This is a genomic window from Knoellia flava TL1 (genome assembly GCF_000768675.1).
GTDB classification, from domain to species: Bacteria; Actinomycetota; Actinomycetes; order Actinomycetales; family Dermatophilaceae; genus Knoellia; species Knoellia flava.
On sequence record NZ_AVPI01000002.1, the window covers coordinates 1 to 56200 of the forward strand.

Annotated in this window: 53 protein-coding genes, 2 tRNA genes and 1 other RNA gene (1 of these 56 cut by a window edge); 27 read left to right on the forward strand and 29 right to left on the reverse strand. The window is 71.4% G+C overall.

The features are described from left to right. Positions 1-1243 (reverse strand): DNA polymerase III subunit gamma and tau (locus N798_RS01890; RefSeq protein ID WP_156971573.1); only part of this gene is annotated, 1243 nt, incomplete at its 3' end. 184 nt (positions 1244-1427) lie between these two features. Here N798_RS01890 and N798_RS01895 point away from each other — a divergent pair. Together N798_RS01895 and N798_RS01900 are read left to right on the forward strand one after the other, a co-directional pair. Continuing rightward, on the forward strand, positions 1428-2063 hold the full coding sequence (locus N798_RS01895; RefSeq protein WP_035945840.1) for an ABC transporter ATP-binding protein: 636 nt from the start codon (positions 1428-1430) through the stop codon (positions 2061-2063). 5 nt (positions 2064-2068) lie between these two features. Then, on the forward strand, positions 2069-3532 hold the full coding sequence (locus tag N798_RS01900; RefSeq protein WP_035945841.1) for a hypothetical protein: 1464 nt from the start codon (positions 2069-2071) through the stop codon (positions 3530-3532). Here the strand turns inward: N798_RS01900 and N798_RS01905 are convergent. Continuing rightward, complete coding sequence (locus N798_RS01905; protein ID WP_035945842.1) at positions 3489-3947, reverse strand: DoxX family protein; 459 nt, start codon at positions 3945-3947, stop codon at positions 3489-3491. The two genes, N798_RS01900 and N798_RS01905, sit on opposite strands and share 44 nt — an antisense overlap. A 292-nt stretch (positions 3948-4239) precedes the next feature. Here N798_RS01905 and N798_RS01910 point away from each other — a divergent pair, with 292 nt between their 5' ends. Both N798_RS01910 and N798_RS01915 read left to right on the forward strand, forming a co-directional pair. Beyond that, the gene (locus N798_RS01910; RefSeq protein WP_084099999.1) at positions 4240-4746 is read left to right on the forward strand and encodes an Hsp20/alpha crystallin family protein; all 507 of its coding nucleotides are present in this window, start codon (positions 4240-4242) and stop codon (positions 4744-4746) included. Between the two features lie 89 nt (positions 4747-4835). Then, entirely contained in the window at positions 4836-5555 is a 720-nt protein-coding gene (locus N798_RS01915) for a DsbA family oxidoreductase (protein ID WP_035945956.1), read from the forward strand. 29 nt (positions 5556-5584) lie between these two features. Here N798_RS01915 and ffs read toward each other — a convergent pair. The 12 genes from ffs to N798_RS01970 form a co-directional block, all read right to left on the reverse strand. After that, an RNA gene (gene ffs, locus N798_RS17660) (signal recognition particle sRNA small type) lies at positions 5585-5681 on the reverse strand. Positions 5682-5744: 63 nt separating this feature from the next. Next, positions 5745-6698 carry a BadF/BadG/BcrA/BcrD ATPase family protein gene (locus N798_RS01920; RefSeq protein ID WP_035945843.1) on the reverse strand — a complete coding sequence of 318 codons (954 nt, stop codon included), beginning with the start codon at positions 6696-6698 and terminating at the stop codon, positions 5745-5747. 13 nt (positions 6699-6711) lie between these two features. Further along, entirely contained in the window at positions 6712-7632 is a 921-nt protein-coding gene (locus N798_RS01925) for a carbohydrate ABC transporter permease (RefSeq protein ID WP_035945844.1), read from the reverse strand. Then, entirely contained in the window at positions 7629-8528 is a 900-nt protein-coding gene (locus tag N798_RS01930) for a carbohydrate ABC transporter permease (RefSeq protein ID WP_035945846.1), read from the reverse strand. Before N798_RS01930 ends, N798_RS01925 begins: the two co-directional genes overlap by 4 nt. Positions 8529-8571: 43 nt before the next feature. Further along, the gene (locus N798_RS01935; RefSeq protein WP_052116823.1) at positions 8572-9873 is read right to left on the reverse strand and encodes an ABC transporter substrate-binding protein; all 1302 of its coding nucleotides are present in this window, start codon (positions 9871-9873) and stop codon (positions 8572-8574) included. Further along, positions 9870-10871: an N-acetylmuramic acid 6-phosphate etherase gene (locus N798_RS01940; RefSeq protein WP_084100001.1), complete on the reverse strand. Its 1002-nt coding sequence runs from the start codon at positions 10869-10871 to the stop codon at positions 9870-9872. Before N798_RS01940 ends, N798_RS01935 begins: the two co-directional genes overlap by 4 nt. A 214-nt stretch (positions 10872-11085) precedes the next feature. Then, on the reverse strand, positions 11086-11943 hold the full coding sequence (locus N798_RS01945) for a MurR/RpiR family transcriptional regulator (protein WP_232222665.1): 858 nt from the start codon (positions 11941-11943) through the stop codon (positions 11086-11088). A 36-nt stretch (positions 11944-11979) separates the two neighbouring features. Next, entirely contained in the window at positions 11980-13716 is a 1737-nt protein-coding gene (locus N798_RS01950; protein ID WP_035945849.1) for a serine hydrolase, read from the reverse strand. Further along, complete coding sequence (locus N798_RS01955; RefSeq protein ID WP_035945850.1) at positions 13713-15038, reverse strand: exo-beta-N-acetylmuramidase NamZ family protein; 1326 nt, start codon at positions 15036-15038, stop codon at positions 13713-13715. Before N798_RS01955 ends, N798_RS01950 begins: the two co-directional genes overlap by 4 nt. A gap of 88 nt (positions 15039-15126) precedes the next feature. Next, positions 15127-16932 (reverse strand): glycoside hydrolase family 3 protein, encoded by a 1806-nt coding sequence (locus N798_RS01960; RefSeq protein ID WP_035945851.1) that lies wholly within the window; start codon positions 16930-16932, stop codon positions 15127-15129. Positions 16933-17166: 234 nt separating this feature from the next. Further along, the gene (locus tag N798_RS01965) at positions 17167-17937 is read right to left on the reverse strand and encodes a hypothetical protein (protein WP_156971574.1); all 771 of its coding nucleotides are present in this window, start codon (positions 17935-17937) and stop codon (positions 17167-17169) included. Positions 17938-18088: 151 nt separating this feature from the next. Next, positions 18089-18176 (reverse strand) — tRNA-Ser (locus tag N798_RS01970). Positions 18177-18301: 125 nt separating this feature from the next. On the opposite strand from N798_RS01970, the gene N798_RS01975 reads away from it, so the two are divergent. Then, positions 18302-20212, forward strand: a complete 1911-nt coding sequence (locus N798_RS01975) for a propionyl-CoA synthetase (protein WP_035945856.1) — start codon at positions 18302-18304, stop codon at positions 20210-20212. Positions 20213-20309: 97 nt separating this feature from the next. On the opposite strand, the gene N798_RS01980 is transcribed toward N798_RS01975, so the two are convergent. After that, complete coding sequence (locus N798_RS01980; protein WP_156971575.1) at positions 20310-21074, reverse strand: hypothetical protein; 765 nt, start codon at positions 21072-21074, stop codon at positions 20310-20312. 327 nt (positions 21075-21401) lie between these two features. Here N798_RS01980 and N798_RS01985 point away from each other — a divergent pair, with 327 nt between their 5' ends. From N798_RS01985 to N798_RS02005, 5 genes are read left to right on the forward strand one after another with little or no spacing between them, the layout of a single operon-like run. Next, a complete protein-coding gene (locus N798_RS01985; protein WP_035945860.1) occupies positions 21402-22325 on the forward strand; it encodes an AEC family transporter in 924 nt (307 codons plus the stop codon). Positions 22326-22365: 40 nt separating this feature from the next. Then, positions 22366-22998, forward strand: coding sequence for a CDP-alcohol phosphatidyltransferase family protein (locus N798_RS01990; RefSeq protein ID WP_035945862.1), 633 nt, complete (start codon positions 22366-22368; stop codon positions 22996-22998). Continuing rightward, positions 22988-23452: a VTT domain-containing protein gene (locus N798_RS01995; RefSeq protein ID WP_035945864.1), complete on the forward strand. Its 465-nt coding sequence runs from the start codon at positions 22988-22990 to the stop codon at positions 23450-23452. The genes N798_RS01990 and N798_RS01995 overlap by 11 nt, the downstream gene beginning before the upstream one ends. Before the next feature lie 53 nt (positions 23453-23505). Beyond that, positions 23506-24306, forward strand: coding sequence for a M15 family metallopeptidase (locus N798_RS02000; RefSeq protein ID WP_035945868.1), 801 nt, complete (start codon positions 23506-23508; stop codon positions 24304-24306). A 33-nt stretch (positions 24307-24339) separates the two neighbouring features. Continuing rightward, a complete protein-coding gene (locus N798_RS02005) occupies positions 24340-24744 on the forward strand; it encodes a hypothetical protein (RefSeq protein WP_035945870.1) in 405 nt (134 codons plus the stop codon). On the opposite strand, the gene N798_RS02010 is transcribed toward N798_RS02005, so the two are convergent. From N798_RS02010 to N798_RS02050, 9 genes are all read right to left on the reverse strand, one after another. Further along, positions 24741-26588: a metallophosphoesterase family protein gene (locus N798_RS02010; protein ID WP_229708382.1), complete on the reverse strand. Its 1848-nt coding sequence runs from the start codon at positions 26586-26588 to the stop codon at positions 24741-24743. The genes N798_RS02005 and N798_RS02010 overlap by 4 nt on opposite strands. Before the next feature lie 246 nt (positions 26589-26834). Beyond that, positions 26835-28352 (reverse strand): helicase HerA-like domain-containing protein, encoded by a 1518-nt coding sequence (locus N798_RS02015; RefSeq protein ID WP_035945961.1) that lies wholly within the window; start codon positions 28350-28352, stop codon positions 26835-26837. Between the two features lie 210 nt (positions 28353-28562). Further along, entirely contained in the window at positions 28563-29750 is a 1188-nt protein-coding gene (gene xylA / locus N798_RS02020) for a xylose isomerase (RefSeq protein ID WP_229708384.1), read from the reverse strand. Then, entirely contained in the window at positions 29747-30763 is a 1017-nt protein-coding gene (locus N798_RS02025) for a sugar phosphate isomerase/epimerase family protein (protein ID WP_035945872.1), read from the reverse strand. Before N798_RS02025 ends, xylA begins: the two co-directional genes overlap by 4 nt. Before the next feature lie 166 nt (positions 30764-30929). Further along, entirely contained in the window at positions 30930-32054 is a 1125-nt protein-coding gene (locus N798_RS02030; RefSeq protein ID WP_035945873.1) for a sugar phosphate isomerase/epimerase family protein, read from the reverse strand. A gap of 113 nt (positions 32055-32167) precedes the next feature. Continuing rightward, on the reverse strand, positions 32168-33337 hold the full coding sequence (locus tag N798_RS02035; protein WP_052116835.1) for a Gfo/Idh/MocA family protein: 1170 nt from the start codon (positions 33335-33337) through the stop codon (positions 32168-32170). A gap of 221 nt (positions 33338-33558) precedes the next feature. Continuing rightward, complete coding sequence (locus N798_RS02040) at positions 33559-34608, reverse strand: substrate-binding domain-containing protein (RefSeq protein ID WP_035945964.1); 1050 nt, start codon at positions 34606-34608, stop codon at positions 33559-33561. Between the two features lie 114 nt (positions 34609-34722). Next, positions 34723-35781 (reverse strand): ABC transporter permease, encoded by a 1059-nt coding sequence (locus N798_RS02045; protein WP_035945875.1) that lies wholly within the window; start codon positions 35779-35781, stop codon positions 34723-34725. Then, positions 35778-37295 carry a sugar ABC transporter ATP-binding protein gene (locus N798_RS02050; RefSeq protein ID WP_035945879.1) on the reverse strand — a complete coding sequence of 506 codons (1518 nt, stop codon included), beginning with the start codon at positions 37293-37295 and terminating at the stop codon, positions 35778-35780. Before N798_RS02050 ends, N798_RS02045 begins: the two co-directional genes overlap by 4 nt. 177 nt (positions 37296-37472) lie before the next feature. Between N798_RS02050 and N798_RS02055 the strand changes: the two genes are divergently transcribed. From N798_RS02055 to N798_RS02095, 9 genes are all read left to right on the forward strand, one after another. Then, entirely contained in the window at positions 37473-38606 is a 1134-nt protein-coding gene (locus N798_RS02055) for an ROK family transcriptional regulator (protein ID WP_035945965.1), read from the forward strand. Between the two features lie 283 nt (positions 38607-38889). Further along, a complete protein-coding gene (locus tag N798_RS02060) occupies positions 38890-39867 on the forward strand; it encodes an acetylxylan esterase (protein WP_035945881.1) in 978 nt (325 codons plus the stop codon). A gap of 112 nt (positions 39868-39979) precedes the next feature. Then, entirely contained in the window at positions 39980-40273 is a 294-nt protein-coding gene (locus N798_RS02065) for a type II toxin-antitoxin system VapB family antitoxin (protein ID WP_009776380.1), read from the forward strand. 5 nt (positions 40274-40278) lie between these two features. Beyond that, positions 40279-40833 carry a LytR C-terminal domain-containing protein gene (locus N798_RS02070; protein ID WP_035945882.1) on the forward strand — a complete coding sequence of 185 codons (555 nt, stop codon included), beginning with the start codon at positions 40279-40281 and terminating at the stop codon, positions 40831-40833. Continuing rightward, positions 40830-41699, forward strand: coding sequence for a CHAD domain-containing protein (locus N798_RS02075; protein ID WP_156971576.1), 870 nt, complete (start codon positions 40830-40832; stop codon positions 41697-41699). The genes N798_RS02070 and N798_RS02075 overlap by 4 nt, the downstream gene beginning before the upstream one ends. Further along, positions 41696-42841: a mannosyltransferase family protein gene (locus tag N798_RS02080; RefSeq protein ID WP_052116825.1), complete on the forward strand. Its 1146-nt coding sequence runs from the start codon at positions 41696-41698 to the stop codon at positions 42839-42841. Before N798_RS02075 ends, N798_RS02080 begins: the two co-directional genes overlap by 4 nt. Positions 42842-42915: 74 nt before the next feature. Next, a complete protein-coding gene (locus N798_RS02085) occupies positions 42916-43665 on the forward strand; it encodes a DUF3105 domain-containing protein (protein WP_229708386.1) in 750 nt (249 codons plus the stop codon). Further along, the gene (locus tag N798_RS02090) at positions 43662-44315 is read left to right on the forward strand and encodes a DUF305 domain-containing protein (protein ID WP_229708387.1); all 654 of its coding nucleotides are present in this window, start codon (positions 43662-43664) and stop codon (positions 44313-44315) included. Before N798_RS02085 ends, N798_RS02090 begins: the two co-directional genes overlap by 4 nt. A 172-nt stretch (positions 44316-44487) precedes the next feature. Further along, a tRNA-Ser gene (locus N798_RS02095) sits at positions 44488-44577 on the forward strand. A 50-nt stretch (positions 44578-44627) separates the two neighbouring features. On the opposite strand, the gene N798_RS02100 is transcribed toward N798_RS02095, so the two are convergent. Next, entirely contained in the window at positions 44628-44927 is a 300-nt protein-coding gene (locus tag N798_RS02100) for a hypothetical protein (RefSeq protein ID WP_156971577.1), read from the reverse strand. Positions 44928-45138: 211 nt separating this feature from the next. Here N798_RS02100 and N798_RS17665 point away from each other — a divergent pair, with 211 nt between their 5' ends. Next, positions 45139-46107 (forward strand): nuclease-related domain-containing protein, encoded by a 969-nt coding sequence (locus N798_RS17665; RefSeq protein ID WP_084100005.1) that lies wholly within the window; start codon positions 45139-45141, stop codon positions 46105-46107. Positions 46108-46126: 19 nt separating this feature from the next. On the opposite strand, the gene N798_RS02110 is transcribed toward N798_RS17665, so the two are convergent. Then, positions 46127-46753 (reverse strand): CueP family metal-binding protein, encoded by a 627-nt coding sequence (locus tag N798_RS02110; RefSeq protein WP_188450377.1) that lies wholly within the window; start codon positions 46751-46753, stop codon positions 46127-46129. Positions 46754-47081: 328 nt separating this feature from the next. Next, positions 47082-47981 (reverse strand): cation diffusion facilitator family transporter, encoded by a 900-nt coding sequence (locus N798_RS02115; RefSeq protein ID WP_035945886.1) that lies wholly within the window; start codon positions 47979-47981, stop codon positions 47082-47084. Between the two features lie 77 nt (positions 47982-48058). Between N798_RS02115 and N798_RS02120 the strand changes: the two genes are divergently transcribed. Further along, positions 48059-49066, forward strand: coding sequence for a TIGR03885 family FMN-dependent LLM class oxidoreductase (locus tag N798_RS02120; protein ID WP_035945978.1), 1008 nt, complete (start codon positions 48059-48061; stop codon positions 49064-49066). 10 nt (positions 49067-49076) lie between these two features. Further along, positions 49077-50810 carry an alpha-amylase family protein gene (locus N798_RS02125; RefSeq protein ID WP_035945887.1) on the forward strand — a complete coding sequence of 578 codons (1734 nt, stop codon included), beginning with the start codon at positions 49077-49079 and terminating at the stop codon, positions 50808-50810. Positions 50811-50834: 24 nt separating this feature from the next. On the opposite strand, the gene N798_RS02130 is transcribed toward N798_RS02125, so the two are convergent. Beyond that, positions 50835-51443, reverse strand: a complete 609-nt coding sequence (locus tag N798_RS02130; RefSeq protein WP_035945888.1) for a DedA family protein — start codon at positions 51441-51443, stop codon at positions 50835-50837. Then, positions 51440-51871, reverse strand: a complete 432-nt coding sequence (locus N798_RS02135; protein ID WP_035945890.1) for a nucleoside deaminase — start codon at positions 51869-51871, stop codon at positions 51440-51442. Before N798_RS02135 ends, N798_RS02130 begins: the two co-directional genes overlap by 4 nt. Before the next feature lie 73 nt (positions 51872-51944). Between N798_RS02135 and upp the strand changes: the two genes are divergently transcribed. The 5 genes from upp to N798_RS02155 form a co-directional block, all read left to right on the forward strand. Next, a complete protein-coding gene (gene upp / locus N798_RS02140; protein WP_035945892.1) occupies positions 51945-52583 on the forward strand; it encodes a uracil phosphoribosyltransferase in 639 nt (212 codons plus the stop codon). Between the two features lie 151 nt (positions 52584-52734). Next, positions 52735-52905 carry a hypothetical protein gene (locus N798_RS18300; protein WP_188450378.1) on the forward strand — a complete coding sequence of 57 codons (171 nt, stop codon included), beginning with the start codon at positions 52735-52737 and terminating at the stop codon, positions 52903-52905. A gap of 2 nt (positions 52906-52907) precedes the next feature. Continuing rightward, positions 52908-53762 (forward strand): PH domain-containing protein, encoded by an 855-nt coding sequence (locus N798_RS02145; protein ID WP_052116826.1) that lies wholly within the window; start codon positions 52908-52910, stop codon positions 53760-53762. Then, positions 53759-55246: an APC family permease gene (locus tag N798_RS02150; protein WP_035945893.1), complete on the forward strand. Its 1488-nt coding sequence runs from the start codon at positions 53759-53761 to the stop codon at positions 55244-55246. Before N798_RS02145 ends, N798_RS02150 begins: the two co-directional genes overlap by 4 nt. 186 nt (positions 55247-55432) lie before the next feature. Beyond that, a protein-coding gene (locus N798_RS02155) for a type IV toxin-antitoxin system AbiEi family antitoxin domain-containing protein (RefSeq protein ID WP_188450379.1) crosses the window boundary here: on the forward strand, positions 55433-56200 show its 5' portion. Its footprint extends 153 nt past the window's final position; the window shows 768 of its 921 coding nt (coding positions 1-768); it begins with the start codon at positions 55433-55435; the stop codon falls past the right edge of the window.

Sequence of the window (56200 nt, forward strand, 5' to 3'; positions counted from 1 at the left end):
CCTGGGCCGCGGGCTGGGCGGCCGGGACCGGGCGCTGGACGGGCGCGGACGGCGCCGAGGCGGTGGCACCGCTCGGGACCCCGCCCACGTCGAGGCGACGTTCGAGGCGGTCGAGGCGTGCGGCATACCCCGTCTCCCCGGCAGCGGCCGGGAGGAGGATGCGGGCGGCGATGAGCTCGAGCTGGAGACGCGGCGCGGTCGCGCCGGTCATCTCCGTGAGGCCGGCGTTGACGATGTCGGCGGCACGCGAGAGGGCGCCGTTGCCGAAGGCCGCGGCCTGCTGGCGCATGCGCTCGAGCTGGTCGGGCGGGAGGGCGCGCAGCACGGCCGAGGCCCCGTCGGGCACGGCGGCGACGACGATGAGGTCGCGCAGCCGCTCGAGGAGGTCCTCGATGAAGCGCCGCGGGTCGAGGCCGGTCTCGATGACGCGCTCGATCGCCGAGAACGCCCCCGCCCCGTCACCGGCACCGAACGCGTCGATCGCCGCGTCGAGCAGCTCGCCGTCGGTGAAGCCGAGCAGCGAGGCGGCCGACTCGTAGGTGAGCCCGTCGGGCCCGGACCCCGCGATGAGCTGGTCGAGCACGGAGAGCGAGTCACGCACCGATCCGCCGCCGGCGCGCACGACGAACGACAGGACGCCGGGGGCGACGAACACCTCCTCGGCGACGCAGAGCCGCTCCATGTAGTCGGAGAGCTGGCCGGGCGGCACGAGGCGGAACGGGTAGTGGTGGGTGCGCGAGCGGATCGTCCCGATGACCTTCTCGGGCTCGGTCGTCGCGAAGATGAACTTCACGTGCTCGGGCGGCTCCTCGACGATCTTGAGCAGAGCGTTGAAGCCCTGCGGCGTCACCATGTGCGCCTCGTCGATGATGTAGATCTTGTAGCGGCTCTGGGCCGGGCCGTAGGACGCGCGTTCGCGCAGGTCACGGGCGTCGTCGACACCACCGTGGCTGGCCGCGTCGATCTCGATGACGTCGACGGTGCCGGCGCCCCCTCGGGCCAGGGCGACGCACGAGTCGCACTCGCCGCACGGGGTCGGCGTCGGGCCCTGCTCGCAGTTGAGGCAGCGGGCAAGGATGCGGGCACTCGTCGTCTTGCCGCAGCCGCGCGGGCCGCTGAAGAGGTAGGCGTGGTTGACCCGCCCGGTGCGCAGAGCCTGCATGAGCGGCTCGGTCACGTGCTCCTGCCCGATGACGTCGGCGAACGTCTCGGGGCGGTAGCGGCGGTAGAGGGCGGTGCTCACGGCGACCAACCTAGTCGGCGCGAGCGACAGCCGGTATGCCGCGTGGACGCCTCCGCCGACCCTTCACCCCAGCTTTTGCTCCCCATGAGGGAACGTGCCGCGTCCGGAGGGAGATGTTCCGTCCAGAGGCACAAGGTTCCCTCCGGTGGGCCACACGTCTGTGCGGCCAACTAGCGTGACCGCCATGGAGGTCAGGGCCGACGACGTGTCCAAGGTGATCGGCCCGGCGACCCTGCTCGCGCCCGTGTCGGTCGCCGCGCCGAGCGGGTCGTGCCTCGTCCTGCGCGGACCCAACGGGTCGGGCAAGACGACGCTGCTGCGCATCCTCATCGGCGCCCTGCCCCCGTCGACGGGCACCACGCACGTCGGCGAGCACGCCGCCGACGAGCGCGACCCCGCCGTGCGTGCCGCGGTCGCAGCGCTCGTGGGGGCGCCCGCGACCTACCGCGACCTCACCCTGCGCGACCACCTCGTCCTCCTCGACGCGACGTGGGGCGGCGACGCCGACACGTGCGACGACCGCGTCGCCGCGGCTCTCGCCGAGGTCGGTATCGGCGAGCTCGACGGACGGTTCCCGCACGAGCTGTCCTCGGGGCAGACGCAGCTGTTCCGGCTGGCGCTCACGCTCTTCAGGCCCGCGGACGTCCTCGTCCTCGACGAGCCCGAGCAGCGGCTCGACACCGCCAAGCGAGCCCTCGTCGCCGAGCTCGTCGCGGCCCGACGGGACGCCGGCACGACCGTCGTCCTCGCCTGCCACGACCCGGTGATCACCGAGCGGGTGGCCGACCAGGTCGTCGACCTCGTCGCCGCCGAGGGCTGAGGGCCGTGACCTCCGCCGCCTCCGCCGCCTCCGTGGAAAGCGACCGCGAGCGCCTCGCGGACACCGTCCACGTGCTCCACGGCCCGTCGGGCAGCCCCGCGCGCAAGGAGGTCGCGTATGCCGCCTACGTCGCCTTCATCCTCGTGGGCCTCTATGGCTTCCCCGTCCTGAGGGCGCTCGTCATCGCCGGCGACCGCGGGGGCATGGCGGATGCCCTGCGCTCGCCGTGGGCGGTGCTCGTCGCGCTGCTCGGGCTCGCGGCCGCCGCGCTGGTGGCGCGCGAGGCCGGACGAGTCCGCGGGCCGGTCGTCGCTCCAGTTCCGTGGGTGGACCTCGTCGTCGTCTCCTCCGTCGACCGCTGGGCCGCGTTGCGACCGTGGTTCGGCTACGCGCTCTTCGCCGTGCTCGCGGGCGGCGCCATGGCCGGGGTGCTCGTCGCCGCCTCGCTGTGGGGCGCGGGTGTCGCCCCGGTGTGGGTGGCCGCGCCGGGTGTCGTGCTCGGGCTGGTGGCTGGCCTCGTCGTCGGCGCCGCCTGGCTTGTCGGACAGTCCCGTCTCTCCCCTCCCCTGCCACCTTCTTGCGGAAAGGGGACGTCGGAGGGGGCCGGAGGGCGCCGAAAGCGTCCCCTTTCGGCAAGAAGTGCGTGGTGGAAGCGGGAGGTGCGGCGTCTCGGGATCGCCGAGCTCCGCATCCAGTCCGCGAGATCGGGCCGGATCGTGGGAGGCGTCCAGGCGGGTGACCTGAGGTCGGTGCGGCTCGAGGCCGCCCGACCCGTGACCCGGGGACGCTCGCACCGGCTCCGCCACCGCGGGCCCGTCCTCACCCTCGTCGCTCGCGACGTCCTCGGCCTGCGGCGCGCCCCGGCGTCCGCCATCGTCGGCCTCCTGGTCACGGCCGCGAGCGCGTGGGCGCTCGGTGCCACCCTCGCCAGCGACGCGGTTCCCCCGCTCGTGGCCTTCGTCGCGGCGCTGTGCAGCCACGTCGGGTTCAGCGCCCTGTCGGAGGGTCTGCGGCTCGAGGCCGACACCATGGGGACGCCCGCGCTGTTCGGGTCACCACCGGTGCGCGCGGCCGCAACCCACCTCCTCGTCCCCGGCGGTTTGCACCTCGTGGTGACGACCGTGGTCGGCTGCATCGCGGCGGCGCTGCTGGGTGGCACGGTGGGCGGCGCGCTGCCCGGGCTGGTCATGGCGACGCTCGTGCTCTCGGGTGGAATGCTGCTCGCCGCCTACCGCGGCCGCCCGCCGACGAGCCGGTTCAACGCCGTGCCGAGTGCGCAGGGCGTCCTGGTGTGGTTCGCCATGCCTCTCATCCTCGACACCCTCCTCGTCGGCGGGATGGTCTGGGGCATCACCCGTTGGCCCACGTCCGGGCTCATCGTCATCGGCTCGTGGGTCGCCGCCGCCGTCATGCTCTACGCGGGGCTCAACCGCGTGCAGTCGGAGTCCCTCGCCCACCGCGACGTGTGAGCCCGCCCTCGGGCAACCCCGCGGCATACACGGCGGCTGCGACGAGCACCGGCTGGAACGCGAGGCGCGCGAGCCGCTTGGTGTCGGTGTCGAGACCGAAGGCGTCGATCCCCTCGACGTACTGTCCGATGTTGCCCGGGAAGATCGCGACGTAGAACGCGGCGAGGGCGAGCCCGGCCATCCGACGCCGGCCCGGGAGGGCGAGCAGCGCGGCGCCCAGCCCGACCTCGGCGACACCCGACGCGAGGACGACGAGGTCCTCGTCGAGCGGCACCCAGTGCGGCACCTGGGCGCGGAACTCCTCGCGCGCCGTCGTGAGGTGCAGCACCCCGGCCCCGGTCATGAACGCGCCGAGCGCGATCCGGGTGAGGTTCTGCGGGAGCGTCGCCGGCACCTTGCGCGTGAGGAAGCCCATGCCCACACCGTATGCCGCACTCACGAGGACGCTTCGTCGAGAAGGTCCCGGAAGTGGTCGGCATGTCCCTCCAGCACCCTGAGGTCGCGCAGTGCGGGGCGGGGGGATGACGGCGAGGACCAGCCGGAGCGCCTCCTGACGTGCTGACGACGCCAGGGCGGGAGGTCACTTGACGAGAGTCCGGGGTCGGGGTTACAACAGGAAACGAGCACGAAGTTGAGCGGCTCTCACTCAAGAAAGGCCACTACCGGGGTCCGGCCAGGACCTCCCGTTCATCGAAGGAGCACGACCCATGAGCACCACCGCCCACGACCCGTTCCGGACCCTCGACCGCCTCTTCGGCGAGACCCTGCGCGGGAGCGCCGGCAGCGCCGGCGCCGTCATGCCGATGGACCTCTACCGGTCCGGCGAGACGTTCGTCGCGCACATCGACCTCCCCGGCGTCGACCCGGAGAGCATCGACATCGACGTCGAGGACCGCACCCTCACCGTGCGCGCGCAGCGCACCGCGCCCGAGGCGGACGACGCCCAGTGGCTCTCGCGCGAGCGCCCGAGCGGCACCTTCGCCCGCCAGCTCTCCCTCGGCCGAGGCCTGGCGCTCGACAAGATCGAGGCCGACTACCGCGACGGCGTCCTCAGCCTCACCATCCCCGTTGCCGAGGAGGCCAAGCCACGCCGTATCAGCGTCTCCCACGGCGGCTCGGGCGGCGGCTCGCAGCGCCGCATCGAGTCCGGCGACGGTGGGGGCGGCCAGTCACAGGAGAGCTCGGAGGAGTCGGCCCACGCTGCCTCGGCCTGAGTGTGCGGGCCGCCACGGCCCTCTGTCGCCCCGTCCCCGCGGAGGCCCGACGGCCGGAGCCGTCGGGCCTCCGACGTATCGTCGTGGGCATGCGCATCGATGTCTGGTTCGACCTCGTCTGCCCGTTCTGCCACGTGGGACGGCGCCGGCTCGAGCTCGCCGTGGAGCAGTTCCTCGCGGCCGCCGAGCCCGGTGAGCCCCGCGAGGTCGAGGTCGTCTGGCACAGCTACCAGCTCGACCGCAACGCCCCCGCAGTCGCCGAGGGGTCCAACGTCGACCGCATCGCCGCGAAGTACGGCCGCTCCCGCGAGGAGATGGTGGCCCAGCACGAGTCCATGGCCGCCGACGCCGCCGAGGTCGGCCTCGACTTCCAGTGGGACAAGGTCGTCGGCGGCAACTCCTTCGACGCCCACCGCGTGCTGCACCTCGCCCGGGCCCGTGGCCTCGAGACGCCGGTGACCGACCGGGTCATGCGCGGCTGGTACTCCGAGGGCGCCGCGCTCGGCGACACCGACACCCTCGTCCGGCTCGCCGTCGAGGGCGGGCTCGACGAGTTGGACGTCCGCGAGATGCTCGGCTCCGACGACTTCGGCTACGACGTCCGCGCCGACGAGGCGACCGCCAACCAGATCGGCATCACCGCCGTCCCGACCTACGTCCTCGACCAGAAGTTCGCCGTCACCGGCGCCCAGCCCGTGGACGGGCTGCTCCGCGCGCTCGAGCTCGTCTGGGAGGACCGGCACAACTCGCCCGAGGCGCGCGGCGGTGGCTGCGGCGGGTGCGAGGGCGGCTGCGCCTGCGGCGCCTGACCCGGACTGACTGCGGCCCGACGCGGGAACGCGAAGACACCCCGCGTACCTGGAAGAGCTCACCTGCCCTTGCTGCATTCCTGCCCTGGGGGAGTTCAGTGAGGTACCACCACGCGGGGTGCCGGGCTCGAGTCTAACCCGCCCCCCGCCGCGGACTCCAACTCGCCCGCGGCTGGACAGCGCGCGGGTTCAGCCGAGGTGTACGTATGCCGGGTGGCGCGGGACCGTGCCCGTCTCGCCGAGGACGGTAGCCAGGTGCAGGGCACCGTCGAGCGCACCACCCAGCGCGGGGGTGAGCGCGAACCCGGCAGCCTCCACCGCCGCCTCGAGGGCTTCCCGCACGGGCTCGGCCGCGAGCAGCCCACCGGTGGCGACGAGCACGGGTGACTCGATGCCGGCCGCCGCCGAGAGCAGCGACTCGGCCAGGGACTCCCCCGCCGTGCGGCAGATCGCCGCGGCGACCGGGTCGTCCGCCACCGCCGCCTCGGCGACATGGGGGGCGAACGACGCGAGCACCGCCGGGGCGTCGGTCCGGGTCATGAGCCTGCGGGGCCAGTGCGAGGTGGCCCCGAACGCCGACTCGCCCTCGACGAGCAGCCGCTCGGAGCCTCCGGGCAGCCCGTCGTGGAACCGCAGTCCGGCGCGCAGCCCTTCGAGCCCGACCCAGGCCGCCGACCCCCGGTCGCCGAGGACGTGGCCCCAGCCGTCGACGAGCCGCCACACCGACGTGTCGGCCGACCCGAAGTCCGAGCCGAAGGCCACAGCACCCGTCCCCGCAGCGACGACCGCGCCGGGACGCACCCCGCCGAGGGCGCCGACCAGTGAGGCGACAGCGTCGCTGACGACGGCCGTGCGCTGCGAGCGCAGCGTCGTCGAGACCACCCGCACGACCTCGCGCGGGTCCGAGAGGAAGAGCAGCCCGCGCTGCGACCAGCAGACCGCGGCCACCTCGTCGACACCGGAGTCACCCAGGAGGGAGGCGGCGTCGGCCGCCAGGGCCCCGACGTCCACGCCCTCGGACCCGATGCGCACCCCGGGTGCGGTGACGACGGGACCGGGCTGACCGGCATACGAGGTCTGCAGGCGAAGGCCCGACCCACCCACGTCCACGCCGACGACGGCGCCAGCCCGGTCTCCGCTCACGGGCGCGAGCCGATCACTTCGACATGCCGGCGGTCAACCCCGCGACGATCTGCTTGGTGGCGACGAGGAAGAGCAGGATGAGCGGGATCGTCGTGATGACGAGGCCCGCGAAGAGTGCGGAGTAGTTGGTCGCGTTCTCGCCGAAGAAGTTCGTGAGACCGACCGGGAGGGTGTAGTTCGACTCCGAGCGGAGCAGGACGAGCGGGTAGAGGAAGTCGTTCCAGATCGGGACGAACCGGAAGACCGCCACCGTCGCCAGCGCCGGCCGGACCATCGGCACCATGATCTTCGTGAACGTCTGCCACGCGCTGGCGCCGTCGAGCACCGCCGCCTCCTCGAGCTCCTCGGGCAGCTGCCGGAAGAACGTCGTGAGGACGAAGATCGAGAACGGCACGCCCGCGGCGGCATACATGAGAGCGAGGCCCAGACGGCTGTCGATGAGGCCGATGCCGTCGAAGAGGAAGAACACCGGCAGGATCGCGAGGTGGATCGGCAGCATGAGGCCCGAGAGAAAGAGCGACTCGAGCCAGCGGAAGATCCGCGCGCGGCTGCGCGCCAGCCCGTATGCCGCCATCGTCGAGACCGCGGTCGAGATCGCCACCGCGCCCGCCGTCACCGCGAGGGAGTTGGCGAAGTAGGTGCCGAAGCTGCCGACCGTCCACGCCTCCTCGTAGGCCGCGACGGTGGGTGACGTCGGCAGGCCGAGGGGGTTGGTGATGAAGTCGGCGTTGGTGCGGAAGCTGTTGAGCACCATGATGACGAGCGGTGCGAGCGCGAGGACGGCGTAGCCCCAGAGCAGGATGCTCGCCCCGACGCCACCGACCGGCGTGCCGGTGGTCGGGCCGCGGCGCCTGCGCTGCTTGGCCGTCGTCTCGCCGGCGGGCGTCGCAGGTGCCGCGTCGGCCGCGTCGGCCGCGGTGAGGGTCGTCGTCATGACGCCATCTGCCTCTCGTGACGGCGCAGCACCTTCGTCGCCGCCATGGCGCCGCCGAAGATGATGAGGAAGAGGACGGTCGCGAGCGCCGACGACGTGCCGATCGCGTCGACCGCGCCGGAGTCGAAGGCCGAGCGGTAGAAGAGCAGCGACACGAAGTCGGTCGCACCCGCCGGGTTGCCCGTCGATCCACCGAACGCGAACGGCAGCGCGAACGCCTCCATCGCGAAGATGAACGTCAGCACCGAGACCGTCCCGATCGCGGGAACGAGCAGCGGCAAGGTGATCCGGCGGAAGACCTGTCCGTGCGATGCGCCGTCGACCCGGGCCGCCTCGGTGAGCTCCTCGGGAACGCCACCGAGGGCGGCGCCGTAGAGGAGGACCGGGAAGCCGACCCACTGCCACACCGAGACGAGGATGACGACCCAGAGCGCGGTCTTGGGGTCGCCGAGCCACGGCAGCGCGAGCTGCTCGAGCCCGACCTTGGTGAGGAGCTGGTTGACCGGCCCGAAGGTCGGCGACAGCAGCAGCGTCCAGAGGTAGCCGATGACGATCGGGCTCACGAGGTAGGGCATCGCGTAGAGGGTCTGCAGCATCCGCCGGGTGCGGGCCCGGCGGTGCAGCAGCGTCGCCACGGTGAGGCCGATCGTGTTCTGGACGATCATCGTGCCGAGGAAGAAGAGCACGTTGTGCAGCAACGCCCTCGGCAGGTCGGTCTTGAACGGCGCCCGGTTGACGAGCGCCTCGAAGTTCGCGAGGCCGGCGAACCCTTGGCGGCTCGTCCCCTGCCACTCGAAGAAGGCGTAGGAGAACGCCGTGATCATCGGGTAGAGAACGAACACGCCGAAGAGGATCAGTGCCGGCGCGAGGAACGCCAGTCCGGTGCGCGTCTTCACGTCAGGGAGTCCACCACGGTGCGGGCGAGCGTGACCAGTCCGGTCACGGCGTCGGCTTGAACCAGGTCTTCACCCCGGTGTCGATGTCGGCCGCGACCTGGGCCGCCGTCTTGGAGCCGAGGAGCAGCTGCTGCGCGCCCTTGCCCATGAGGTCGGTGCCCGACGGGGTGCCGTAGCGGAAGTCCGTGAGCAGGAGGTAGGGCGAGGGCGAGGCCTCGTAGTTCTCGGCCATCTGCTTGAGCAGCGGGTCGTTGTAGGTCACGCCGGGGACCGCCGAGATCTGCTTGACCTCGTCGGCGACCATCTGGCCGAACTCCTTGGTCGACATCCACTGGACGAGCTTGAGCGCCTCCTCCTGGTTGGGAGACTTCGAGTTCACCGCGAAGTTGCCGTCGGCCCAGCCGGGGGTCGTCGTCTTGTCCTCGGGGGAGCCGGTCGGGGCCGGGACCTCGAAGACGCCGAGGTCGATCTGCGGGTTGGCCTTCTTGAGCACGGCCATGTCGAAGGAGCCACCCGGGAACATCGCAGCCTTCTCGGCCGAGAAGAGGGTCTGCGCGTCGGTGACGGCGACACCCGTGACGTTCTTGGGGAAGTACTTCGTCAGCTGCTTGAGGACGTCGATCGAGGCGACGAAGTTCGGGTCGGTGAAGGACTTCTGGCCGCTGAGGACCTCCTTCTGGAAGGCCGCGCCGCCGAAGCGGGGAGCAGCGAGCACCTCGTGGACGATCGGCAGGGTCCAGTCGTCCTTGGCGCCGACCGCGATCGGGGTGATGCCACCGGCGAGCAGCTTGTCGCCGGCCGCGGTGAAGTCGGCCCACGTCTTCGGGGCCTCGGAGATGCCGTTCTTCTCGAAGAGGCCCTTGTTGTAGAACATCTGGACCGTCTGGCGGGCGAGCGGCACCGAGTAGAGCTTGCCGTCGGCCTTGGACTTCGCCGAGTTGACGACGTTCTCGTCCCAGCCGGAGAGGTCGACCTTGCCGTCGAGCGGGACGAGCGCGCCGCTGGCGATGGTCGGCTCGACCTGGCCGTAGGAACGGACCTGCGGCACGTCGGGGCCGTCGGAGCCGGCGAGGCCGGTCGCGAGGATCTTGTTGTACTCGGTCGCCTTGAAGGGCTTGAAGTCGACGGTCACGCCCTCGTTCTTCGCCTCGTAGGCGTCGAAGATCTTGTTGTAGGCGGCCTCGTCCTCGACGCGCCACGACCACACGGTGAGGGTTGTCTTCTTGCCGTCGCCCCCGCCCGAGCCCGAGGTGTCGTCGTCGCTCGACGGCGCGCAGGCCGCGACGGCGAGGACGCCGGTGAAGGCGATGAGGGTGAGGGTGGAGCGGCGGGTCCGCTGGGTCATGACAACTCTCCTGTCGACACTGACTGGCTTGAGGTGGGGCTTGCGCTGGGGGTGGGGGTGAGGCTCGAGGTGGGGCTGGACGTGGTGGTGGAGCTGCTGGAGACGGCCGCGAGGGCCGACGCGACGGAGTCGCCGTGCAGCGCGAGGGCGCGCACGGCCTCGACCACGGGAACTCCGGCGAGGAGCGAGAGCAGGGCGGGCTTGAGCTGGCCGTCGGCGTCCTCGAGCGCCGAGCGGGCGGCGTCGTCGCTCGCACCGGTGGCCTCCTGGAGGATCCGCAGCACGCGGCCGCGCAGCTTGGCGTTCGTGGCGACGACGTCGACCATGAGGTTGGACCAGGTCCGCCCGAGCCGGATCATCACGGCGGTCGAGAACGCGTTGAGGATGAGCTTCTGAGCCGTGCCCGCCTTGAGCCGGGTCGAGCCGGTGAGGACCTCCGGACCGGTGTCCGCGACGAGGACCGAGTCGGCATAGGCCGCGAGCTCGGACCCGGGGTTGGCGGTGATGAGGCCGGTGTGCGCGCCGATCTCACGGGCGCACATGAGGGCGCCGCGGACGTAGGGGGTGCGACCGGAGGCGGTGAGGCCGATGGCGATGTCGTTCGGCCCGACGGCGCCGGCGTCGGCGCTGCCGAGGTCGACGTCGTCCTCGACGTTCTCGACCGCCCGCAGCAGGGCGGCCGGCCCGCCGGCGTGGTGGGCGACGAAGAGCCCTTCCGGTGCGTTGAACGTCGGCAGCAGCTCGGCGGCGTCGAGGACGGCGAGGCGCCCGGAGGTGCCGGCCCCGAAGTAGTGGACGTGGCCCCCGGCCCGGATCGCGGCGACGGCGTGGTCGACGAGGGCGGCCAGCTCGGGGAGCGTCTCGGCGACCGCGTCGGCGACCGTGCGGTCTGCCTCGTTCATGAGCGTGACGATCTCGAGGGCGGACGCCGTGTCGATCCCGGACGTGCCCGGGTGGCGTTCTTCCGTGGGCGCGCTCACCCGGACGTCACTGACCATTCCCGCAGGTTAGTTTCTTACGCAGTCAGCGTCAAGAATGTGAATGACTGACTTTTGCTGGTCCTGCCGGACCGTTTGTGTCCGGCACGTCGACGGCATGGCACCCACCTCTGCGGACGCAAGCGGACGGCATACGGCAACGTCCGGCAACCTGACGTCCTGGCAACCAGCGTTGCGGACGCAAGGGCACGGCATACGGGGGTATGCCGTCCGGTCAGGCGATGTGGTGGCTCGCGACCGCCTTGCGGCTGTCGGCGACGGCCTTGCGGGCCCGGCGGAGGTCGCGCTGGGCGACGGCGATGTAGAGGCAGTCGACGACGGTGAGGGCGGCGATGCGGCTCGCGGTCGCGCCCGAGCGCAGGGAGTTCTCCCTGGCGGCGGTCGTGAGCACGATGTCGGCCGACTTGGCGAGCGGCGACAGCGGGAAGTTCGTCACGGCGATCGTCCGGGCGCCGTGCTGGCGCGCGACGGCGAGCGACTCGATCGTCTCGCTCGTCGAGCCGGAGTGGGAGATGCCGATGGCGACGTCCTGCTTGGTGAGCAGGGTGGCGCTCGTGAGCGCGATGTGCGGGTCGTTCCAGGCGAAGGACACGACGCCGATGCGGTGGAGCTTCTGCTGGAGGTCGGCGCCGACGGTCGCGCTCGCGCCGATGCCGTAGACGTCGACGCGGGTGGCCCGCGCGACAGCGTCGACAGCGGCGGTGAGGGCGTCGCGGTCGAGCTGCTGGGCGGTCTCCTCGACGGCGCTCGAGTCGACGGTCGCGACCTTGGCGATGATGTCGTCGATGGTGTCGGAGGCACTGATGTCGCTGCCGGCCATCCGCTGCTCGCGCGGCATCGCCGACTCGGCCGCGAGGGCGAGACGCAGCTGCGGGTAGCCCTTGAGGCCGAGTCGCTTGCAGAAGCGCAGGACGGTCGTCTCCGACGTCTTCGCCTCCTGCGCGAGCTCGGTGATCGTGAGGTCCGAAGCGCGCCGCGCGTCCGCAAGCACCTGCGCGGCAACGCGCTCCTCCGCAGGGGTCAGCGAAGGGACGATGCCGCGCAGGCGGACGAGCAGGGGAGCGTCAGCCACGTCGAGGGGCTGGGGCGTTGTCGACATGTCCCAAAACTACGACCTCCGCGTGAGCGTCCACCCCGAAGCGGCGAATGTCGCCGTCGAGTCGTCGCTGTCGACGACGGGACCGCCCTGTCCGACGACGCGGACCCGGCTCACCGAGACGCCACGGCCGAGGGTGTTGCCGTCGGTGGTGTAGCGCCAGCGCACCGCGGTCGTGCCACCGTCGAGCTCGGCGCGCACCTGGGTCCAGCGCCGCTCGCCGGGCGTGCCGCTCACCGAGCCGTCCTCGGCGCCCTCCCGGGTGTCGCCGGGGTGGCGGATGTCGAGCGGGACGAGGGTCCACGTCGTGCCGTCGCTCGTCGACTCGACCCTCAGGACGTCGGTCTCCTCGGTCTCGGCGACGAGGTCGAAGCCGAGCCTGGCTCCCGAGGCGGGGAGGGCGAGGGGGACCGAGAGGACGGCGTTGGTCGCGTGCCGCGACTGGGTCTCCCAGGCGACGTGCGACCCGCGCGGCGTGATCGGCAGGGCGCGCCCGAGCCCGCCCGCCCACTGCTGGCGGGCGACGTTGATGCTCCCCCACGACCGGGAGGGGTGGACCCGGTTGGTGAGGAGGATCGCGAAGGACCGCGAGGCGAAGTCGATGACGAGCGAGGTTCCGGTGTATCCCGTGTGCCCCGCCGTCCTGTGACCGCTGAGCGCGTCCATGTACCAGGTCTGGTTGAGCTCGAAGCCCAGGCCGTGGTCGTCGCCGGGGAAGTCCTCGTTGAAGTTCGTGATGAGGAGGGCGACGCTCTTGCGGTCGAGGATGCGGGCGCCCCGGTAGGTGCCGCCGTTGAGCAGCGCCTGCGCGAGGATCGCGAGGTCGTCCGCCGTCGAGAAGACACCGGCGTGGCCGGCGACCCCGCCGAGCGACCACGCGTTCTCGTCGTGGACCTCACCGCGAACCATGCCGCGCGCCGGCACCGACTGGTACTCGGTCGCGGCCGTGCGGTCCCTCTCGGAGGGGTTGTAGCCGGTGTCCGACATGCCCAGCGGCCCGGTGAGCCGCGAGGCGACGACCCCGTCGAGCGACTGGCCCCGCAGTCGCTCGACGAGGACGCCGAGTGTGATGAGGTTGAGGTCGCTGTAGAGGTAGACCGTGCCCACGGGGTTCGTGAGCGGCTGGTTCATTACCGCAGCGATGCGCGACGCCCTGTCGGGCCACTTGCTGTAGAGCGGCAGCCACGACGTGAAGCCGCTCGTGTGGGTGAGCAGGTGCCGGATCGTCACCGACTCCTTGCCCGCGGCCGCGAACTCCGGCAGATAGCTGGCGACCGCGGCCTCCAGCTCGACCCGCCCCTCCTCGATGAGCTGGACGACCGCGATCGACGTGAAGAGCTTCGACACCGAGGCGAGGTCGAAGATCGTGTCGCGCCGCATCGGGACCCACTGGTCCCGTGGCAGCTCCTCGGTCGCGTTCTTGTAGCGCAGCGCGAAGCCGTCGACCTGCGTCGCCACGACGACCCCGTCGTGGGCCATGAGCCCGACGTGGCCGGGGTAGAGCGGCTTGCCGCCCGGGGCCGCGACCTGGTGGCTGCGGACCTGCGACTTGGCCACCTCGATCGGCGCCGGGTCGAGACCGACCGACGCGGGAGTCCCTTCCCGCAGCACCGTGGACGGCGGGGCGAACCCGGTGAACGGCTTGTCGAAGTCGTCCGCGCTGGCCGCGACGGGCAGCCCGAGGGGCGTGAGGAGGGTCGTCCCGGCGGCGAGGCCGCCACCGATGACGGCGCGTCGGCTGAGGCTCATCGGGCCGGGCCGCCATAGATGAGGTAGGGCTGGCGAGCCGCGTCGAAGGCCGCGAGCTCGTCCTTCCACGCCCCCATGACCGTGGCGACGTCGGCTCCGGCGGTGATCTGGTCACGCAGCCGGGTCGAGCCGGTGAGCTTGTCGATCCAGTAGGGCCGCTTCGGGTCGTAGGTGTCGTAGCGCCACTGGAAGTCCGAGTAGATCGACTTCGCGGCGACGAGCATCTCGACGCCGACCCGCACGGGGTCGATCGCCGACGGGTCGGTGATGTGCACCTGCACGCCGCCGCAGACCTTGCCGACGTGCTTGTTGAACGTCGGCGTGAAGTAGGCCTCGCGGAAGGCCACACCCGTGACGTCGCGACCGGCGAGCCGCTCGGCCCAGCGGTAGTCGACGTAGGGGGCGCCGACGAGCTCGAACGGACGCGTCGTGCCGCGGCCCTCGGAGAGGTTGGTGCCCTCGAACATGCCGGTGCCCGGGTAGACGAGCGCGGTGTCGGGGGTCGGCATGTTCGGGCTCGGCATGACCCACGGAAGGCCCGTGCCGGCATACGTCACGTCGCGGCGCCAGCCCTTGACCTCGACGACCTCGATCTCGGGAAGGCGACGACCGCCGGTGTCGGTCGGCAGGATCTCGACGTTGAGGAAGCGGGCGAGCTCGCCGACCGTCATGCCGTGGGCCTGGACGATGGCCTCGGCGCCGACGCCGGACGTCCAGGGCTCGGTCATCATCGGGCCGTAGGCGGTGCCCCCGATCGGGTTGGGCCGGTCGAGGACGACGAAGCTTGCGCCCGTCTCGACGGCGGCCTTCATCGCCGTGTACATCGTCCAGATGTAGGTGTAGAACCGCGCGCCGACGTCCTGGATGTCGAAGACGACGGTGTCCACGCCGGCCGCGCGGAACATCGAGGCGAACTTCGCAGTGTTGGCGCCGTAGGCGTCGTAGACCGTGAGACCGGTGCGCTCGTCGACGTAGGTGTCCTCGGCCTCGCCGGCCTGCGCGGTGCCGCGGAAGCCGTGCTCGGGGCCGAAGACGCCCTTGATGTCGACCGCGCCCGAGTCGTGCATCTCGTCGACGATGCTGCGCAGGTTGAGCAGGATGCCGGTCGGGTTCGTGATGATGCCGACCTTGCGACCCTTGAGGACCGACCAGCCGGAGGCGGCGGCGACGTCGGCGCCGGGCGTCACCTTGCGTGCGGGGTCGTTCGAGGTGGCGTATGCCGTGGGCGCGGCGCTCGCGGGCGAGGCACCGAGGGCGAGGGCGGCGGCTCCGGCGAGCCCGGCTCCGCCCGTGAGGAGCTGGCGGCGGTTGGGTGCAGTCATGGGTTCGTTCTCCGTTTCATCCTGCCTCGTGTGCCTCAGCGGAAGCTCTGGCTTCCGTTGGGGCACACGAGGCCGGTTCGTGTGTGGGTCAGTAGGTGAGGCCGTGGCCGAAGGGGTAGAGCACCGTGCTCGGCGCGCCCTTGGCCGGGATGTCGACGGGGAGCTTGCCGGTGGGTGCGACCGCGCCGGAGATGACGCGGGCGACCGCCTCGATGGCGACCGGGCTGTAGGAGTAGGTCGCGAGGTAGGTGGCCGTCCCGGGCAGGTAGGCGATGTCGTAGGGGTCGCGCGTGGCGACGACGATGACCGGGATGCCGGTGTCCTGCAGCGCCTTGACGAGCTTCTGCTGGCCGGCTCGCTTGTCGGTGACGTTGGTGTCCCAGGCTTTCATCGTCGTGACGACGACGGCGTCCTTGCCCTGCGCCGAGGCGACGGCGGAGGCGATCTGGGCGTCGGTCGGTGAGGTGCCGGTCTGGTTGACGGTGGTGCTTGCGCCCGCCTTGGCGAGGCCGCCGGCCAGGATCTGAGTCGTCGTCACGCCGTAGCCGGTGACGAGGACCTTCTTGCCGCTCGTCGCCATCGGGAGGACGCCCGCGTCGTTCTTGACGAGGGTCGTCGTGCGGTTGGTGATGGCGTCGGCGGTCGCGAGGTGCTCGCTCGTGCCGACGACGGAGCCGAGGGCGGCGACGTCGACCATGGGCTTCGCGATGACGCCGCGCTCGACCTTGAGCTCGAGCACACGGCGGACCTTGGCATCGAGCTCCTGCTTGCTGATGCGGCCGCTCTTGACCGCGTCGATGACGGCTGCGTAGGCCTTGTCCATCGCGGGGGTCATGAGGAGCTGGTCGACACCGGCCTCGAGGGCACGGACGGCCACCTCGGCGTCACCGTAGAGCTCACGGACGCCCTGCATCTCGAGCGCGTCGGTGATGATGACGCCTTCGTAGCCGAGCTCCTCGCGCAGCAGGCCAGTGAGGATCGGCTTGCTCAGGGTCGCCGGGTCGCCCGAGTCGTCCAGCGCCGGGAAGGCGAGGTGGGCGGTCATGATCATGTCGATGCCCTTGTCGATCGCCGCCTTGAACGGCGGGGCGTCGAGCTGCTCCCACTGCTCGCGGGTGTGCGTGATGACGGGGAACGCGACGTGGCTGTCGGTGGCGGTGTCGCCGTGGCCCGGGAAGTGCTTGGCGCTCGCGGAGACCTTGCCGTCCTCCTGGTAGCCGGTGACCTGGGCGCCGACCATCTCAGCGGCGAGCTCGGGCTTGCTCGAGAACGAGCGGGTGCCGATGACCGGGTTGAGCGGGTTGACGTTGACGTCGGCGACGGGCGCGAAGTTCGTGTTGATGCCCATCGCGCGCAGCTCCTCGCCGGTGATCGCGGCGGCGGTGCGGGCGTCCTCGGCGGAGCGGCCGGCGCCGAGCGCCATCGAGCCGGGGAACTGGGTGGCGGGCGGGCCGATGCGGGTGACGACGCCCTGCTCCTGGTCGACCGAGATGCCGAGCGGCACCTTGACCTTCGAGTCCTGCGAGAGGGCGGCCTGCTGGAGACCGTTGGAGAGGCCGGCGATCTGCTGCGGGTTCTTGACGCTGTCGGTCCACGCGAAGTAGATGACACCGCCGAGGTGGTACTTCTGCACCACCTCGGCGGGGGTGGCGACGCCGTAGAGGGGAAGGTTGCGGGCGTCGGGCGTGGTGGCGTCCTGTCCATAGACCTGCTGGACGAAGAGCTGGCCGACCTTCTCCTCGAGCGTCATCCGGGCGATGGTCGAGGCAACCCACCCTTGCGGCGCGGGCGGGACGGTGGCCTGCGCAGCGGTGACCGGGACGATGCCCGCTGCGAGGGTCGCGGCGACCGCGGAGGCGATCACGGTGCGGCGGGTGACGGGCGGACGGGACATGACATCTCCGGTTTCTCGGGCTCACGACGATGTGAACGATTCACGCACTGAGTCTTGACAGTGGAACTTAGCCACACGTCCGGACATGCGCAACAGATACGGACCGGTCACTTTCGGGGATCGCTCGCAACGCGCCCCGCCATGAGCGAGCCAGATGTCGCCGACCGAGGCAGCCATCGGTGGCCGGCTCGCCCGGATATGGCTCGCTCGGCCCGGGTCCGGATGCTGGGCGGGTCAGGTGATGGCGGCGCGCACCGCGGCGACGACGAGCCCACCGACGACAGCGACGCCGACTCCGTGCCACCCGCGAAGCCGACCGGCCCCGTCCCCGACGTCGACGCCGTCGTCCCCTCGCGTTCCAGCCACCATGGAGGGCGAGCGACGCCACCAGAGCTCGGCGACGGCATACGCGACGATCCCCAGCCCCATGCCGATGGTGCCCGTGAGGAACCAGAACGGTCTGGTGCCGAGGGTGGGCGGCAGCAGGACGAGCGAGATGAGAGCGACACCGAGCGCGAGAAGGGCCGGGTATGCCGCCCAGTCGCGGTTGGGCGGGAAGGTCTCGGACGTGAACGGCCGAGCGCCGGACTCGGTCAGGGCGGTGAAGGCATCCCGGTCGCCGACCGTGAAGACCGCCTGCGGCACCCACCGCGTGCGGGTCGAGCCGTCGAGCGAGTAGACGATTTGCCGGGGCGGCCCGTCGAGCGGTCGACCCTGGCTGTCGGCCGCGGGCAGGTCGGCGTCCCACGACCGGTCCGGCGCAGAGAACCTCAAGGGCTCGGACAGCACGTTGCTGGCCACCTGGTAGCCGGTGATGCGGCCGGACTGGACGTCGGCGACGAACTCGTGTGGTCGCACCTCGTGCAGGCTCGACATCCACGACGGCACCGCCCAAGCCACCCAGGACGCGACGACGACCGCCGCGAGGACCCGGCGCAGCACCGGTCGCGCGAGCGCACCCTCGGGCTCGGACGTGCGCTCCGTCTCCCCCACCCCGACCGTCATGGAGGCGATGCTCCCACCCGGGCGGGCCCCGTTCGCGGCAAACGGCACGCCACGTCGACCCTCCACGCTTACGTCCCAACGCCGGCGCCTTTGCCGCGCACCGTGCTCGGCCATGCGAAAGGCCCCGACACTTGGTCGGGGCCCTTCGAACTGGCGGAGGATAGGGGATTCGAACCCCTGAGGGCGTTAACCCAACACGCTTTCCAAGCGTGCGCACTAGGCCACTATGCGAATCCTCCAACGGAGGAGGTTACCCGAGCGCCGAACGCCGACGAAATCCGCTCGTCGCAGCGCCGCCACCGCTCGTCTCGCCGCTCGTCGAACCACTGGTCGCGGCCCCTCCCCGACCACGACGATGGGCGCCATGAGCACCGACGCCTACCGCACGGCATACGCGCAGTCCCTCGAGGACCCCGAGACGTTCTGGCGCGCCGCCGCCGGCGGCATCGAGTGGCTCACCGAGCCGACCACAGTTCTCGACGACGCGTTCGCTCCGCTCTACCGGTGGTTCCCCGGCGCCACGCTCAACACCTGCTTCAACGCACTCGACCGGCATGTGCGCGACGGTCGCGGCGACCAGCCGGCGCTCATCCACGACAGCCCGGTCACCGGCACGAAGGAGACGATCACGTATGCCGGCCTGCTGGCTTGCGTGGCGACCTTCGCCGGTGCGCTCGCGAGCCTCGGGGTCGAGAAGGGCGACCGAGTCGTCGTCTACATGCCGATGGTCCCCGAGGCCGTCGTCGCGATGCTCGCGTGCGCCCGGCTCGGGGCGATCCACTCCGTCGTCTTCGGAGGGTTCGCCCCCGCCGAGCTCGCCGCCCGGATCGAGGACGCCCAGCCCAAGGTCGTCGTCGCCGCGAGCTGCGGGATCGAGCCGAGCCGCGTCGTCGAGTACAAGCCGATGCTCGACGCCGCCCTCGACCGGAGCAGCCACAAGCCCGAGTCGGTCATCGTGCTCCAGCGCGAGCAGGCCAGGGCCGCGGTCGGCGAGCGCGACACCGACTGGGAGGAGATCGACTGGGACGAGCTCGTCGCCGACGCCGAGCCGGCCGAGTGCGTCGAGGTCGCGGCGACCGACCCGCTCTACGTGCTGTACACCTCCGGCACGACCGGTCGCCCCAAGGGAATCGTGCGCGACAACGGCGGCCACGCGGTGGCGCTGCGCTGGTCGATGCAGAACGTCTACGACATCGGCCCCGGCGACGTGTGGTTCACGGCGAGCGACGTCGGCTGGGTCGTCGGCCACTCCTACATCGTCTATGCACCCCTGCTCACCGGCGCGACGACCGTGCTCTACGAGGGCAAGCCGGTCGGCACCCCCGACGCCGGAGCGTTCTGGCGGGTCATCGCCGAGCACGGCGTCAAGGCGATGTTCACCGCCCCCACGGCATACCGGGCGATCAAGCGGGACGACCCCAGAGGTGAGCTGCTCCGGGAGCACGACATCTCCTCGCTCGAGACGGTGTTCCTCGCGGGCGAGCGGCTCGACCCCGACACCTACGAGTGGGCCAGCTCGAAACTGGGCGTGCCCGTCGTCGACAACTGGTGGCAGACCGAGACCGGGTGGCCGATCGCGGCGAACCCGCGTGGTCTCGAGCCGATGCCGATCAAGGCGGGCTCCCCCACCGTCCCCATGCCCGGGTATGCCGTGTCGATCCTCGACGAGACGGGCGCCGAGCTGCCGGCGGGCGAGGAGGGCGCGATCGCGATCCGGCTGCCGCTGCCGCCGGGCACGCTCGCCACGTTGTGGGGTGACGACCAGCGCTACGTCGACGGTTACCTCTCGACCTACCCCGGCTTCTACGCCACCGGCGACGGCGGGCTCGTCGACGAGGACGGCTACCTCTTCGTCATGGGCCGCACCGACGACGTCCTCAACGTCGCGGGCCACCGGCTCTCGACCGGCTCGATCGAGGCGGCCCTCGCCGGCCACCTCGACGTCGCGGAGTGCGCCGTCATCGGCGTCGCCGACGAGCTCAAGGGTCAGCTGCCGCGAGGGCTCGTCGTCCTCAAGGGCGGCGTCGACGGCTCCGGCGAGGCCGGCGAGCGGATCCGCCGCGAGCTCGTCCAGCGCGTGCGCGACGAGGTCGGGGCGGTCGCCGCCCTGCGCCAGGTCGACATCGTCGCGGCCCTTCCGAAGACGCGCTCGGGCAAGATCCTGCGCAAGACGATGCGCGAGATCGCCGACGGCCGCACGCCGACCGTGCCGGGCACGATCGAGGACGCCTCCGTCCTCGACACGCTCGGACCGGTGCTCCGCCCCGGCGGCTGACGGCGCGAACCGACCAGAACTGGCCGAGCCGACCACTCATCTCTGGTCGGTTCGTGAAGACCTGTTCCCCTCAGGCCGGGCGGGCGTGACGCCCGGCTCAGCGCCCGTCCTCCCTTTCCTGGCCCCGCCGCCACTGAGCACTCCGGTGAGCCCAGAGTGCTGGGCTCGAGGACAGCTCGGCGATCTCGTCCTGGAAGAGCCACTGCCTCAGCCTCGCCGGCGGTCGCGCGCCGTAGGCGTCGTCGAACGCCTCAGCGGCTGTCTGCGCGCTCCGGTCCGACACCTCGGCAGGGTGGGGGACGGCACTCTCCAGAGCCAGCACCGGGGTGTCGACCAGGAACGGCGTGAGGGCCTCGACGTCCCCCGGGCGGCACACCACGGTTCGGTGGACGAACTGGTCGGGAGAGCGCTCGAAGACGACATGTATCGCGCAGGTCTCGAGGCCACCACCCCGACGGTCGATGGAGACGACCTGCGCCGCCGGCAGGCGCAAGCCCAGCGGGTCCCGAGCCGGAGCAGCCTCCTCCTCCTCGCCGTCATCCACACGGAGGACTCCCAGAACGGCGAGGCCGACCGGCAGCAACCACATCACCGCCCCGAGGACCGGGGGCGACGACAGGAGCTCGAGCTCCCAGTCGACGAAGTCTGCCAAGGGGGCTCCTGCCGGCACGAATCCCTCACCGTCGAAGAAGGCGAAGTACGCGTAGTCGGCGACGACGATCGCCACGACCATGAGCCCTGCGGCGTGCACCCGTCGCCAGCCGAGAGCGACCCTGCGTTCGAAGGTCCGGACGACCCACCCGATGCAGGAGGCCACGACGAGGATTACGACCCACGTGCCCTCGTCGTTCCACACGGCCACGGCCACCGTGCCACGGCCCCTGCTGCCACCACGACGAGGCCGACGAGCGTGGCCACCAGCACGCTGCCCCTCCTGCGAGCGGCGCTCATCGGTTCAGGAAGCCAGATCGGGTCGAAGAACCAGTCGTCCATGTCCGCACGTCACGCTTCTGAGGTCCGCTGCAGACCCGGCCGGAGCGGGTCCTGCACCTGCTCTCGACGGTAGGAGCGCCTGACCTCGGCGTGAACAGCGAGAACTGGTCTCCCGCCGCATGGTCCGGACGTTCCACCCAAGTGACCCGGCGAGACGGGTCGGCGCGGGTCACCACACCCGACCTAGCCTTGCCGAGTGCAGGGAGTCTTCACGGGGTTCGCGACGATCGGCGTGGTCATCGCCGTCGGCGCCCTCCTCGCCCACCTGCGCATCGTCGACCTCACCGCCCAGCGCGTGCTGTCGCAGATCGCCTTCTTCGTCGGCTCCCCCGCCCTCATGGTCATGACGCTGAGCCGGGCCGACGTCCATGACGTCCTCTCGGCCAACCTCGTCGCCACCACCGTCGCCGTCCTCGTCCCGGTCGCGATCTATGCTGCCGGCGCCCGCTTCCTCTGGCACCGACGCCTCGGTGACGCGACGATCGGCGCCCTCTCGGCGGCATACGTCAACGCCGGCAACCTGGGGATCCCGGTGGCGAGCTACGTCCTCGGCGACGCCGCACTGGTCGCGCCGACCCTGCTCCTCCAGCTCCTCGTGCTCCAGCCGATCGCGCTCGCGCTGCTCGACACCGACGCCCTCGGGCGCTCGCCGTCGTTCGTGCAGCTCGTGAGCCGGCCGTTCCGCAACCCGCTCACGGTCGGCTCGCTCATCGGCGTCCTGCTCTCGCTCACCGGGTGGACGCTGCCGGAGTTCGTCGGCAACCCGCTCGAGCTCCTCGGCAACGTCGCGGTCCCGGCGATGCTCATCGCCTACGGCATCGCGCTGCGCCTCGGCCCGGGCCTCGGCGCCGCCGGGTCGGTCGCCGAGCTCGCGACGACGTCGCTCCTCAAGCTCGTGGTCCAGCCCTTCGTCGCGTATGCCGTGGCGCACCTCGCGCTCGGCGTCGACGGTCGCGCGCTCCTCGCCGTCGTCGTCACGTCCGCCCTGCCCACCGCGCAGAACATCTTCGTCCACGCCACGCGCTACGACCGCGGGACGGTGCTCGCGCGCGACACCATCCTCATCACGACCATGGGCTCGGTGCCGGTCATCCTGCTCATCGCGGGCCTGCTCGGCTGAGGTCCGCGCGCGAACGGCCGTCGCGACCTATCCTGTGCGAATGCCGGGACCAGTGCTGGACGGGGGGACATCGGCCGACGTCGGGATCCTGCACGAGCACCTGTGGACCGGGGCGACGGTCATCACGGCCGTGCGCACCGTCGCGTCGGCCGCGGTGGCTGCGTGGGGCGCCGTCGAGGGCAGCCTCGCCCTGCTCGTCGTCGCGCTCGGCATCTACTGGGTCGGGGACATCCTCGACGGGACCTGGGCGCGTATGCGCCGCTGCGAGACCCGGATCGGCGCGGTGCTCGACATCTTCTCGGACCGTTTCAACGCCGGCGCGTTCTACGTCGGCCTCGCCTGGCTCCAGCCCGACCTCGCACCGGCGGTGTTCGTCTACCTCGCCGAGTTCATGGTCGTCGACACCTTCCTGTCGCTCGCGTTCCTCGCGTGGCCGATCCGCAGTCCCAACTACTTCTACGTCGTCGACCACACGATCTGGAAGTGGAACTGGTCGAAGCCGGCCAAGGCGGTCAACAGCGCGCTCTTCGCGGTGCTCCTCCTCGCCACCGGCTGGATGTGGGTCGGGCTCGTCATCGCCCTCGGCCTGCTCGCGCTCAAGTGCTGGTCCATGGCGCGGCTCATGCGGATCGGCCTGCCCGTGCCCGGTCCGGTGCCCACCCATGTGGGCTGAGGTCGTCAGCGTCACCGGCCTCGCCGTCGCCTCCGCCCTCGTCCCGCTCATCAACATCGAGGCGATCGTCGCGCTCACGGTGACCCAGGGCGACGCACCCGCGTGGGTCGTCGTCCTCGTCTCCTCGCTCGGCCAGATGGCCGGCAAGCTCGTCTGGTACTACGGCGGCCGGGAGCTCGAGCGCTTCCGCTTCGTCGCCCGCCGGATGGAGAAGCCGAAGGCGAAGGCCGCGCTCGAGCGCTGGCGCTGCCGCACCGAGGGCCGGCCCTGGTATGCCGCCGGCCTCCTCCTCGTGTCGTCGGCCGTCGGCATCCCCCCGTATGCCGTCATCGCGGTCCTCGCGGGCGCCCTCCGCATCCCCGTCGTCGTCTTCCTCCTCACCGGGCTCGTCGGTCGGGCGATCCGCTTCGCGGCCGTCATCGGCGGAGCGGCCGCGGTCGTCTCCTGGTGGTGACGGCGGCTCGCGCTCCGGTGGCGACGGCGTGGGCGCGCTGCTAGGAACGAGGCATGACCCGCCGCACCCTCCCCGCCGTCGTCCTCGGGCTCTCCCTCGCCGTCGCCGCGGCCGTCCCCACGAGCAGCGCTGTGGCGCACGGACATCCGAGCGCGCCAGACGAGTTCGTCGCACTGCGCGACGTCGACCCGAGCATCGTCCACGAGATCCGCTACGCGACCAACCACAACTTCGTCGGCGAGCGCATCGACGACTACCGCGCTCCCCTGTGCCTGCTCACCCGTCCCGCGGCCGAGGCGCTCTCGCGGGCGCAGGACGAGCTGCGGCCGATGGGCCTCACCCTCAAGGTCTACGACTGCTACCGCCCGCAGGGAGCCGTCGACCACTTCGTGCGCTGGGCCGAGGACCTCGACGACGAGCAGATGAAGTCCGAGTTCTATCCCCGCGTCGAGAAGTCGCGCCTTTTCGAGGACGGCTACATCGCGGCGAAGTCCGGGCACAGCCGCGGCAGCACCGTCGACCTCACCATCCAGCCCATCGACGCCCGTCCGGGCCCGACCCCGCACTCGCCGCACCCCGAGGGGTCGTGCTTCGGCCCGGTCGAGGACCGCGTCCCGGACGCCTCGCTCGACATGGGCACGGCCTTCGACTGCTTCGACGTCCTCTCGCACACCGCCAACCCGGCCGTCACCGGCGAGGCCAGGGCGAACCGCGACCTCCTCGTCGACGTCCTCGCGGCCGAGGACTTCACCAACCTCCCCGAGGAGTGGTGGCACTTCACGCACAAGCCCGAGCTCTTCCCGACGACGTTCTTCGACTTCCCGGTCTCGCGGGCCTCGCTCGTCGCTCCCTGACCCACGACGCGCCGGACGGGTGAGAATGGGGCGATGATCACCCTCGAGCTCGCCCGGCGCGTCGTCCACGAGGCCGGGGTGCTCTGGGAGCCCGCGCCCGGCGACCGCTTCGTCATCGACGCCGAGCTCCTCACCGGTGACATCTTCTGGGTCAGCGACCTCACCGTCGAACCGCAGACGTTCGGCGAGCAGACCGTCCTCGGCTTCAACGGCACGACCGAGTGGGCGCTCGACTCGGTGAGCCTCGACAAGGCGCTCTGGCTCCCGCGCGAGGACCAGCTGCGCGCCCTGCTCGGCGACCGGCTCGAGACGCTGCGGCGCACCGAGGAGGGCTGGGAGGTGACGTATGCCGGGAGCGCGGGCTCACGGCATACGGTCACCGACCCTGATGTCGAGTGCGCCTACGCGAGGGCGCTGCTCAGTCTCCAGGCGTACTAGGGGCGCACCCGGCCGTCCGGGCGGATCGACAGGACCACCTTGTCGTCGTACTCGCGGCGCTCCGTGCGGGTGACGCGGTAGTCGGTGTCGACGACGGGGAAGACGTGCACCGGCGTCATCGTCATCCGGGCTCCGTCCCGGGTGCGCTCGACCTCGACGTGCAGGTGGCCGTAGTGCTTGCCGCCGGAGGTGAGGACCCGCACCCCGTCACGGTCCTCCCACACCTCGGGCTCGTCCCGGTCCGCGGTCCACTGGCGGTAGGGGTTGTAGCTCAGCCGCTCGGAGTCCGGCCCGGCCACGCGCCGCTCGCCGCGCAGGCCGTCACCCGCGACGCCGACGTCGTAGTAGTGGACGCCGACACCGTCGCCGTCCTCGTCGACGAAGCTGCGCTCGAAGAGCTCGCTGTGGCCGCAGATGACGGCGGCGACGCCGTAGCGCTCGGCGAGCACGTGGTACTGCCGCATCGGCGTCCCGCCCTGGCCGGACGTGTCCTTGTGGTACATCGGCAGGCCGTGCTCACCGCTGCTGAACGGCGAGTGGTGCCACTGCATGACGATGATCTGGCCGCGCTCGCGGGCGTCCGCCAGCTGCGCCTCGCACCAGCGCCACTGGGTGCTACCGGGGTTGAAGTCGGAGAGGTCGGTGCCGCCGGCCGCTGCGTACTCCGCTGCGGTGAAGTTGTTCTGCGTGTCGGTGCCGGGGCCGCGGTACTCACGGCCGACGGCCTGGTTGCCCTCGTAGTTCTCGGTGTCGTCGTCCGGCTCGCCGTTGTTGGAGTCGAGGGTGATGACGGTCAACGGGCCGTAGTCGATGGCGTAGTAGTTGTCCCGGTGCTCGGGGGTCCCGTTGTCGGGCGCGTCGAAGTAGGCGTGGTACTTGCCGCGGGAGCGCACGACGATGGAGCGGTCGGCGCTGGAGCCGTAGCCGCCGTTGACCGCACCGCCGAAGCTCTCCCAGTTGCCGAACGCCGTGAGTGCGGGGGTGCGGCCGAGCCGGTCGCCCGCGGGGCCGGCGTTGCACCGGAACCACTCGTCCCAGCCCGGCTGGTAGCCGCCGCCCTGCACGAGGTCGCCCGGGAACATCATGAAGTCGGGCCTGCTGGCGTCGACGACGCGCAGGTTGGCGAGGTAGCCCTCGTCCTCGGTGAGGGGGTAGCGGAGCACGCGCGCGCCCGCGAGCACGGTGGTGCCGAAGACGCCGTCCCACGTCGACCCGGCTGCGGCGTCCGGCCGGCCCAGCCCGGCGACCTCGCCGGGCGCCCACTCGCGTCGGGTGACCCGGCCGCGGGGCTCGGTCTCGTGGTCCGACATGGCGATGAAGGTGACTCGGTCCCAGTCCTGCACGCTCGGAGCGGTCCGGAAGCGGCCCTGGTAGCGGTCACGTCCCTGCACGACCTCGTAGGTGTAGTGCGTGCCGGGCCGGAGTCCCTCGACGTCGACGACGTGCTTGACGTTGCCCTCGCGCAGCAGCCACGACCCCTTCGCGAGGCCGGGGATCTCCTCGGCGCGCTCGGCGTCGGTGTAGCCGAGGATCGGCATCGGCTGTGGCGTAGTGCTCACGCGACGCCGTCCACCGCCCAGGCCCGGGCCACGCACCGTGAGCGTGCCCGGGACGTCGGCGTAGCTGACCCAGCTGATCGTCATCGACGTGCTGGCCGGGTTCTGGAGGTAGGGCAGGACGCGCAGGTCCCGCATCGAGCGGGCCGCTTGCGCGCCGACCTCGGTGGCCGCGCCGGACTCGGCGGCCGACGCCGTCGCGCACGACAGGACGGGCGGCGCGAGCGTGGCAGCGGCGAGGCCACTCAGGACCATGCGGCGGGACAGAGTCGGGCGGGTCTCAGACATCGTCGTCCTCAGGGGGTGGAGAAAAGTTCGACGCGACCGGTGGTCCGCGTCACTTTTCCACCCTAGGGGAGCGAGGTCGAGCGAGCCAGAGATGCGTGAGCGCACCAGCGGCGCAGAGCGTGACGAACGGCGTCGCCATGGCTGCGCCGCCGGTCACGATCTGCGCCGGTCGCGCGCGAGCGAGCCAGAGATGCGTGACCGCACCACCGTTCGGTGGTGCGCTCACGCAATCGCGGCTCGCTCGGGTCAGCGCTTGCGGGTGCCAAAGATGGAGCGGGTGATCTCCCGGCCGATGACCGTGCCGGCCGAGCGCAGGGCGGAGCGGAACGCGCTCGACTTGACGACCTGCTCGACGAGGCCCGGGTCCTCCTTGGGCGTCGCCGTCTTCTTCGCCGGGGTGGGCGCCGGCGCCTTCTGCGGAGCCTCGGCGGCCGGAGCCGTCGCCTGCACGCGCGCGGCGAGCTTCTCGTAGGCGGACTCGCGGTCGGCGACGGCGGCGTACTTCGACGACAACGGCGAGGCGGCGACCGTCGAGTCGAGCAGCGCATCGGGCGAGGGCGCCATGAGCGACTGCGGGGCGCGCATCCGGGTCCACGCGACCGGCGTCGGCGCACCCTTCTCGGACAGGACGGTGACGACGGCCTCGCCGGTGCCGAGCGAGGTGAGGAGCTTCTCGAGGTCGTAGTCGCTGTGCGGGTAGGTCTTCACCGCCGCCTTGAGGGCCTTGGCGTCGTCGGGGGTGAAGGCACGCAGCGCGTGCTGGACGCGGTTGCCGAGCTGGCCGAGGACGTCGGCGGGCACGTCCTTGGGCGACTGGGTGACGAAGAAGACACCGACGCCCTTGGACCGGATGAGCCGCACCGTCTGCTCGATCGCGTCCTGGAACGCCTTGCTCGCGTCCGCGAAGAGCAGGTGCGCCTCGTCGAAGAAGAAGACGAGCTTGGGCTTGTCGACGTCGCCGACCTCGGGCAGGTCGTGGAAGAGGTCGGCGAGCATCCACATGAGGAACGTCGAGAACAGCGCAGGGCGGTCCTGGACGCCGGGCAGCTCGAGGCAGGTGACGAGGCCCTTGCCGTCGCTCGACGTCCGCAGCAGGTCGCCCGTGTCGAAGTTCGGCTCGCCGAAGAAGGCGTCGGCGCCCTGGTCCTCGAATGCGATGAGCTCGCGCAGGATGACGCCGGCCGTCGCGGAGGAGAGTCCGCCGAGCGCCTTGAGCTCGGGCTTGCCCTCGTCGCTCACGAGGTGGCTGATGACGGCCCGGAGGTCCTTGAGGTCGAGCAGCGCGAGGCCGTTCTTGTCGGCGTAGTGGAAGACGAGGCCGAGGCTCGACTCCTGGGTGTCGTTGAGCCCGAGGACCTTGGCGAGCAGGGTCGGGCCGAAGTCGGTGATCGTCGCGCGGATCGGCACGCCCTTGCCCTGACCGCCGAGCGAGAGGAACTCCGTGGGGTATGCCGTGGCCTGCCACTCCTGGCCAACGTCCTTCGCGCGCGACGCGAGCTTGTCGTTGGGCTGACCCGGGCTCGCCAGGCCGGAGAGGTCGCCCTTGATGTCGGCGAGGAAGACCGGGACGCCCTGACCGGAGAGCTGCTCGGCCATGAGCTGGAGCGTCTTGGTCTTGCCGGTGCCCGTGGCTCCGGCGACGAGGCCGTGCCGGTTGAGGACGCCGAGCGGGATCCGCACCGGCGCGTCCGGGTGGGCGGTGTCGTCGATGACCGTCGCGCCGAACTCAAGCGCAGGGCCGTCGAACGCGTAGCCGGCGCGGATCTCGTCGAGGTGCGCGTTCCCTTCCGCGGGCGCGGGCTCGGCCGCGGCGGGGGTGGTGGCGGGCTGTTCGGGCGTCGCGTTCTCGGTCACCTTCGGCACCCTAGCGCGAGCGCGAGGCGACCCCACGGCATACGGACTGCTTACGTCCGGCAAGGTGGCGGCTGGGTCGTCACCCTGCCGGACGCAAACACTCTCTGTATGCCGTCCCGCTCACCTCACGCCGTAGAGGTGCTCGAGCGCGAGCTGGTCGAGGTGCTCGAAGGCCATTCCGCGGGCGGCCGCCTCGTCGGGGTCGAACGCCTCGGCGCGCAGGGCGTCGATGCCCTCCCCCTGCGCCAGGGTCGGCTGCGCGAGCTCGTCGAGCCGCGAGGCCTTGAGCGCCTCCTGTACCTCCGGGTCGGCCCGGAAGGCACGCGACTTCTCACGCAGGACGAGGTAGTTGCGCATGCAGCCAGCGGCCGACGCCCAGACGCCGTCCATGTCCTCGGTGCGCGGCGGCTTGAAGTCGAAGTGCCGCGGACCGTCGTAGCCGCCGGTCTCGACCGTGTCGACGGTCCAGAACGCCCCACGGGCGTTGCCGGCGCCGAAGCGGAGGTCCTGGTCGTAGCGCGGACCGGTCTGGCCGTTGAGGTCGAGGTGGAAGAGCTTGCCGTGCCAGAGCGCCTGGGCGATGCCGTGGGCGTAGTTGAGACCGGCCATCTCCTCGTGCCCGACCTCGGGGTTGAGACCGACGAGCTCGGGCCGCTCGAGCTCGTTGATGAAGGCGAGCGCGTGCCCGATCGTCGGGAGGAGGATGTCGCCGCGCGGCTCGTTGGGCTTGGGCTCGAGCGCGAAGCGCAGGTCGTAGCCCTGCTCGACGACGTAGTCGCCAAGGAGGTCGAACGCCTCCTTGTAGCGGTCGAGCGCGGCGCGCACGTCCTTGGCCGCGCCCGACTCAGCGCCCTCGCGACCGCCCCAGGCGACGAAGGTCGTCGCGCCGAGCTCGACGGCGAGGTCGATGTTGTCGGCGACCTTGCGGATGGCGTAGCGGCGGACGTCACGGTCGTTGTTGGTGAAGCCGCCGTCGCGGAAGACAGGGTGCGAGAAGAGGTTCGTCGTCACCATCGGCACGACGAGCCCGGTCTCGTCGAGCGCCTTGCGGAAGGGCGCGAGCTGCTCGAGCCGCTGCGCCGTCGAGGTGCCGAAGTCGCTGACGTCGTCGTCGTGGAAGGTGATGCCCCAGGCGCCGAGATCGGAGAGCCGGTGGACCGCCTCGACCGGGTCGAGCGGCGGGCGGACGGCACCGCCGAAGACGTCGACGCCCTGCCACCCCACCGTCCAGAAGCCGAAGGAGAACTTGTCCTCGCGCGTCGGGGTGAAGTCCGAGGACCCGGCCACCCGGCCGGAGTCGGTGGTCACTGCTCGTCCTTGCCCGAGCTGAAGGCCGCGTCGAACGCCGCCTCCGGCCGGTCGAACGCGAGCCGTCGCACGAAGCCCACCGCCTCGGCCGCGCCGACGAGCCGGTCCATGCCCGCGTCCTCCCACTCGACCGAGATCGGGCCGTCGTAGCCGATCGCACCGAGCGTGCGGAAGCAGTCCTCCCAGGGCACGTCGCCGTGGCCGGTCGAGACGAAGTCCCAGCCGCGACGTGGGTCTGCCCACGGCAGGTGCGAGGAGAGCCTTCCGTTGCGGCCGTTGCCCACTCGCATCCGCACGTCCTTGCAGTCGACGTGGTAGATCCGGTCCTGGAAGTCCCAGATGAACGCGGCGGGGTCGAGGTCCTGCCAGACCATGTGCGACGGGTCCCAGTTGAGGCCGAACGCCTCCCGGTGGCCGATGGCCTCGAGCGTGCGCACCGTCGACCAGTGGTCGTAGGCGATCTCGCTCGGGTGCACCTCGTGCGCGAACCGCACGCCGACCTCGTCGAAGACGTCGAGGATCGGGTTCCAGCGATCGGCGAAGTCCTGGTAGCCCGCCTTGATCGTCTCCGCGGACACCGGCGGGAACATCGCGACGTACTTCCAGATGGCCGAGCCGGTGAAGCCGATGACGACGTCGACACCGAGCTTGGCGGCGGCGCGGGCCGTGTCTGCCATCCGCTCGGCGGCCCTCTGCCGCACTCCTTCCGGGTCACCGTCGCCCCACACGGACGCCGGGAGGATGTCTTGGTGGCGCTGGTCGATCGGGTCGTCGCAGACGGCCTGGCCGACGAGGTGGTTCGAAATGGCCCAGACGCCGAGCCCGTGCCGCTCGAGGATCTCGCGCCGGCCGGCGACGTAGTCGTCCTCGGCCAACGCGCGGTCGACCTCGAAGTGGTCGCCCCAGCAGGCGATCTCGAGTCCGTCGTACCCCCACGAGGCGGCGAGACGGCATACCTCCTCGAAGGGAAGGTCGGCCCACTGTCCCGTGAAGAGGGTGATCGGTCGTGCCACGGTGTCCTCCGGTTTCGTCTCTCTCGGCCGGCTCCACGAACGTAGAATCCGGGTCACGTCCTGCTGTCGATGGTCGGGCGGAAGCCGGTCCCCGGTCGGGGTCACTGCTGCAACAGCGACACCGACCGGGGCCGGTGACGGGTCGGCCGCCCAGGGCGGCCGGGGGTCAGCCGCGCAGGGCGGCCAGGTTGTCGTAGCTGGTCTGTGCGAAGGCGAGCGACTGGCCGGGGTTGGCCGCCCCGCCCGGGGCAGTGTCCTGCTCCCACATCGGGTTGTGCGAGCCCTTCGCGCCGACACGGCGGAAGAACGTCGAGTAGTCGATGTCGCCCTCGCCGAACGGCGTCATCGTGTAGCCGTTGGACGTGGTCGCGTCGCGGCGGCCGTCCTTGGCGTGGAAGAGCGGGAAGCGCTTCGTCTGAGCCGCCACGACGGCCGCCGGGTCGAAGACGGACCGGGCCTGGCTGCCGTCCGGCGCGGTGTAGGTGTGGTGCTTGTACTGCGCGACGTGCGCCCAGAAGATGTCCATCTCGAGGAACACGTGCTTGGGGTCGGTGTGCGCGAGGAAGTGCTCCAGGCGCCGGATCCCGCTGCTGCGGGTGGGGTTGCCCGCAGCGTCGAGCGGCCCGCTGTCGAGCAGGAAGCTGTAGGCGATGTCGTGGTTGTGCGTGTAGAGCTTGAGCCCGTGGCGTGAGGCCCGCTCGCCGAAGAAGTTCCAGCGCTCGGCAGCCGCGACCCAGTCCGCCACGTAGGCCGAGCCGGTGGGGTCGCCGCCGGTGCCGATGTGGCCGAGGCCGAGGATGTTGGCGATCTCGCAGGCGCTGTCGAAGGCGGCGATGGTCTCCGGCGTGATCGTGGACGGGATGCTGCCGTGGTTGCCCTCGGCCTCGAGGCCGAGGTCGTCGAGCCACGACCTGAGCAGCGTGGCTCCGGCGACCGTGCCCAGGTCGGCACCACCCTCGGCGTTGGCGTGCTGGCGGTAGCCGGCGAACTCGATCTGGCGGAAGCCGATGCGCGACAGCTCGCCGAGGACCTCCTTGAAGCCGGAGGCGAGGTCGGTCGTGTTCGGGTCGCGCGAGACGGCGTCGCGCACGGTGTAGAGGATGATCCCGCGCTTCGAGGCGGGCACGAGCGTGCCGTTCGCGTTGCCGGCCGGCGAGGCGTATGCCGTCCCGCCGGCTGCCGCTGTCGCGGCACCGGCCGTGGCGATCGCGGTCGTCGCCGCGAGGAACTGGCGGCGGCCGAGACCGAGGGTCCGGGCGAGCTCGGGGATCTTGACGTCGTTGTCGTTCATGGTGCTCCTTCGTCACTGCAATGACATGGGGGAACAGCGGTGACCGGTCGTCCTCCTGTCCGTCCGGGGGCGTGGTGGTCGGCCACGCGGTCGATGGTCGGGTGGGCTCGCGGCTACGGCTGGGTGCCGGCCGGGAGGTCGATGGGGGTCCAGGCCGAGGCGTTGGCCGCGCTGCTCTCGACGGCGGCGAGGACCTCCTGCACGGCGAGGCCGTCGGCGAAGGACGGGCTGGGGTCGACGCCGCGGGCGATGGCGTCGACGAGGTCGGCCGCCTGGTGGGTGAACCCGTGCTCGTAACCGAGCCCGTGACCCGCGGGCCACCAGTGCTCGACGTAGGGGTGGGTGGGCTCGGTGACGACGACCTTGGTGAAGCCCGACTCGCGGGCGTCGACCGAGGCGTCGTGGACGTGGAGGACGTTCATGTCCTCGAAGTCGAACGCGAGGCTGCCCCTGGACCCGTTGATCTCGAGGCGGATCGAGTTCTTGCGCCCGGTGGCGAAGCGGGTGGCCTCGAAGGTGCCGAGGCCTCCGCCGCTGAGACGGGCGAGGAAGACAGCAGCGTCGTCGACGGTGACCTGACCCCGCTCGCCGCCCTCCTGCGCCGAGGCCGACAGGCCCTTGACGCTGCCGGCGACGGGTCGCTCCTTGACGAAGGTCTCCATCGTCGCGCTCACGCCGGTGATGCGCTCGCCGGTGACGAAGTGGGTGAGGTCGATGATGTGGGCGCCGATGTCTCCCAGGGCTCCCGAGCCGGCGCGCTCCTTCTCGAGCCGCCACGTGAGCGGGGACTCGGGGTCGACGAGCCAGTCCTGGAGGTACTGCGCGCGCACGTGGCGGATCTCGCCGACCCGGCCCTCCTGGACGAGCTGGCGGGCGAAGGCGATCGCGGGGACGCGGCGGTAGGTGAACCCGACCATCGACCGGACGCCTCGGGCCCTGGCGCGCTCGGCGGCGTCGGCCATCCGGCGGGCCTCGTCGACGGTGTTGGCGAGTGGCTTCTCGCACAGGACGTGCTTGCCGGCGTCGAGCGCGGCGATGGCGATCTCGGCGTGGGTGTCACCGGGGGTGCAGATGTCGACGACCTCGACGTCGGGGCGGGCGACGAGGGCCCGCCAGTCGGTCTCGACGTGCTGCCAGTCGAAGCGGCGGGCCATCTCGGCGGCCGCCGCACCGTCACGTCCGGCGATGGCGACGAGCTCGGGCGAGAGTGCCGGGTCGAAGAAGCTGCGGGCGTTTCGCCAGCCCTGCGAGTGGGCCAGGCCCATGAAGGCGTAGCCGACCATGCCGATGCCGATGCCGATCCGGCCGGTCCGCGTCGCGTCGCCGGTCGACGGTGCTGCCGTGTCGGCAGCCGCGAGGTCGGTCGCCGTGGTGTCCGTGGTCATGAGAACCCTTTCCGGGAGGTCTCCGGGGCAGCGCGAGGCTGCGTGGGGTCGAGGTGGTCGGGTCCGCGCGGCTCAGGGATGGCCGCGCGGACCCCGGTCGAGGATCTGCCGGTCGTCGGTCAGGACTCGAAGCCGAGCGGGAGGTACTCCTCCACGTTGTCCTTGGTGACGACGGGAGCGTCGAGGACGATGCGGCGCGGCACGGCGACCTGGACGAGGTCGCTCATGCTCTTGTCCTGGGCCAGGAGCCGGGCCAGGCGCACGCCGTCGGCCGCCTGGGTGGGCGGGTAGAGGACGGTCGCCTCCATCTTGCCCTCCTTGATCCACCGCATGGCGTTGGCCGAGCCGGCGCCGCCGATGAAGGCGAACTCGTTGCGCTTGGCGTTGTCGAAGGCCGCCATGACGCCGACGCCCTGGTCGTCGTCGTGGTTCCAGATGATGTCGATCTTGGGCGCGGCCTGGAGGAGGTTGGAGGCGACCTTCTCACCGGACTCGACGGTGAACTCGGCCGCGACGCGGTTGTCGACGGTCTGGTTGCAGCCCTTGAGCGCGTCGGCGAAGCCCTTGCTGCGGTCCTGCGTGAGGGGCAGGGCGTCGATGCCGGCGATCTCGGCGATGACGGGGTTCGTCAGGTTCTTGTCCTTGACGAGCTTGCAGGCGTAAGTGCCCGCGCTCACACCCATGCCGTAGTTGTCGCCGAGGATCGTGGTGCGCGCGGCGAACGGCGTCGAGAACTCGCGGTCGACGTTGACGACGATGATCCCGGCGTTCATCGCCTTGGTCGCGACCTCGGTGAGGGCGGCGCCGTCGGTGGGCAGCAGGACGATCGCGTCGACCTTGTCGTTGATGAAGGTCTCGACCTGGGCGATCTGCTGGCTGGCGTCGTTGGTGCCCTCGGCCGCCTTGAACTCGACGTCGGAGAACTTCTTCGCCTCCGCCTGGGCGGCGCTGTTGATCGCGCCGAGCCAGCCGTGGTCGGCCGCGGGGCCCGAGAAGCCGATGGTGACCTTGTCGCCCGGGTCGTCGTTGCTGCTGCCGGCCCGCTGGCTGTCGGACGAGGTCGTGTCCGCGGCCTCGGGGGTGTTGCTCGTGCAACCGGCGGCGACGAGGGCGACGACGCCGAGGGCCGCGGCGGCGCGGACCGGGCGGGAGATGGTGCGACGGATCATGGTGGTTCTCTCCTGGGGCTGGTGCGAGGTGGGGATGGGAGTGTGGAGCCGGGTGTCGTGCATGGGAGGCGTCATGCGACCGGGAGCCGCGGAGGGGCGCCGCAGGCGGGTGCGCTAGGTGCTGCGTCGGCGCGCGGCGAGCCGCTGCTGGAGGAGGACGGCGGCGACGATGATGACCCCCTTCGCCACGTTCTGGGTCGAGGTGTCGACGTTGTTGAGCGTGAAGACGTTGGTGAGCGTCGTGAAGATGAGGACGCCGAGCACGGTGCCGACGATCGTGCCGCGGCCGCCGCTGAGGAGCGTCCCGCCGATGACGGCGGCGGCGATGGTGTCGAGCTCGAGCAGCTGCCCGTGGGTCGACGTGCCGGTCGTCGTGCGGGCCATGAGCATGACGGCGGCCAGGCCGCACGCGAGACCGAGGAGGACATAGAGGTATGCCGTCTGGCGCTCGACCTTGATGCCGGCCAGTCGCGCCGCCTCGGGGTTGCCACCGATGGCGAGGGTGCGTCGGCCGAAGGTCGTGCGGTTGAGCAGGACCCAGCCGAGCGCCGCGACGATCGCGAAGATGATGACGAGCACCGGGATGCCGATGACGCTGCCGCCGAAGAAGTCGATGAAGGAGCGGTCGCGCACGATCTGCGTCCTGCGCTGGGCGATGAGCTCGGCGAGGCCACGGGCGCTGGCGAGCATGGCGAGGGTCGCGATGAAGGGTGCGACCTTGCCGTAGGCCACGAGCAACCCGTTGACGAGCCCGCACGCGCCGCCGACGAGCAGTGCGGTGAGGACCATGACGATCCAGTGGATGTCCTCGGCCATCGTCTGCGTGGCGAGGGTCGTGGCCCACACCGACGAGAGCGCGACGATCGCGCCGACGCTGAGGTCGATGCCTCCGCCGCAGATGACGAACGTCATTCCGACGCTGACGACGCCGACGACGGCCGCGAGCCGCAGGATCGTCAGCGCGTTGTCGAAGCTGCCGAACCGCTCGCCCGCCGTGGCGAGACCGACGACGCAGAGGATGACGAGCGCGATGACGAGCCCGAGGTTGCGGGTGGCCGACCCGCCGAGGAAGCGGCTCAGCGCGCTCGGGCCGGAGCCGGCGGTCGCGGCGGGGGCCGCCATCTCCTGGGTGCCCGCGGGCTCCTCGGAGGTGCGGGGGGTCTCGACGCTCATGCGGCGTCTCCTCTCATGATGATGTCGAGCACCTGGTGCTCGTCGAGCTCGGTGGCCGGCGCCTCGTGCAGGACCTGGCCGTCGCCGACGACGAGGACCCGGTCCGAGAGCCCGAGCACCTCCTCGATCTCGCTCGAGACGACGACGACGGCGACACCGTCGTCGGCGAGGCGGCGGACGAGGGCATAGATCTCGGAGCGGGCGCCGATGTCGACGCCACGCGTGGGCTCGTCGAGCAGGAGCACCCTGCACCCGCGGAGCAGCCAGCGGGCCAGGACCACCTTCTGCTGGTTGCCACCGGACAGGGTCCGGATCTCGCGGGTGATGCCGGTCGGTCGCAGCTCGAGGCTCGTGGCGAGCTCCTGCGCGGCCTCGCTCTCCGCGCCGCGGTCGATGAGCCCGCCCAGGGAGAAGCGGGTGAGCGTCGCCATGCTGATGTTGTGGGCGACGCTGTCGCCGAGTACGAGGGCCTGGCTCTTGCGCTCCTCCGGGGCGAGCCCGACCCCGGCGGAGACGGCCGAGTCGACCGAGCCCGGGCGCAGCCGGCGGCCACCCACCGTGACCGTGCCGGCGTCGGCGCGGCGGGCGCCGAAGACCGTCTCGACGATCTCCGAGCGACCGGCGCCGACGAGCCCTGCGAGACCGAGGACCTCCCCCGGGCGGACCGAGAAGCTCACGTCCTCGAACTCGCCGCGGCGCGAGATGCCCTCGACGACGAGCAGGGGCTCATCCTGGGGCGTCGTGCCCCGCTCGGGGAAGACGTACTCGATCGAGCGGCCGGTCATGAGGCGGATGACCTCGGAGGTCGGCGTCTCCTTGGCCGGGAGCCCGGTGGCGACGGTGCGGCCGTCCTTGAGGACCGTCACGCGGTCGCCGATGACGCGGATCTCCTCGAGCCGGTGCGAGATGTAGACGACGGCGACGCCCTGGGCGGTGAGCTGACGGATGACGTCGAAGAGGCGCTCGACCTCGCCGCTGTCGAGGACGGCCGACGGCTCGTCCATGACGATGAGGCGCGCCTTGCGCGAGAGCGCCCGCGCCATGCTGACGATCTGCTGGCCGGCGGCCGAGAGGTCGCCCACCTCGGCCGTCGGCGAGATCTCGGGGTGCCCGAGGCCGGCGAGCAGCTCGCGGGTGGCGGCGCGTGCGGCCGAGCGCTGCGAGAAGCCGAACCGCGACTTCTCGTGCCCGAGGAAGACGTTCTCCGCGACGGTGAGGCCCTCGACGAGATCGAGCTCCTGGTACATCGTCGCGATGCCCATGTCCATGGCCGCCTGCGGATGGCCCAGCGTCACCTCGGTCCCGTCCCAGGTGATCGTGCCCTCGTCCGGGGTGTGCACTCCCGCGAGCGTCTTGATGAGCGTGGACTTGCCGGCGCCGTTCTGGCCCAGCAGGCAGTGCACCTCGCCCGGGAGGACGTCGAGGTCGACGCCGTCGAGGGCGGTCACTCCGGGGAACCGCTTGACGATTCCGGCCATCACCAGAAGTGGTGAGGCGTCATTGCCTCTGCTCATGCGGACGAACGTAGGGGGCTTTTGCTTACTCGTCAAGCAAAAGTTTCAATATGCGGCGGCACATCTGCTCGCGCCGTGGGCGAAACCCGCGTTCTGTGCTTGACTACCCGCGTGAACGCGCCCGGCACCCTCCCCCTCACCGATGGGCCCACCGGTGCCGGCGCCCTGCTCCAGCTCATGCGCGACGGCCGGCCCCGCACCCGGGCCGAGCTCATCCAGCTCACCGGGCTCGCGCGCTCGACCGTCGGCGCCCGCGTCGACAGCCTCCTGGCGGCCGGGCTGCTCAAGCCTGCCGGCGAGTCACGCTCGACCGGTGGCCGGCCACCGGTGCGCTTCGCCTTCAACCCGACGGCAGCGGTGGTCATCGGTGCCGATCTCGGCGCCACCCACGCCACGGTCGGCCTCACCGATCTCGACGGGACCGTCATCAGCGACCGCACCGTCGAGCTCGACATCGCCAGCGGCCCGGTCCCCGTCCTCGACCGCGTCGTCGACCTCGGGCGCGAGCTGCTCAAGGAGGCCAAGCGCTCGCGCGCCGACCTCGCGGGTGTCGGCATCGGCCTCCCCGGTCCCGTCGAGCACTCGACCGGGCGCCCCGCCTCGCCGCCGATCATGCCCGGCTGGGACGGCTACGACGTCCCCGCGCACGTCTCGGCCGGTCTCGGGGGTCCGGTGCTCGTCGACAACGACGTCAACATCATGGCGCTCGGCGAGCACGCCACGGTCCACCCGCACGTCGACCACCTCGTCTTCGTCAAGGTGGCGACCGGCATCGGCGCGGGCATCATCTCCGGCGGCCAGCTCCATCGCGGCGCCCAGGGCGCGGCCGGCGACCTGGGCCACGTGGCGGCGCCCCACGGCGACGGCGTCCTCTGCCGCTGCGGCAACGTCGGCTGCCTCGAGGCCGTGGCCAGTGGCCCTGCGATCGTCGGGCGGCTCGAGCGGGCCGGCGTCGACGTGCACGACACCCGCGCCCTCGTCGACCTCGTCCGCGGCGGCAACCCGGAGGCGATCGCCGAGATGCGTGCGGCCGGTCGGGAGATCGGGGCCGTGCTCGCCTCGACCGTGAGCCTGCTCAACCCCCAGGTCATCGTCGTCGGCGGCCTCCTCATCCAGTGCGCCGAGAGCCTGCTCGCCGGCATCCGCGAGGTCGTCTACGGCCGCTCCTTGCCGCTCGCCACCGAGCAGCTCCAGATCGTCGCCGCCCGCACCGGCGGGCACGCCGGCGTCATCGGCGCCGCGACGATGGTCATCCAGCACGTGCTCTCGGCCGAGGAGGTCGAGCGCCAGCTCGCCAACCTCGCCTCCTGACCGGCGAGTGGGCGCGTATGCCGTCCGCGCGTCAGGTCGTGCGCGTCACCTGACCGAGCCCGCGAGGGGCGTCGGAGTCGTGGTGGTGGTCGCTACGCCAGGGGTCCGGGTGCGGACCTCGGCGACCACGGGAGCCCTCGTGCGGTCGCCCGGCACCTGCACGACGCCGACGGTTCAGCCCCTCCCCTTGGCTAGGGTCGATTCGCGGTGGTGCGTCTCCTGGCCGGGTGGCGACCCGCCGCCTCCCTCCGCCGCCCGTCGGCCTGACCACACGAGGACCGCCGTGCCCCTCTTCGACCTCTCCCGCGACGTCCTCGAGACCTACCGTCCTGAGCGCACCGAGCCGACCGACTTCGCCCGCTTCTGGGCCGACACGCTGTCGACCGCCCGCGAAGGGGTGCGGCCACCGCACCTCACGCCCTTCGAGGCGGACCTGCCGCTTGTCGAGGCACACGACGTGTCGTTCACCGGGTTCGGGGGCCAGGACGTGCACGGCTGGTGGGTCCGGCCGGCCACCGCGCCACCGGCCGACGGCTGGCCAGTTGTCGTCCAGTTCCTCGGCTACGGCGACGGCCGCGGCACCCCTCTCGACTGGCTGGCGTGGCCCGCCGCGGGCTTCGCGACGCTCGTCATGGACACGCGCGGGCAGGGCGCCCGGGCCCGTCGCGCCGGCAGCACCGGGGACAGCGGCGGCTCCTCGTCGCCCCACGTCGAGGGCTTCCTCACCAAGGGCATCGGCGACCCTGCCGACTACTACTACCGCCGCGTCTTCGCCGACGCCGTGCTCGCCGTCGACGTCGCCCGCGACCTGCCCGGCGCCGACCGGTCGCGCCTCGCCGTCCTCGGCACGAGCCAGGGTGGGGCGATCGCGCTCGCCGCGGCCGCCCTCGCCGACGGCGTCGCCGCCGCGATGGTCAACGTCCCCTTCCTGTGCCACGTCGAGCGGGCCATCGAGATCACCGAGACCAAGCCCTACTCCGAGCTGCTCGACTACGTGCGCACCCATAAGGGCTCGGTCGAGCAGGCCTTCGCCACGCTGCGCTACTTCGACGGCATGACGATGGCCGCGCACGCGACCGCCCCCGCCCTCTTCTCGGTCGCGCTCATGGACGACGTCTGCCCGCCCTCGACCGTGTATGCCGCCCGCAACCACTACGCAGGACCCTCCGAGCTCGTCGTCTACCCATGGAACAAGCACGAGGGCGGTGGCGACGCCCACGAGCTCCGCCAGATCGTCTGGGCGCGGCATCGGCTCGGCTGACACGGCATACGAACGGGTCCGGCGAGCGCCCCAGATACCGAGCAGGTCACAAGTGCTCCCACGACGCGGAAGGGTGCACGCGTCCCGCCGTCTCGACCCATACAGTGGCGAGGTGATCTTCAAGGCCGTCGGCGACACGCGTCCCTACCCCGAGCACGGGTACAGCACGCGTCAGTGGTCCAACGTGCCCCCGCGCCTCGTGCGGCTCGACGACCTCGTGACGACGAAGCGCACCCTCGACCTCGGCATGCTCCTGTCGGAGGACTCGACGTTCTACGGCGACCTCTTCGCCCACGTGGTCGAGTTCGAGGGCACGCTCTACCTCGAGGACGGGCTGCACCGGGCGCTGCGCGCCGCCCTGCACCAGCGACCGACCCTGCACGCACGCGTCCTCGTCATCGAGTAGCCGACATGGCCGAACGCGACCTCACGTCCGAGCTGCGGCACCGCCACCAGCAGCGCAAGGCGGCGACGACGATCCTCGTGGTGCTGCTCATGCTCTTCTTCGCCTTCTGGTACGCGTACTCCTACTACAAGGCGTCCGGAGCGAGCGGTGCCGCGGCGCCGACGACGACGGAGACCTGCCGGCCGTTCGACCCCACGGTCCCGACGGCCGCGACGACGAAGGTCAACGTCTACAACGCGACGACGAAGAACGGCCTCGCGGCCCGCACCGCCGCCGAGCTGCGCGAGCGCGGGTTCGTCATCGGCGAGGTCCGCAACGACCCGCTGAGGCGCAAGGTCGCCGTCGCCGAGGTCCGCCACGGCGCGGCCGGTCGCTCGCGCACGGCGCTGCTCGTGCCGCTCGGCGGCAAGGGCACGACGGCAGTCGCCGACGGCCGCAAGGACGCCACGCTCGACCTCGTTCTCGGGAACGGCTTCACCGCCCTCGCACCGACCCCGTCCCCCACCGGCCTGCCGATGTGCCCCTCCCCGACGACGAGCCCCACGAAGTCGTCGACGTGACCACCACGCCGGGGGCGGCAGCGGTCCTGCTCTCCCCCGACCTCACCGCGACGCAGGCCCTCGACGTCGTCATGCGCGCGGCCGGCAAGCACGTGCGCCGGCACACCGAGGTGCTCGTGGTCGAGCGCGAGCCCGAGGCCCTGCACCAGGTGCGGGTCGGCGTGCGGCGCGCCCGCAGCGCCCTCTCGCTCCTCTCACCCGCCCTCGGCGACGGCGACAAGCTCGCCTGGGTGTCCGAGGAGATCCGCGACCTCGCCGTGCCGCTCGGCCTGGCCCGCGACCTCGACATCACGGTCCGCGACCACGTCGACACGCTCGACGGCCCGGCGCGCGAGCAGCTGCTCGCCCGACGCGAGGCCGCCTATGACGAGGTCGTCGCGCTCGTCGGCTCCGAGCGCTGGAGCGACCTGCGGACCCATGTCGACGGTCTGCTCCGCCACCTCCACGACGAGGTCCCCGCCGACCCGCCTGCGACCGAGGCCGCCGCCGCCGCCCTCGACCGCAGCCTGAGCCGGGTGCTCCGACGCGGCGCCTCGCTCGCCGGAGCGAGCTCCACCGAACGCCACGCGGTGCGCAAGGAGGCGAGACGGCTGCGCTACGGCGTCCAGGCCTTCGGCAGCCTGTATGCCGTCCCGCCGGCTTCCGCCGCGCAGCCCGGTTCGCCGGTGCACGAGTTCGCCCGGCTCGTGGCCGATGTCCAGGACACCCTCGGCGACCTCGGCGACGTGCAGACGAGCCGCCACCTCCTCGAGCTCGTCGGGGCTCCACCCCCGGACGCCGACACCGACGCCCTGCTGCGACGGGCCGAGACTGCGGTGGCGCGGCTCCACGACGCGAGCCCGCCCTGGCGCTCCCCCGTCGCGTGAGGACGCTCGGAGCTTCACCGTCGCTGCGGGCCGGCCTCCTCTTCCTCGTGTCCCGGCTCGCGGTCGCCGCCACCCTGCTCGTCATGGCTGCGACGGCGCGGCAGGGCGCCGTCCAGCACGAGTGGGCGACCGGCACCGAGTGGCTCGACCGCTTCGCCGGCTGGGACAGCTACCACTTCGTCCGCATCGCCACCCTCGGCTACCTCCCTCCCGGGCTCGAGTGCTGCGACCAGGCGTTCTTCCCCGGCTACCCCCTGCTCATGGCAGGCGTGGCCCCGCTCGTCGGCGGCAGCGTCACCGCCGCCGGCCTGCTGGTCTCCGTCCTCGCCGGAGTGACGGCGGCCGCCCTCCTGTGGCGGCTCGTCGCGGACGACGCCCGCGGCGGGCCGGTCGCCGCACGCCGCGCCGTCCTCCTGCTCACCCTCGCCCCGTGCGGCTTCTTCCTCGTCGCCGTCTACACGGAGGCGCTCTTCGTCGCGCTCGCGCTCGGGGCGTGGCTGCTCGCGTCCCGGCGTCACTGGTGGTGGGCCGGCACCCTGGCTGCGCTCGCCGCCGGGGTGCGGGTCAACGGCCTCTTCCTCGCCGCCGGCCTCGTCGTCATGTATGCCGTGCAGTGGCACCGCGACGGCCGTCCCCGTCCGCGCACGGACGTCCTCGCCCTCGGGCTGCCCGTGGTGGGCGTGGCCGCCTTCATGGTCCACCTCCACTCGCTCACCGGGTCGTGGAACGCGTGGCAGGAGGCGCAGGACGAGGGCTGGGAGCGCACGACCGCGATGCCCTGGACCGGCATGGCGGCGGCCTGGCAGTCGCTGCTCGACAGCCCCGACGCCTGGCTCGCCGCCAGCCGCGCGGCCGACATCGTCGCCGTCCTCCTCGGCGTCGCGGTCTGCATCCTCCTTGCGGCACAGCGCCGTTGGGCCGAGCTCACCTACCTGGCCCTGAGCCTCTCCGTCGTCCTCTGCTCGACGCTGTGGGTGTCCGCTCCCCGCTACGCGCTCACCTGGTTCCCCGTCTACGTGGCGCTCGCGACGCTGCCGGACCGGACGGCATACCGGCGTCTGTATGCCGTCCTGCTGGGACTGTCGGCCGTCCTCCTCGTCGCCGCGACCTGGGCGGTGGCGACGCGGCACTGGGTCGCGTGACGCGGACTGCCCCAGCGAACTCCCAGACGCATGGGTCACAATCGGTCGACATCGATCGACCTCAGGAGTATGACGTGGCCCCGTCCGGGAGTGGCAGCAAGAAGGCGCGCGCGAGCCAGCGCAACGCCTCCGACCGTGTGGCGCAGATGCGCAAGGAGCAGCAGGCGAAGGACAAGCGCCGGCTGTTCGCGATCTGGGGGGCCGCAGCGGTGACCATCGCCATCGTCGTCGGGGCCGTGACCTTCGCGGTCATCAACGACAAGGCCAACACCCCGAGCCTCAGCGCCGTCAAGGACTTCACCTACGAGGCGGGGGCGCACGTCCAGACGCCGGTGACCTACAAGGAGACCCCGCCCGTCGGCGGCGAGCACAACCCGGTGTGGCTCAACTGCGGCGTCTACGACTCCCCGGTGCCCAACGAGAACGCCGTCCACTCGCTCGAGCACGGCGCGGTCTGGGTGACCTACAAGCCCGACCTGGCCGCGGCCGAGGTCGACAAGCTCAAGGACGTCCTGCCCGACACCTACGCGCTGCTCTCGCCCTACGAGGGGCTCCCCTCGCCGGTCGTCGCCTCGACCTGGGGTCACCAGATCCAGCTCGACAGCGCCGACGACCCGCGCCTCGAGGAGTTCATCAAGGAGTACCGCCAGGGCCCGAGCACTCCCGAGCCCGGCGCGCTCTGCACCAACGGCACCGACGGCACGGACCCGACGGTCTCGCCGAGCCTCGCCGGTGGTGCGCCCGCCGCTCCGAGCCCGGGTGCGTCGCCGTCGACGAGCCCCTCGTCGATGCCGGGCGCGAGCCCCTCGCCGTCGGCCTCGTGACCGAGTCCCACCCCGCAGTGCCGACGACCTCGCCCCGCTCCCGGGGTGAGGTCGTCGGTCTGTCGGTCCTGCTCGCCGTCATGTCGATGCTCGCGGGGCTCGTGCTCGGCTGGGCGCTCTTCGGGCGGGGCGGGTTCCCCCTCGACGGGTCGGCCGAGGCCGGCTTCGCGCGTGACATGCAGACCCACCACGGGCAGGCGGTGCAGATGTCGCTCATCGTCGCCGAGCGCACCGAGGACCCGGCGATCCGCACGTTCGCCAACGACATCGCGACGAGCCAGCAGCAGCAGGCCGGGCAGATGTTCGCGTGGCTGCAGCTCTGGGGGCTCACGCCCACCGGCTCGCAGCCGCCGATGGCGTGGATGGGCGACGACCACCACGGCGCGACCTCGGTGTCCGGCGAGAAGGTGCCGATGCCCGGCATGGCGTCGGAGGCTGACCTCGCTCGGCTGACGGCGGCTCGCGGCGTCGAGGCCGACCGGATCTTCCTCACGCTCATGACCGCGCACCACAAGGGTGGCGTCGAGATGGCCGACGCCGTGCTGGCCCGATCGGACCGGCCCGAGGTCGTCACGCTCGCAGGAGCCATGAAGGCGGCGCAGACGTCCGAGATCACGACGATGCAGCAGATGCTCGCCGCCCGCTCCTAGCGCGTCGCCCCCGCTTTTGCTCCCCATGAGGGAACGTTGAGGGTGCGGAGGAATCTTTTGCCTCCGGACCCTCAACGTTCCCTCCGTATGCCGGCCGTGCACCACTCGCTCGTATGCCGGCCATGCCCCTCCCGATTTCGCGCATGCGGACTCGTTGCGTATCCTGCTTCGCGGTGGTGTGTCCGAGCGGCCTAAGGAGCACGCCTCGAAAGCGTGTGTGGGTGCAAGCCCACCGTGGGTTCAAATCCCACCGCCACCGCCAGCGAAACGCCCCGAGCACTGCTCGGGGCGTTTCCGTTGTCCGGCTCGCGATCACTCGCCGGCGTTGCCCCGGCACAGGCCGAGCGTGCCGGGTGAGCCCTTGGGCAGGCCGTAGTACTTCCACGAGTCGGCCGCCGTCTGGACCTTGGACACCACCTGGCCCTCCTCCGGGTCCATGTCGTTGAGGCCGCTGGCGGCGCACGCCGACCTGGCGTGGTCGAGCGCGCCGGTGGTGTTCGTGCTGTGGCCGTCGGTCGACGGAGGGCCCTTGACCTCTCCCGCCATGGCTGGGGCAGCGGACAGTCCTGCCAGGGCGACCACGCAGGCCGCGGTCGCGAACAGTCTCCTCATGCTCGTCTTCCTTCCTCGTCGCCGGCTGGCGCCTCGGTGGCGTCACCCCTCAGCGTGGAGCGAGCGCGTGGTCCGCGACAGGGCGCGGACGGGCTCGCACAACCGCGCGAGCCCGGGTCAGCACGAACGGAGTGGCACGACTGGACGAGCCCTCGGCATCGATCTCTCCGAACCACCCACCTGTCGGTTCGGCCTCGGCCAGAATGTCGCGATGGGGGACGAACAGCTGGTGGTGACCAGGTGGCGGAGATGGGGCAAGGACCGCCTCTACGTCGAGAGCAGAGATGGGGCGAAGGTCGGGTTCTGGGATCTCGTCGACGACACCGGCCATGCCCAAGGACCCGAGCACGAGGAGCTCCTCCTCGCCGCGGTAACCGGTTGGCGCAGCAACAAGCCGGAGGCCCGAGAGGAGCCGGTCAGGCGATTCGAGTCCGCGGACAGCGCGGTCGCCGTCGAGGCCGGAGGGCCTGACATCGCCCAGCCAGGACTCGCCGAACCTGACCTCTCCACACCGGACCTCGCCCACACGGTGCACGCGTCACCGGGGGCGAGCCAGCGTCCATGGCTGGACCTCGCGGCCAACACTGCCGGATCGGAGGCGCGCGAACGAGCCGAGGCCGCACGCGCCGCCGCTCCCGTCAGGACGGCGTTCGCGCGCGTCCTCGGGGTTCACACCGACGAGCGAGCGTGGCGGATCGGTGCGGACGGGGAGGAGAAGGTGGCCGGACAGCTGGCGAAGGTCCAGAAGAAGGATCCACGATGGCGCGTGCTGCACGCCGTGCCCGTCGGCACCCGGGGCTCCGACATCGACCACGTGGTCATCGGCCCCGGCGGGGTGTTCACCGTGAACGCCAAGCACCACCCCGGCGCGGCGATCTGGGTGGGAGGCAACAGCTTCATGGTCAACGGCTCGAAGCAGCCCTACGTCCGCAACGCCCGGCACGAGGCCGAGCGCGCGTCGACCCTCCTCTCCGAGGCCTCCGGCTTCCCGGTCCACGTCGAGGGTCTGGTCGTCACCGTCAACGCGAAGAGCGTGACCGTGAAGTCGCAGCCCGACGGCGTCACCGTCGTGCCCCGGATGCAGCTGGCGGGATGGCTCCGCAGGCACGGGGACCTGCACACCCAAGACGTGATCGAGAGGGTCTACGACGTCGCCCGCCGGTCCACGACCTGGCGATAGCGACCTGAACGGCGCTCGGTCAGGTGAGGCGGAGGGTGGTGAGGCAGGTCGGGTCGTCGTCGTGGGTCGAGATGGGCACCTCGCCCGTCCTGCCACCATGCGTGATCCGCAGCGTGCCGGTCATGTCCTTCGGGAGCCAGAGGCCGACGAAGCCGTTGTCGAAGACCGTCTTCGTATCCCCCACGACCACCGAGCCAGTGCCGTCCTCGACGAGGCGCACCTGCACGTCCTCGCCGCCCATCTCGCCCTTGCACGTCGTCAGCGAGTGGTTGAAGCACTCGTGCGTCGTCTCGACATAGGGCGCCACCGACAGGTAGAAGCGGTCCTCCGGCATCGGCAGCGAGACCTCGGTGCCCTCGCCGGAGACGACGAGCTCATCGGGTCGCACGGACGCCATGAGGTCCTTGGGGCGCGAGGACACCGGCGTCCGGTCGAGCTGGTCGATGATCTCCACTGCGCTCCTCCCGCTGAAGGAGTGCTTCGCCAGCAACGCCTGTCCGGCCGCGGACATGGCCCCCGACGGCGATGCCGACTGGGCCGAGGTCGGTGCCCGCTCGCCGGCTACGGAGCCGGTGGTCGAACCGGCGCACCCGGGGAGGACGGCGAGGGCGAACGTGGTGACGAGGACGGTGCGGATCGGTCGCATGGCGCAAGCCTGCCTCACCGTCCGCGATGGCGGACCGGACGTTGGTCCCGGCGGGTGCGGACGGCATACGACGACATCCGTCCGGGGACGGAACAGCCCGCGGGCCTTGCCGCTCCGTGTGGGAGGCGGCGGGTGCAGGGGACGACCTGCACGGCCCGCGGGCTGCGGTGAGCTGCTGGGATTGCGCCGGGCGGCGCGACCTCGGCAGTCGAGGTGCACGACTAGCGCGCAGTCACCTCACGCGTCCAATGGGAAATCACTTCCTGGACCACCTCCCTTCCGTGTGCTTCGACGCTAATTCGCCCGCGGCCGAAGCGCAACGGATAATTCACCAGGTGACGTCGTGGCAGCCGGTGTGCGACTCCGGCTCGACCTGGAGCGTGGCGTGCTCGACACCGAAGTCGGTGCGCATGACGTGGCGCGCGGCGTCGAGGACCTCGTGGGGGTCGGCACCCTCGCGGGTCATGAGGTGCGCGGTCGCGACGTTCATGCCCGACGTCAGCGTCCACACGTGCAGGTCGTGAACGTCTCGCACCCCGTTGACCGCACCGAGCGCCGCCGCGACGTCGTCCGGACGCATCCCCGCGGGGGCGTGCTGGCCGAGGACGGAGAGCACCTCGCGGCCGAGCATCACCGCCCGCACGGCCACGAACGCCGCGATCGCGAGCGCGATCCCGGTGTCCCACCACGCGTCGCCGGTCGCCGCGACGAGGAGGCCCGCCGCGATGACACCGACCGAGCCGAGGGTGTCGGCGACGACCTCGAGGTAGGCGCCCTTGACGTTGAGCGACTCCGCCGCGCCACCGCGCAGCAGCGCGAGCGCGACAATGTTGACGGCGAGGCCGAGCGCGCCGACGACGAGCATCGGGCCGGTCGCCACCACGGGCGCCTCACCGATGCGCCGGATCGCCTCGACAGCGATGTATGCCGCGACGCCGAGCATGAGGAGTACGGCCAGTCCCGACGCGAAGACCTCCGCACGGAACGACCCGTAGGTGCGCCGGCCCGTCGTGTCGTCGCGAGCGGCGATGCGGGTGGCCACGAGCGCCGCGCCGAGCGCGACGACGTCGGCCGCCATGTGGCCGGCGTCCGAGAGCAGCGCGAGCGAGCCGGAGGTGAGGCCGGCGACGAGCTCGACGACGAAGAAGATGGCGATGAGCGCGAAGGCGACCCGGAGCCGCCACCGGTGCGTCGCACCGGCGTGCCCATGGCTGTGGCCGCTGCCCATGGGCCCACGCTAGCCCGACCGGAATCCACCCCGACGCACACGGTCCGAGGCCGCCCCGGTGTGGTCTGGTGGAGGGCATGACCCGATACGGCTTCCACGCGTCGCACGAGCAGATCAGTCCCGGTCGTCTCCTCGAGGACGTCCAGCACGCCGAGCGCGCGGGCTTCGCGATGGCGATGTGCTCGGACCACTTCTCCCCGTGGAGCGCCCGGCAGGGGCACAGCGGCTACACGTGGGCGTGGCTCGGCGCTGCCCTGGCGACGACCGACCTGACGTTCGGCTGCGTGAGTGCGCCGGGGCAGCGCTACCACCCGGCCGTCGCCGCGCAGAAGATCGCGACGCTCTCGCAGATGTTCGAGGGCCGGTTCTGGGTAGCGCTCGGCAGCGGCGAGGCGAGCAACGAGCACATCACCGGCGAGGGCTGGCCACGCAAGGAGCTGCGCGACCAGCGTCTCGACGAGTGCGTCGACGTCATCCGGCGCCTGCTCCACGGCGAGGAGGTGAGCCACGACGGGCTCGTCACCGTCGACCGGGCCCGCCTGTGGGACCTGCCCGAGCAGCAGCCGAAGCTCATCGCACCCGTCGTCTCCGTCGAGAGTGCCGCACGGGTCGCCGCCTGGGCGGACGGGCTCATCACCATCGTCCAGCCGGAGAAGACTCTGCGGGACGTCGTCGACGCCTACCGCGGGGCCGGTGGGCGCGGCGACCTCTCGCTCCAGGTGCACCTCAGCTGGGCCGAGACCGAGCAGGCCGCCGAGGACATCGCCGTCGACCAGTGGCGCAGCAACGTCATCGGGCCACCGCTCGCGTGGGACACCGAGACGGCGGAGGCCTTCGACACCATCGGCGAGCTGGTCACCGTCGACGCCGTCCGCGAGGCGGTGCAGGTGTCGTCCGACCTCGGCGAGCACCGCGAGCGCCTCGAGCACCTCGCCTCGCTCGGGTTCGATGACCTCTACCTCCACCACGTCGGGCAGGAGCAGTCCGACTTCATCGACGCCTTCGGGTCCGAGGTCCTGCCGCGTGTCGGGTCGACCGCGGCCGGGACCGCGTCCGCGTCCACGACCACGTCCGCGACGGCCTGAGGAGGCGACCATGCGCATCACCGACACGAGCGACCAGTGGTGGAAGACCGCCGTCATCTACTGCCTCGACGTCGAGACGTTCTACGACTCCGACGGCGACGGCATCGGCGACCTCCAGGGGCTCGCCCAGCGCCTCGACTACCTCGGGGAGCTCGGCGTCACCTGCATCTGGCTCATGCCCTTCTATCCCAGTCCGCAGAAGGACGACGGCTACGACGTCAGCGACTTCTACGGCGTGGACCCGCGCGTCGGCACGGCCGGCGACCTCGTCGAGGTCATCCGCACGGCGCACGACCGCGGCATCCGGGTCATCGCCGACCTCCTCGTCAACCACACCTCGGACACCCACCCCTGGTTCAAGGAGTCGCGGCGCAGCACCGACAACGCCCGGCGCGACTGGTACGTCTGGCGCAGCGACACCCCTCCGGACACGAGCGACCAGGTCGTCTTCCCCGACAAGGAGAAGGGCATCTGGAGCAAGGACGCGAAGACGGGTGAGTGGTACCTCCACCACTTCTACGCGCACCAGCCCGACCTCAACGTGGCCAACCCGCAGGTCCGCGACGAGATCGCCCGCATCGCCGGGTTCTGGCTCGAGCTCGGGCTCGATGGCTTCCGGGTCGACGCCGTGCCGTTCTTCGTCGAGGACGTCGAGACGACGGCGAAGCAGGGCAAGCGCGCCAAGAAGGACGAGGCCGACCAGAACGACGACGTGGTGCAGTCGATCACCCCGCACCAGCACCTCAAGGACCTGCGCGCCTTCATCAACCGTCGCAACGGCGCCGCGATCATGCTCGGCGAGGTCAACCTGCCGCACGCCCAGCAGCGCGAGTACTTCGGCGCCGAGGCGGGCGACGAGCTGCACATGATGTTCGACTTCATCGGGATGCAGAACCTCTACCTGTCGATGGCGCGCGAGGACGCCCGCCCGCTTGCCAAGGCGCTCATGGACCGGCCGCCGATCCACCCGAGCTGCCAGTGGGCGACCTTCGTGCGCAACCACGACGAGCTCACCCTCGACAAGCTCACCGACACGGAGCGCGAGGAGGTCTTCGCCGCCTTCGGCCCGGACCCGGAGATGCAGATCTACGACCGCGGGCTCAAGCGCCGGCTGCCGCCGATGCTCGACGGCGACCCGCGCCGGGTGCGGATGGCCTACAGCCTGCTCTTCTCGCTGCCGGGCACGCCGACCCTCTTCTACGGCGAGGAGATCGGCATGGGCGAGGACCTCGCCGGCGAGGGCCGCCACGCGGTGCGCACCCCGATGCAGTGGTCGCCGGACGCCTCGGGCGGCTTCTCGAAGGCGTCGACGCGCAGGCTGGTGCGGCGCCCCACACCGGGTGGCTTCGGCCCCGAGCACGTCAACGTCGTCGAGCAGCGCACCGACCCCGACTCGCTGTGGACGTTCATGCGCCACCTCGTCCAGACCTATCGCTCGTGCCCAGAGCTCGGGTGGGGCGACTTCACGCTGCTGCGCCAGTACGCGCCGCAGAGCGACTCGGTGCTCGCCCACCAGTGCTCGACCGGCGAGGCCGCGGTCATCGCCGTGCACAACCTCGGCGCCGAGCCGTGCACCGTCACCCTCGACGTCTCGGAGTGGACGAAGGACGGCGACGTCGCCCTGGCCGACCTGCTCTCCGGCGGCGAGGTCGTCACCGACGACGGCTCGCTCGAAGTCGTCCTCGAGGGCTACGGCCACCGCTGGCTGCGGGTCCACCCCGTCGGCGACCTCCGCATCCCCTGACCCGGGGGCGCCGGGTCAGCAGGCTCAGGCCCTGGCCGCCGCCGTCCGGCGCCAGCTCCACACGGCCACCCCGACGACGAGGAACGCGCCGAGCAGCACCGCACCCGCCGTGCCGAACCACGACACGACCTGCTCGTAGGACTTCCCCGCGGCGAACCCCGCGAGCACGCTGCCGACGGCCCACGACCCGGCGCCGAGGAGGTCCCACGCGAGGAAGCGAGGCCACGACATCCCGGAGATGCCGGCGAGCGAGGGCATGACCGACCGCACGAACGGCGTCCACCGACCCACGAAGACCGCGAGACCGCCGCGCAGCCGCAGTCGCGCCTCGGCCCGCGCCAACCGCTGGCGCCGCGCCGGGTTGGTGACCCGCCGGTGGAGGCGCGGTCCTGCGTTGCGACCCACGGCATACCCGACGTTGTCCCCGAGGATCGCGGCGGCGAGGACGACGAGCAGGACCGAGGCGAGGGTCGTCCGGCCGAGCGCGGCGGCCGCTCCCGCGAGCACGGCCACGGTCTCTCCCGGTAGGACCATGCCGGCGAGAAGTGCGCACTCGCCGAAGACGATGAGCCCGGCGATCGTGAGGATGACCCACGGCGGCTGGTCGAGCAGACCAGCGAGGAACTCCGTCACCGGCGCTCCCCGAAGAAGTCGAGCAGCTGTCGCGACGCGGCGTCCTCGAGGACACCGCCGACGACCTCGATCCGGTGCGTGGCGCGCCTGTCGCGCACGACGTCCCACACCGAGCCGGTCGCGCCGAGCTTGGGGTCCCAGGCGCCGAGGACGATCCGCGCGACCCGGGCGAGCATCGCGGCTCCCGCGCACATGGGGCAGGGCTCGAGGGTCACCACGAGCGTGCAGCCGTCCAACCGCCACGATCCCGTATGCCGTGCCGCCTCGCGGAGCGCGACCACCTCGGCGTGCGCGGTCGGGTCGTTCTCGACCTCGCGCAGGTTGCGGCCCTCGCCGATGACGGTGCCCGCCGGGTCGAGGACGACCGCACCGACGGGGACGTCGCCGTCGTGCGCGGCGCGCGAGGCGAGCTCAAGGGCGCGACCCATGGCGACGGCATACTCCTCACGGCCGGGAGAGGACGGCGGCCTTGGGTCGGGGGTCACGCGCTAAGTTTCACCCATGCGCGTTCACGTTGCCGACCATCCGCTCATCGCACACAAGCTCACCTACCTGCGTGACAAGCGGACGGACTCGCCGACGTTCCGGCGGCTGGCCGAGGAGCTCATGACCCTGCTCGCCTACGAAGCGACGCGCGACGTGCGGGTCGAGCCCTTCGAGATCGAGACCCCGGTGGCCCCGACGACGGGCATCAAGCTCTCCAACCCCAAGCCGCTCATCGTGCCGATCCTGCGCGCCGGGCTCGGCATGCTCGAGGGCATGGTGCGGCTCCTGCCGAGCGCCGAGGTGGGCTTCCTCGGCATGCAGCGCAACGAGGAGACGCTCGAGGCGATCACCTACGCGAACCGCCTGCCCGACGACCTCTCGGGTCGCCAGGTCTACGTCCTCGACCCGATGCTCGCCACCGGCGGGTCGATGGTCGACGCCATCCGCTTCCTCCTGGAGCGCGGCGCCGACGACATCACCGCCGTCACCCTCCTTGCCGCCCCCGAGGGCATCGCGCACATGGAGAAGTCGCTCGCCGACACCGACGTCCCGGTCCAGCTTGTCACGGGCTCGATCGACGAGCGCCTCAACGAGCTCGGCTACATCGTGCCCGGCCTCGGCGACGCGGGCGACCGGCTCTACGGCGTCGTCTGACGCTGCGGGTGGGGGCGGTCGTGCACACGACACGCCCGGCGCTCACATGAGTCACACCAGTCACACGCTGATCCGTCATCATGAAGTGCTGGAAACGAGCCCGCGCGCGCCCCTGCGCCGGGCCTCAACCCGAGAGAGAGACGACGTGTCCATGCCCCCGGTCAAGAAGATCGTCACGTGGCTGCTCGTCATCTTCCTGCTCTACGCCATCTTCACCTCGCCCTCTGACGCCGCCAACATCGTCGGCAGCGCGTGGGACGTCATCGTCAACGGCGTGCGCAACATCGGGCGGTTCTTCGACTCCCTGATCGCCCGGAGCTGACCTTGGCGTCCGGGCGCCTCGACCGAGAGCTGGACCGCTACCTCGTCGAGGGCGAGAACGTCGTCACGATGGTGCGCCAGCACTGGTTCTCGCAGATCCGCCCGATCTCCCTCTTCGTCGGCCTCCTCTTCCTCGCGACCTACGTCGAGGCCGAGGCGCCGCAGACGCGCGGCGGCGCGATGCTCGCGAACTTCTTCTGGTATGCCGTCCTCGCCGGTGGCGGGTACCTCACCTGGCGCTACCTCAACTGGCGCCACGACTGGTTCGTCGCCACCGACAAGCGCTTCCTCCTCTTCTACGGGTTCATCCGCCGCAAGGTCGCGATGATGCCGCTCACGAAGGTCACCGACATGACCTTCGACCGCTCGGTCATGGGCCGGATCATCGGCTACGGCACCTTCCTCCTCGAGTCGGCCGGCCAGGACCAGGCGCTCGGCCACATCGAGTACGTCCCGGACGCCAACCGCCACTACCGCGCCATCTGCACCGTGCTCTTCGGGTCGGACGCGCCGCGCGACCCCGACGACGGCTGGGACGAGGACGACGACGGCCGCGGCGGTGGACATGGCGGCGACGGCGGGCCCGGCTCCGGACCCGGGGACGGCTGGGACGACGGGTGGCAGGACCACTGGGAGGACCCGCACGGCTGGCGCGACTACCTCGGGCGAGGTGAGGGCGCGACGGGGGCGGACGGCATACGCAACCCGGTCCGTGACCACGGCGCCGTCTCGCCGCCGCACGAGACCCTTTACCGCAGCTCCGATCTCCTGCACGCTTCTCGGTTGGAGGACACGGGGGAGATCCCCGTCATCAGGCCACGCACCCAGCGCCGGCCCGGACGAAAGGGAATGCGATGAGTGTCATGCGGACCAAGTCCATCGAGCAGACCATCCGTGAGGGTGACGAGCCCGAGTACCAGCTCAAGAAGCGCCTCACCGCCCTCGACCTCACCGTGTTCGGCGTCGGCGTCGTCATCGGCGCCGGTATCTTCACCGTCGCCGGCCGGGCGGCCAACCAGCTCGCCGGGCCCGCGGTCATCATCTCGTTCATCGTGGCGGCGCTGTGCTGCGGGCTCGCGGCGCTCTGCTACGCCGAGTTCGCGTCGTCGATCCCGGTGTCGGGCTCGGCCTACACGTTCTCCTACGCCTCGCTCGGCGAGCTCGTCGCCTGGATCATCGGCTGGGACCTCCTGCTCGAGCTGCTGCTCGGCGCGTCCGTCGTCGCCCAGGGGTGGTCGGCCTACCTCGGGATCTTCCTCGACCACCTCGGCGTGACGATCCCCGAGTCGGTGGCCTACGGGTCGTCGTTCGACCTGCCGGCGTTCCTCCTCGTGCTGCTGCTCACGGCCCTGGTGTCGATCGGCATCAAGGAGTCGCTGCGGGTCAACATGGCCCTCGTCGCGCTCAAGGTCTTCATCGTCCTCTTCGTCATCTTCGCGGGCATCGGCTACATCAAGTCATCGAACTACTCGCCGTTCATCCCGCCCTCGACGCCGACGAAGAGCGGGTCGACGATGGAGCAGCCGCTCATCGAGTACCTCTTCGGGTTCGCGCCGGCGGCGTTCGGCATCTCGGGCATCTTCGCGGCGGCCTCGCTCGTCTTCTTCGCCTACATCGGGTTCGACGTCGTGGCGACGACGGCCGAGGAGGCCAAGAACCCGGCGCGCGACCTGCCCCGCGGCATCATCGGCTCGCTCATCATCTGCACGGTCCTCTACTGCGCCACCGCCCTCGTCCTCACCGGGATGGTGAGGTACGACCAGCTCGAGGAGTCCGGGTCGCTGGCCAGCGCGTTCGAGCAGGTGGGCAAACCGGGATTCGCGACGCTCATCTCCGCCGGGGCCGTCGCGGGTCTGACGACGGTCGTCATGACGCTGCTCATCGGTGCCTCGCGCGTCGTCTTCGCGATGTCGCGCGACTGGCTGCTCCCGGCTGGGCTGGCCAAGGTCAACCGGCGCACGGGCACGCCGCTCAAGATCACGATCGGGCTCGGTCTGCTCGTCGCGCTCGTCGCGGCCCTGACGCCGGTGGGCAAGCTCGAGTTCATGATCAACATCGGCACGCTCACGGCCTTCTTCCTCGTGTCGATCGCGGTGCCGGTGCTGCGCCGCCGCCGCCCGGACTTCAAGCGCGCGTTCACGGTGCCGCTGTCGCCGTGGCTGCCGTGGCTATCAGCGGCGATCTGCTTCTACCTCATGCTCACGCTGCCGGTCGAGACGTGGCTGCGGTTCCTCATCTGGCTCGCGCTCGGGTTCCTCATCTACTTCGTCTACGGCTACAAGCGCTCGCGGCTCGCGGGGAAGGCCCGCGAGGGCGAGGTCCCGAGCATGACGAGCACCTGACCCCTGGAGTCCCAACTTTTGCTCCCCACGCGGGAACGTTGAGGGTCCGGACGGAACATTTCCGTCCGGACCCTCAACGTTTCCTCCGCATGCCGGCCGTCCACAGGTCTCGTCTCGGCCGCCGGCCATCCACAGGCTCGACCCATGCACCTGGTGGCGGTGCCGCGGTCGGCGCACGCTCGCGGCATGACGGCACTCCTCGACCCGGCACTCATCGCCCTCGCAGCAGGACAGCACGGGCTCTTCACGACCCGGCAGGCGCACCGGGCGGGCATGTCGCCCGCTGCCCTCGTGCACGCGGTCCGCGGCAAGGAGATCCTCCACCCCGCCAGAGGCCTGTATGCCGTCAGCTCGCTCGTCCATCCCACCTCACCCGTGACGTGGCACCAGGCACGCGCGTTCGGCGCGACATTGCTGTGGGACGACGCCGTGCTCAGCAGCAGCTCGGCAGTCCTCGCTCGCGGGGTGCGCGTCTGGGGAGTGGACCTGACCACGGTCCACGTCCTGCGGCCGATCGACCGCTCGGTCCGGGTGGGGTGCTTCCGCGTCCGGCAGTGGACCGGACAGCCGGTGACGGCGACCAGCCTCGGCCCGGCAGTCTCACTGGCGACGGCGCTCATCGCGCACGCGATGGAGCACGGCATGGCGCAGGGAGTTGTCAGTGCCGACCATGCACTGCACGAGCGGCTCGTGACAGCCGCTGAGCTGGAGGAGGCAGTGGACGTGGTCCGTGGCTGGCGGCACGGGAGCCGTGCCGTGTCAGCCCTTGCGTTCGCCGACGGACGACGCGAGTCGGTCGGTGAGTCGAGGTGCGCGATCGCCCTCATGATGGCCGGCTTCGCAGTCGAGCCGCAGGTGGAGATCCGCGACCGCACAGGGCACCTCGTCGGACGAGTCGACTTCCACATCCCGGGGACCAACGTCATCGTCGAGTTCGACGGTCGGCTCAAGTAC

Excerpts from the sequence above, each read along its gene's own strand:
- N798_RS01895 (WP_035945840.1), top strand. The coding sequence starts at position 1,428 with ATGGAGGTCAGGGCCGACGACGTGTCCAAGGTGATCGGCCCGGCGACC.
- N798_RS01905 (WP_035945842.1), bottom strand. The coding sequence starts at position 3,947 with ATGGGCTTCCTCACGCGCAAGGTGCCGGCGACGCTCCCGCAGAACCTC.
- N798_RS01910 (WP_084099999.1), top strand. The coding sequence starts at position 4,240 with ATGAGCACCACCGCCCACGACCCGTTCCGGACCCTCGACCGCCTCTTC.
- N798_RS01915 (WP_035945956.1), top strand. The coding sequence starts at position 4,836 with ATGCGCATCGATGTCTGGTTCGACCTCGTCTGCCCGTTCTGCCACGTG.
- N798_RS01925 (WP_035945844.1), bottom strand. The coding sequence starts at position 7,632 with ATGACGACGACCCTCACCGCGGCCGACGCGGCCGACGCGGCACCTGCG.
- N798_RS01935 (WP_052116823.1), bottom strand. The coding sequence starts at position 9,873 with ATGACCCAGCGGACCCGCCGCTCCACCCTCACCCTCATCGCCTTCACC.
- N798_RS01940 (WP_084100001.1), bottom strand. The coding sequence starts at position 10,871 with ATGGTCAGTGACGTCCGGGTGAGCGCGCCCACGGAAGAACGCCACCCG.
- N798_RS01950 (WP_035945849.1), bottom strand. The coding sequence starts at position 13,716 with ATGAGCCTCAGCCGACGCGCCGTCATCGGTGGCGGCCTCGCCGCCGGG.
- N798_RS01955 (WP_035945850.1), bottom strand. The coding sequence starts at position 15,038 with ATGACTGCACCCAACCGCCGCCAGCTCCTCACGGGCGGAGCCGGGCTC.
- N798_RS01960 (WP_035945851.1), bottom strand. The coding sequence starts at position 16,932 with ATGTCCCGTCCGCCCGTCACCCGCCGCACCGTGATCGCCTCCGCGGTC.
- N798_RS01965 (WP_156971574.1), bottom strand. The coding sequence starts at position 17,937 with ATGACGGTCGGGGTGGGGGAGACGGAGCGCACGTCCGAGCCCGAGGGT.
- N798_RS01975 (WP_035945856.1), top strand. The coding sequence starts at position 18,302 with ATGAGCACCGACGCCTACCGCACGGCATACGCGCAGTCCCTCGAGGAC.
- N798_RS01990 (WP_035945862.1), top strand. The coding sequence starts at position 22,366 with ATGCCGGGACCAGTGCTGGACGGGGGGACATCGGCCGACGTCGGGATC.
- N798_RS01995 (WP_035945864.1), top strand. The coding sequence starts at position 22,988 with ATGTGGGCTGAGGTCGTCAGCGTCACCGGCCTCGCCGTCGCCTCCGCC.
- N798_RS02000 (WP_035945868.1), top strand. The coding sequence starts at position 23,506 with ATGACCCGCCGCACCCTCCCCGCCGTCGTCCTCGGGCTCTCCCTCGCC.
- N798_RS02005 (WP_035945870.1), top strand. The coding sequence starts at position 24,340 with ATGATCACCCTCGAGCTCGCCCGGCGCGTCGTCCACGAGGCCGGGGTG.
- N798_RS02010 (WP_229708382.1), bottom strand. The coding sequence starts at position 26,588 with ATGTCTGAGACCCGCCCGACTCTGTCCCGCCGCATGGTCCTGAGTGGC.
- N798_RS02030 (WP_035945873.1), bottom strand. The coding sequence starts at position 32,054 with ATGAACGACAACGACGTCAAGATCCCCGAGCTCGCCCGGACCCTCGGT.
- N798_RS02035 (WP_052116835.1), bottom strand. The coding sequence starts at position 33,337 with ATGGTCGGCTACGCCTTCATGGGCCTGGCCCACTCGCAGGGCTGGCGA.
- N798_RS02040 (WP_035945964.1), bottom strand. The coding sequence starts at position 34,608 with ATGATCCGTCGCACCATCTCCCGCCCGGTCCGCGCCGCCGCGGCCCTC.
- N798_RS02045 (WP_035945875.1), bottom strand. The coding sequence starts at position 35,781 with ATGAGCGTCGAGACCCCCCGCACCTCCGAGGAGCCCGCGGGCACCCAG.
- N798_RS02050 (WP_035945879.1), bottom strand. The coding sequence starts at position 37,295 with ATGAGCAGAGGCAATGACGCCTCACCACTTCTGGTGATGGCCGGAATC.
- N798_RS02055 (WP_035945965.1), top strand. The coding sequence starts at position 37,473 with ATGCGCGACGGCCGGCCCCGCACCCGGGCCGAGCTCATCCAGCTCACC.
- N798_RS02070 (WP_035945882.1), top strand. The coding sequence starts at position 40,279 with ATGGCCGAACGCGACCTCACGTCCGAGCTGCGGCACCGCCACCAGCAG.
- N798_RS02100 (WP_156971577.1), bottom strand. The coding sequence starts at position 44,927 with ATGAGGAGACTGTTCGCGACCGCGGCCTGCGTGGTCGCCCTGGCAGGA.
- N798_RS17665 (WP_084100005.1), top strand. The coding sequence starts at position 45,139 with ATGGGGGACGAACAGCTGGTGGTGACCAGGTGGCGGAGATGGGGCAAG.
- N798_RS02110 (WP_188450377.1), bottom strand. The coding sequence starts at position 46,753 with ATGCGACCGATCCGCACCGTCCTCGTCACCACGTTCGCCCTCGCCGTC.
- N798_RS02115 (WP_035945886.1), bottom strand. The coding sequence starts at position 47,981 with ATGGGCAGCGGCCACAGCCATGGGCACGCCGGTGCGACGCACCGGTGG.
- N798_RS02120 (WP_035945978.1), top strand. The coding sequence starts at position 48,059 with ATGACCCGATACGGCTTCCACGCGTCGCACGAGCAGATCAGTCCCGGT.
- N798_RS02125 (WP_035945887.1), top strand. The coding sequence starts at position 49,077 with ATGCGCATCACCGACACGAGCGACCAGTGGTGGAAGACCGCCGTCATC.
- N798_RS02135 (WP_035945890.1), bottom strand. The coding sequence starts at position 51,871 with ATGGGTCGCGCCCTTGAGCTCGCCTCGCGCGCCGCGCACGACGGCGAC.
- upp (WP_035945892.1), top strand. The coding sequence starts at position 51,945 with ATGCGCGTTCACGTTGCCGACCATCCGCTCATCGCACACAAGCTCACC.
- N798_RS18300 (WP_188450378.1), top strand. The coding sequence starts at position 52,735 with ATGCCCCCGGTCAAGAAGATCGTCACGTGGCTGCTCGTCATCTTCCTG.
- N798_RS02150 (WP_035945893.1), top strand. The coding sequence starts at position 53,759 with ATGAGTGTCATGCGGACCAAGTCCATCGAGCAGACCATCCGTGAGGGT.